Below are 57671 nucleotides of genomic sequence, written 5' to 3'. Positions count from 1 at the left end.
GGCTATCCGATCTGTTTTTTCCAGATCATCCGGTTGATTACTGGTACAAACCCAGCGAAAAGGGCCAAATCCATAATCAAAACACATGGGTCCCATAATATCCTGCACATACGAAGGGTACTTAAACTCACCCCTAACATTAAAAATTTTAGCTCCTGCCCTTCCTGACTCCAGCAAAAAAGCATTTCCATAATCAAAAAAGTACATCCCTTATGCCGTTAATGTATTGATAGCCTCAACATGCCTTCGTAGCGAGTCCTGCACCTTGTTCTTGAACAATTCGGGCGCATCAACCATCATCCTGTTTGCCTCTTCATAAGTCAATCCAACCGGATAATAGCCACCAGCCCATGGATTATGCAACGAAGTCTGATCCGAACCCAAGTCCACCGAAATATGTTTCTTAGCAAAGTACTCCCACACCTCCACTACATTACCTTTATATGCAATAGAAACCACTTCTTTCATTTTTTTAGCAAGCGCAACCCTTTTTTCCAATTCCATCAGGCTCTCTGTCACCTCATCTACCCAACCTTGGGCATAACGAGTCTGCAAAGCCTTGGGATTCACTTCAGCAATAATACTTATACATTGCGCAATATTAGCCGCTTTAGGCTGTGCACCACTCATTCCACCCAGACCAGCACTAATAAATAACCGAGGCCCACCTGAATCATTATTTACCTTCAATTTACGAATCGCATTCAATAAAGTAATGGTTGTTCCATGAACAATACCCTGAGGCCCAATATACATAAAGGAGCCTGCAGTCATTTGACCATATTGTGAAACTCCCAATGCATTAAAACGTTCCCAATCATCGGGTTTAGAATAATTTGGAATCACCATCCCATTGGTCACAACAACCCTTGGGGCATGCGCATGTGAAGGGTAAAGCCCCATAGGATGTCCCGAGTACATCACCAAAGTCTGCTCATCAGTCATCGTCGCTAAGTATTGCATGGTCAACAAATATTGCGCCCAATTCTGAAAGACCGCCCCATTACCGCCATAAGTAATCAATTCATGCGGATGTTGCGCCACAGCATGATCCAAGTTATTACATATCATCAGCATAATAGCCGCCGCCTGTTTACTTCTACAAGGAAAATCATCAATAGAACGGGCTTTTATCTCATAATCGGGACGATAACGATACATATAAATTCGACCATAATCCCTTAACTCCTTTAGGAATTCTGGTGCCAAAACACCATGGTGTCTTTCCGGAAAATACCTTAGCGCATTCTTAAGCGCCAATTTCTTTTCCTCGTTTGTAAGGATATCCTTACGAACAGGAGCGTGATTAATGGTTTCATCGTAGACTTTTGTTTTAGGCAGTTCTTCTGGTATTCCCGCCAAAATCATAGATTTAAATGAATGAACATTCATGGCTGCTTTCTTTTGTTAGATGCACTAATATAGCCTATCCTGCCTTTTTTAAAAATGACAAAACCCCACTTCATCACCATTTACCATTCACGCTGATCACAAACAGTTCATTTACGAATCTTCTCGAGCCTGGGCTTCCTTAATCCACTCAGGAACTACATCCTCCTTAAAGACTTTCTTTTCCTGATTCAATCGTTCCATATCCAAGCCAACAAACTGCTGTGCCTTTGCTTTGGTTTCAATATCCGGATAGGGCACTTCTTGGTTATGTCCAAGCTCAGCCAGTAATCGCGCGAGCTTAATCCTGGTTTCCTGTGCAATATCAATACCCGTTCCTATAACTCGTCCAATTTCCACAGGCGAATGAAAAGAAGCTCCATGACTTGCGGCTGCATAATCCCAACGCCACTGAGCATGCCTGATTCCCATTAAAATATCTTCCATTTGCGCCTGCGAAGCCCCAATATCCCATGCTTTTTTTGCTTCCACATGGGCACGAACCACCAATTCTTCCAGCTTATCTCTATTCTCAATGATCTTATCCTGACGATCATAAACATTGGCTATTAAATTAGCAGTCTCCTGACGGTGACACACTTGACAGGAGTTGGCTACATTATTAAGAGGTGACTGTATTTTATGATCCGTAAATTTCTGTCCTCCCTCACTTTTATAAGGCATATGACAATCGGCACAAGACACGCCCCTATCGGCATGAATACCTGTTGAGTACACCTCATATCCAGGATGCTGTGCTTTTAACATAGGAGCCTTGCTTAATTGATGCGTCCAATCAGAGAATTCCATTTCATCGTAATACGCCTCCATGGCTTCCACATTCATTCCTTTATCCCAGGGCAAAGTAAGATAATTAGCACCTTCCTCCGTTTTCTTATTAAAATAATATTCCACATGACATTGCGCACATACCAACGAACGCATCTCCTGATGTGACGATTGGGTGATATCCTTCCCTTGTCGCTCAAATGCTTCTATCAACGCCGGACGTGTAATACGAAGATTCATGGTCTTTGGATCGTGACAATCAGCACAGCCTATAGGATTGACCACCTCACTACCCAACCGGGCCCATTTTCCCTTGTAAAATTCAGCCACTCCATGCTCATTCATCAGACGAGGTACATCAGGCCCCTTACAAGTCCAGCATGTAGAAGGCATAGGACCCGATTTATCATCAGCAGGACTCCCGGTTCTTAAGGTATTTCTAACATCGGTAACAGCATAGTAATGTCCCCTACCCTGTTTGTAATCCTTTGAAAAACCATAACCAGCCCATAAAACAACCAAGCGCGGATCAAGTTCTAACATATCAATCACTGCTCCACCGTTATACTTACTGGCAAAGCTGGTATCTGCTGTTTGATAATAGGATTGAAACTCACGAGGGTAATTCTCCCCCCAAACCTCATTTCTGGGCTCAAATTCCGAAATATCGGTTCTTGGAACGTTCACAAAAGTAGCCTCGGCCCTACGTTCAACAATAGAAGAAGCCAAAAGCCCCAATAAGAAAACCACTATTATTGTGGCAAAAAACATCAGCCATGCTAACCATGGACGCTTGTCAAACAATTTCATAGGATCATTTTTAAGGTTTATTCTTATCTGTATATCTTTTTAACCAATCAGGAACCGGACTGGTAGGCAATGGCACATGCGCGTTAGGCGTACTGGAGAGACTATTGACTCTTCCGTGCGGCACTTCACGATGACACTCCCAGCACTTCCGGTCTTGCGTATGAGACGAATGACCATCAACAGTGGCTACCAACTTAGGGTCGGTAATTTGCTGATGATGACAACGAATGCAGTTCTTATGAACAACCTCGGCCCCCTCCTTTTTAATAAAAATCACCTCCGGTTCGGCCCGCATGGTAAAAACTGTAGCATGTCTTAAACCATCTTTAGCTTTGAAATAATATTTATTCACCACATTATTGTGCGGAACATGGCAATCGTTACAATTGGTCCATTCCCTGTGCGAACTATGGTTCCAGGTAGCATACTGAGGTGCCATAATATGACAATTCACACAGGTCTCAGGATTATCTGACAAATATGAAGAGGCATTGGAAACCTTAAATATAAAAAGTGCCAAACCAATAAATATGGCTAACACAATCATAACCGGGAAACGCCATTGTGGAGGTGGCACCAAGTGTTTTATCATAACATTCGTATTACCGTGTCAATAGTTAGCTAAATTTACTCATTCACACGATAAATAGCTGTAACAATTGTTACAACAACTACTTTTTAACATCCACGTAACTAATTTATAATGATTACAATTAAGAGCAGTCTGGTTTATCTTTTTTACCAACTTCCGTTCTCCCCCCATAATACATACAAAACCGACCTTCCTAATAAAAGCTTCACCGTAAAATACTAAATTTAAAAATAGAGCCACGCCCTATTTCAGACTCAACCCCAATGACACCACCTAGCATTTCAACCAATGTTTTTGTAATGGTTAGACCGAGGCCATTTCCGGCTATGGGTTTATTGATATCATCCGACACCCGACTAAAACGTTTAAATATAAGGGCCTGCATCTTATCTGCAATGCCAATTCCTTGGTCCTTCACTGCAAAACAAACATTTTCCTTCTCTATTTTATACTCGATCACTATCTGTCCTTCAAACGAAAATTTAATGGCATTGCTTAATAAGTTAATCAATATCTGCTTCAATCTCAAACTATCAGTAAACACATGGGCCTCCTCATCCGTAACTGACTTATGAATACGAATACTCAAATTCTCCTTTTTATATTGTTTCAACAATGTTTCCCCCAAAGATCGAACGTCATCTAATATCTCGTTGACATTACATGTAGAACGATGCAATGACAATTGGTTGGCCTCAATTTTGGAGAAATCTAACAAGTCATTGATCAGATTAAGCAAAGAAAGGCTATTACCGTAAATCAAACGAGTAAACTCCCGCAATTCCTTTTCATCACAGGTCCCACTTTCCATCAATTCGCTAAATCCCACAATCGCATTCATCGGTGTCCGTATTTCATGACTCATATTGGCCAGAAAGATAGACTTCAAGCGATCCGACTCCTGTGCCTTATCTTTAGCATAACGCAATTCCTCTTCTATCACCTTTCGTTCCTCGATCTCATTGAGCAACTTACTATTCATCTCAACCAATGCTTCGGTACGTTCTACCACCCTATCTTCCAAGTCCTTATTCAGTTGTTCTATCTCTTTGATATACTCCAGTTTTTCTATCTGTTCCAACACCATATTAACGGCTTGTCTAATGACTAGATATTTTGTTTCCAACGAAAAGCCACTCTTTTCATCCAAAAACAAGAAAACCCCACTATTCACCCAATTATTATGAAAACGGATAATCAACACCTCAGTTGTTTCTGATACAGCCCACTCATTTTCAGCATGAATAACCTCCTGCGCACATCCACAATAAACACCATGCTCGTTGATGCCCCTGACCACCTCTTCGCTAAGTATAATTTCAGTTGGACATTGATGAACATCTGGCATAACGGTGTAAGATTCTATCAGTTTAAACTTTCCTTCTATCCATTCATAGCAATAGCAATGCGGGATATTTTTAAGTATCGACACCTTTTCAAGAAGTTCTTCAATCAATTTATTTTTGTCTTCTAAAACAGAAAGAGCATCCCCCAGCACACTCAGCAACAGCACCTCACCGGCACGTTCTGCCATAGATTCATTTTCGAACTCCAGCTGCTTAACGCGTTCCAACAATTCTTCATAGGTAAATTTATCCTCATTGTTACCCATCATATGCTAACCTCCCGAATAAAACCAAGAATCGTTGATGCAAGAACATCAGGCACATCCTCTTGCATAAAATGACCAGCCATTGGAATATTAACTTTTTTAGCACACTTCAATTTTTTTGCAAGTTTCTCTGCAATTGAAGGGCTCAAATAAACATCATTATCGCCCCTCACCACCAAAAAATTGGTATCCAAACCATGCAAAGCTTCCGAAATCATTAACAAATCTGAATTATCAAGACATCCGGCAAAATGCAAAAAAGCATTACGTCCTTCCTTGGTATGAAAAGAACTTTTAAACAATTGAAAGAGTTCTTCGGTGCAAGCCTCCTGACGAAACAATCCTCTTTTAATAATTAGTCTCAAGGTACCTCCATCTAAGGTGGCCACTGCGAACTGGCGAAGGATAGGAATACGCATGGACGTAATAGGCTGCACAGGCCAAAAATCGTACGCCACTGCGTTTAATAAGCTAACAGAGAGCAATGCACCAGGTCTAACCACACTCATTATTTGAGCCACGCCGCCTCCCACATCATGGGCAACTACATGCAACTTTTCAATGCCCAGCTTGTCCAATAACATCCACAAAAACCGAGCCTGATTAGCAATCCCAAAGGAGATGTCAGTCCTTAAATCAGAATGTCCACAGCCCAATAAATCGACCACAATCACTCGATAGTCCTTTACAAAATACGGCACAACTTTTCGCCATATAAACGAATAAGTAGTAATTCCATGAACAAATAAAATAGGTATACCTTGTCCGGTTTCATAATAGACCAATTTATGCTTGTCCAGCAGCACACTGTTTTCAACTAGGTTTACCATCGATCGAATGGGATTAGTGTATATTCTCAAAGGTAAATAAAAAATACCTAAATAAAATTAAACCCGCATGATGCATTAGAACCTCGTCCTATATTTCCCAACGCATTTTCCGGGTTTAAAGTGTCCCACGAACAATAATATCATCCACAGTGAAATATCATTACAGTCTGTTTTAACAGGAACAAAGCACAGGAATGGCCAGTAATATTAATCAAAAGTCTGGTTAGAGTTAGATGAAATCTCTATCATTTCCTCGTACTCTTCAGCAGATAAATCATTAAAATAATAGTGCGAAGGATTCACTTTTTTATTTTTCACATGCACTTCATAATGCAGGTGAGGTGCGGTAGATGTTCCGGTACTGCCAACAAAGCCAATCACATCTCCTCTTTTAACTTTTTGGCCCAACTTAACATTAAACGCACTGAGGTGGGCATAAAGCGTCCTAAAACCAAAACCATGGTCAATCTCTATACGATTACCGTATCCTGTTTTCTCACGGGTAATCTTGGACACCTTACCATCACCTGTAGCATACACATCGGTACCGGTAGGAGCCGTGAAGTCCATTCCTGAATGAAAACGTCGTGTCTTATAAATAGGGTGAATACGGTAGCCCCACCCCGAGGCCGTACGTTTCAAATCTTTATTGGAAATAGGCATAATGGCCGGAGTACACTTGATCAGCTTCTCGTTATTCTTGGCCATTTCAATAATCTCGTCAAAAGATTTAGACTGAACATAAGCTTGTTTCATAATGACATCCAACTTTTTAGCGGTGGAAATCACCAATTCTGCATTATCCAAATCTTCCAAAGGTTCATATCTATTAACACCACCAAAACCGGCCTTACGGATAGATTGCGGAATAGAATCAGCCTGAAAAATAACCCTATAAATATTTTCATCTCTTCTTTGAATATCATCCAGTACCTTGACTGTTTCATCCAATCGCTTGCTCAATATATCAAATTGGGTTGTCAATCGGGCATTCTCTCTCTCGAGACGCTGTACTTTGGGACTTTCGATCACGTACGAATAGGCGAAAAAGAACACCAGTCCCAATACGGCACCAAAGAAAAAACCAAAGAATATCCTCGATAAATAATACTTGAACCCGGTTTCAATTTTATCGTAACTTAATGTTTCGGGATTATATCTGAACTTAACTTTTGACATGAAGAAACAAAGTTTGTATTTCTTAACGTTGATTTTTAATGATAATTGCTACAAAATTAGCGAAATAATCTACCTTTGCAACTTCCAATTTTAGTGCTTATTCACAATTATAAAAATCAATAATTACTATATTATATGAATGCTTCTGAGATAAGAAAAAGTTTTTGGTCTTTTTTTGAATCAAAACAACACCAAATTGTATCTTCAGCACCTATGGTGGTTAAAAACGACCCTACCCTCATGTTCACCAATGCAGGTATGAATCAGTTTAAAGATATTTTTCTTGGAAACAGCAAACCATTCGCACCCAGGGTAGCCAATTCACAAAAATGCCTGCGTGTCTCCGGTAAACACAACGACCTGGAAGAGGTTGGGCGTGACACATATCACCATACGATGTTTGAAATGCTTGGAAACTGGTCGTTTGGTGATTATTTTAAGGAGAATGCCATTAACTGGGCTTGGGAGTACCTGACTGAAATTCTTAAAATTGACAAGAATATTTTATATGCTTCGGTATTTGAGGGTGACAAAGATATGGCACTGGATAAAGATATGGAGGCTTTTAACCATTGGAAACAGCACCTACCTGAGGACCGAATCATCAACGGGAACCGTAAAGACAACTTTTGGGAGATGGGTGAGATGGGGCCCTGTGGACCATGCTCGGAGATACATGTTGACTTACGAAGCGAAGAGGAACGAAAAAAAGTACCCGGAGCCCAATTGGTAAATGCAGATCACCCTGAGGTGATAGAAGTATGGAACTTGGTGTTTATACAGTACAATAGAAAAGCAGATGGCAGTCTGGAAGCACTCCCAGCCAAACACGTAGATACAGGAATGGGTTTTGAACGCCTCTGTCGCGTTATTCAAAATAAAAAATCAAACTACGACACCGATGTATTCGTGCCTATCATTAACGAGATAGCCAACATAACAAATACACCTTATGGAAAAAAGGAAGATACGGATATTGCCATGCGCGTCATTGCCGACCATATCAGAACAATCTCCTTTTCTATTACCGACGGACAGTTACCCTCCAACAATAAGGCTGGTTACGTGATTCGTCGTATATTGCGTAGGGCTGTTCGTTATGGATATACTTTCCTAGGACAACGCCAGTCGTTCATGTACAAATTACTACCTGCTCTCATGAATTCCATGGGTGATGCCTATCCTGAATTAAAAAAACAACAAGAACTGATAACCAAAGTTATTAAAGAGGAAGAGGAGTCATTTCTACGAACTTTGGCCACAGGAATTTCTATGTTAGATAAAATCATCCAACAAACCAAAGATGGTAATTACAAAGTAGTGGATGGTAAAGTTGCATTTGAACTATATGATACTTATGGATTTCCATTGGATTTAACAGAACTGATACTAAAAGAAAACGATCTGGTGATCAACCGCCGTGAATTTGAAAAGGAAATGGAAGCACAGAAAAATCGGGCCAGAAGTGCTACTGCCATAGAAACGGAAGATTGGGTTCTTTTAATGGAAGATGATGTGGAAGAATTTATTGGTTACGACTACCTGGAAACTGATTTAACAATTGTAAAATACCGCAAGATTACAGTCAAAAATAAATCCTTGTACCAATTGGTTTTTAACATTACGCCCTTTTATGCAGAAAGCGGTGGGCAGGTAGGTGATACCGGTTATATAGATAATGGCACCGAGAAAATAGAAATTATCGATACCAAAAAGGAAAACAACCTAATTGTTCACCTAGCAAAAAAACTACCCAAAGATTTAAAAAGCGACTTTAAAGCTGTTGTTAACAGGGATAAACGTCAGAACATTGCCAACAACCATACAAGCACACACCTCTTACACCAAGCGCTAAAAGAAATACTAGGTACGCATGTGGAACAAAAAGGATCACTGGTTCATCCTGATTACTTACGTTTCGACTTTGCGCACTTTCAAAAAATGACCCGCGAAGAAATAGAGAAAGTTGAAAAGCTGGTTAACCAAAGAATACGTAAAAATTTCGCCTTGGAAGAAATGCGCGACATCCCCGTTGCTAAAGCCCAAGATCTTGGTGCGATGATGCTTTTTGGCGAAAAATACGGCGATGTTGTTCGAGCCATTAAGTTTGGCGATTCCATTGAGCTCTGTGGAGGCACACATGTTAAACATACGGGTGAAATCGGCTTCTTTAAAATTATCAGCGAGGCATCTATTGCTTCAGGCATCAGACGAATCGAAGCGGTTACCGGTGTAAAGGCCGAAGAGATGATTATGACACAGCACAACCTATTGCTGGCTATTCAGGATATGTTTAAATCATCTGGCAACCTACAAAAAAATATAGAATCACTAATGGCCGACAACTCCAAGTTAAGTAAAGATCTGGATGGTATAAAAAGAAACTTTATTAACATGAAGAAACGCGACCTGGTAGACAGTGCCATCGATATAAATGGTATAAAAATAATAACAGCAACCGTAGATCCCGTATTAGGCGACAAATTAAAAGATTTGGCTTTTCAACTTAAAAAGGAAATGAACGAATTTGTGGCTGTATTGGGGGCCAACGTCAATAACAAGCCCCAATTAAGTGTTATCACCTCAGATCAACTTGCACAATCAGGGAAGCTTAACGCCGTGGAAGTCATACGTGATTGTGCCAAGGAAATACAAGGTGGTGGTGGTGGCCAGTCTTTCTTTGCAACTGCTGGAGGTAAAAATCCTGCTGGTCTAGATTCTGCCATCGAAAGAGCCAAAGCCTTTGTCACAGAAAAGTTACAATAGCTCCTATATGATTGGGTAATCCTTCATCTATTATGACACATAAAAAGAGGCTCCAGTATCAAATAAATATTGACACTGGAGCCTCTTTTATATCGTCGCAACACACTACTTCATCATATCTAAAATAATAGGCTTTAATCCACTAAAAAAGAATTCCACAGCAATCACCATCACAATCAAACCCATCAAACGCATCATTACATTATTTCCCGTTTCTCCTAAAAACTTAATAATACGTGAAGAACTATAATAAATAAGATAGGTAAGTAACATCACCAATAAGAGGGTGAAGATCAGCATTAACTTCATGCTAATATTATCCGCATCTTCCATTAAAACAATGGCATTGGTAATAGCTCCCGGACCACATATCATTGGAATCGCCAATGGGGTAACTGATATGTCATTGACATAGGTTTTGATTTCAGACTCTTTTATTTTTACTTTTCCAAGACGCGCCTGTAACATATCCATACCCATCACAAAAAAAATAGCTCCTCCTACAATACGAAAACTATTGACCGAAATACCAAAAAATTTAAACAATAATTGTCCGGAGAAAGCAAAAGCAACAATGGTAAAAAATGCCACAACAGTCGCCTTTTTTGCTGTTTTCACACGATGTTGCTGCTCTAAATCAGCTGTCATAGTCAAAAAAACAGGCATCGATCCCAAGGGATTAATCAGGGTAAAAAAAGAGGTAAATGACAATAAACCAAAAGTAATTAATTCGTTCATGAGATACTTTTTAACCCGGGGTGATACATTAGGGCTTCGTTATAAAAATTAAAAATGCATTTTCCGGGTTTAATGAAAAATAATCTTGCTACATTTTACATATTATCCATAAAAAACGTCCGATACCAACAGCACCGAACGTTTTATTCTTCTGTGTCTATAATATATTTCAAACCACCCATTCGCAGCGGAAACACAAGCGTCAACACGCATAGCCAACCACTTGCTCCAGTCATGCCTATTATAAATGTCCACTCACAATAGATATCAGCCCTTTGCTAGATCAATCCACATATTGATTATATACCCTTCTTAACCAAGGCATCAAAAATAAGATAATCAAGAAAGCACCTGCAGTCAACAATGCATTTGTTAAAAAGAAATAGGATTTTTTTTCGAATAGATCCCATAAACCAGAAAGAACACCAGAAAGCTTATTACCAATGGCAGTACTAAGAAACCAGCCTCCCATCATCAATGCGGCAATACGCTTAGGCGCGAGTTTACTAACCAAGGAAAGTCCCATGGGACTCAAGCAAAGCTCTCCAATGGTAATCACACCATAAACTCCAAACAACCAGGCTACGGATGCCTTATCTAACCCATTTTGCGAAGAAATAGCAGCTACAACCATTACCAACCAGGATACAGCAGATATCAACATGCCCCATGCTATTTTCCCAGGTGTTGTGGGCTCTTTCTTACGACGACGCAACCAGGCAAAAACACCCACCACAAGCGGCGTAAGAAAAACGACAAATCCAGGATTAATAGAGGCCTGCAACTCCGTAGGCCACAAATTCAATTTACCACCTTCTGCTTTTTGGGCTTCCGATAATGATGCCCACTCCTCATCGGTTAAATCACCGGGCTTACCTTCCAAATTTCCTTTAGGAAGCTCCTTGGTATAGTTATCAAAATAAGTATTGGGCCCTTCCTTGGTTCCCAGATCCTCCCCATGAGGTCCTTGTAATTTTATTTTACGCGGCAAAGTAGATACGTCTTCTGTTTTTGCAATGGTGCTGATTACACTTTGCGTTATCCCTGAAACTTCACGCGAAGTATTATTTTTTGCCCAATAAGTCAAGGCCGATCCATTTTGGTGAAATACCGCCCAAAAAATTATAACCACACCAAAAACAGCCAGTAAGGCAGCAATAGGCTCCCGCTCGGTCTTTTTATCTGCCGTTTTCCAAGTTGTAAAAAAGAAAATTAATACAGGAATACAGAAAAAGATAAAAGCATCGGTAGAATCAGCACCGAACATGGTTCCTGGTATAAACCACCCTATGGCAGCGGCAGCAAATGCAGGTAAAAACAATACAGTAAACAAACGACTCATGGAAACATCTCCAGGACGTTTAGGAGAAATCGTATCTGCCTCTTTGATTTCTGGCACACGCGACAAGCCTATCAAAAACCACACAACTCCCACTAACATTCCTACACCAGCGGCAGCAAAAGCCCATCCCCAACCATAGCTGATGCGTAGATATGCCGCCACAAAGTTACACACAAAGGCTCCTATATTGATACCCATATAAAAGATATTATATCCCGAATCCTTTAAGGCTTCATACGCAGGTTTTTCATATAATTTACCCAACAATACAGATACATTGGGTTTAAACATACCATTACCTAAAATAATGAGTAACAGCGAAATATAAAAAATACCCATTGAATCGGGAATGGCCAAACCAATATAACCCGCGGCCATCAACACGCCCCCTATTAATATGGATTTTCGATAACCCAACAAGCGATCAGCTATTAAACCACCGAAAAATGGTGTTAAGTAAACCAAAGCCAAATACGTTCCATAAATATCGGCCGCTTGCATATTGGTGAATCCTAACCCTGCAAAATTAGACGTGGTGGGTTCAATCATATAAAGACTGAAGATCCCTAACATTAGATAATAACCAAAACGCTCCCACATTTCGGTAAAAAACAGGATCATCAATCCCTTTGGATGCTTTTGTTTGGACATATTTATTCGTTTTTAAGTGTATAGTTAACTGTTGTATTATCGTCTAAATTTCCAGAAAAAATCTCTAAATACAATAACCATCTGTCAGTATTATATCTTCTCAACGACGAAAATAAAACTTTAATTGATAAGTCCTAATGATTTTTTGCAGTCAACTCCATTCCTGCTTCAACCTCACATGCTCCAGTATGCAGACAAACATGTAAACAAGTGACTGGATGGTCAGCAATTTTAATGTATAATAGATTTTCAAATGCATTTTTCGACTTAAAAGAATATCAGAGAAGGTGATCTGTCTAAAAAACTATAAAATGGCTTTATTTTTTTCATATTAGCTAAGTTACAGTATCATTTTATTTGTATAAAAATCCCCCCAAAAAAACCATTGATAATCAAAAAACACCCATACAAACTACCTTTATAATCATATTGATTATCTGTCATATATAACAGTACACCATATATACTTGCTTTACTTCACCATTAAAATAATTTCTTTTTGATAGCGAAAAAGAACTTCAAAATCAATTTTTTCGGTCAATCGAAAGAAAATAACCGTTATATTGCGCTGATAATTTAACTCAATCAAATACAATAAAAATGAATAAACAAGAATTCGTAAATGCAATCGCATCAGAAAGTGGCTTGTCTAAAACAGATTCGGAAAAAGCATTAAATGCAACAACAGAAGCTATTAAAAATGCTTTGGCTAAAGGGGAGAGCGTTCAATTAATAGGATTTGGAACTTTTTCTATCAGCAAACGTGCAGCTCGTACAGGAAGAAATCCTCAAACCGGAAAAGAAATCCAAATAGCAGCTAAGAACGTTGCAAAGTTTAAACCAGGTAAAGCTTTAGACGAAGCAGTTAACTAAGAAAAAGCTTACACTATCTGAAAATACGAAAAACTCTCAGTTGTAATAACCGAGAGTTTTCTTTTTTATTGGGGAACAATTACCTAGGATTTTTTGTGTACGACACACCAGAAAAGCAAACTGATTCACTTCTGTGCATCGATAACACAAAGAATAGGACACCTACCTTAACTCAACAAATGCTTCCTGTGGAACTGCAGCACCTAATTTCACACTCAGCTCCCCTGGTGATGCATTACCTACAACTACTTTATAACGTCCTTTTTTCCATATTTTTTCTCCTTTTTCATTTACCACTTTTAGTTGATCTGCTGAAACATTAAAAGAAATCTGTTGATGCGTTCCTTTGCGCAAAGCAATTCTTTTAAACGCCTTTAGGCTCTTTAAAGGCAGTCCCCCAGTAGTATCTAGAGGGCAAACATACAATTGCACTACCTCATCTATATCATAATCACCAGCATTGCTTACTTCAACACTAAGAATAAGATTCTCCGATTTCTTTATTTTATTAGATTCCAGCACCAATCCACTCAATTTTGTTTTTGAATAGGTCAAGCCAAAGCCAAATGGAAACATGGGCTCTTGCGTCATGTATTTATAGGTCCTTCCCTTCATGGAGTAATCCTCATAAGGTGGTAATTGATTCACATTCACTGGAAAAGTTAGCGGAAGATGTCCGGATGGAGACACCTTACCAAACAAGACATCTGCAATAGCATTGCCTCCCTGCTCACCCGGATACCATACTTGCAAAATCGCGTCACAATACTCCTCAATACCTTCTAAGGAAACAGGACTTCCGCTTGCAATTAACAGCACCAAAGGGCCTTTTTTAACATCGGCAATTTGTTTAACGTAATCAATTTGATTTTGGGGCAATCGCAAATCCACTTTATCACCGATGGCACCAGAAGCAATAGCATCTACTTCTTCTCCTTCAAAATCGGCTGTTAGTCCAACAACACAAATGGTTACATCCGACTCTTTTGCAACATTAGGCGCCCAATTTTTGGGGTTAATATTTTTATGAAAAGGCAATGCCCCACTTCTGTAATTCAATGAAGTTCCTAAAGAAACAGCATCTGCAACACCCTCTAGAACAGTCACTAAATTAGGACTAATGCCATAATAACTTCCCATTAACATATCTCCAGAATTGGCAAATGGCCCCGTTACATAAGGCACTTTAATATCTGTAGACAGAGGCAGTGTATTGTCTTTATTCTTTAGCAGCACAATTGATTTCTGCGCCACCTCACGGGCCAAGGCCACATGCTCCGCACAATGAATCTTGTCGGGTCCGATTTTAGCATACAGATTATCACCAGGGTTACCTACGATACCCAGGCGAAAACGCGTTTTAAACAATTGCTTAGTACGCTCATGAATTAGATCCTCGGTTACCAAGCCCAATTTTAAAGCTTCATTTAAATATTGGTAAGTACTCCCACAATTTAAGTTAACTCCGGCTTTTAAGGCCACTGCAGCCGCCTCAGGTGCCGACTTAACATATTTCTGTTTCCATGCGATACCACCAATGGCACCACAATCGGACGTGATATAACCATCAAATTTCCATTGCTCCCTTAACACATCCTTTAACAAAAAGGAATTGGCACATGCTGGCTCACCCAAAACAGCATTATATGCCCCCATTACACCTTCTACCTTAGCGTCTTTTACCAAGGCTTCAAAGGCAGGAAAATAAGTCTCATATAAATCCTGCTGCGTAGGTTCTGCATTAAAGGTATGCCTGAATTCTTCTGGACCTGAATGTACAGCATAATGCTTGGCACAGGCTGCAGTCTTTAAATACACAGGATGATTCCCTTGTAGTCCTTTTACAAAAGACACCCCTATTTGGGCCATCAAAAAGGGATCTTCTCCATAAGTCTCCTGTCCTCTTCCCCAGCGTGGATCCCTAAAAATATTAACATTGGGGGTCCAAAAAGTTAAGCCTGTATATTTACTATGATTTCCCATACGCTGCGAAACACTGTATTTAGCTCTGGCCTCGGTAGAAATAGCGGAAGCCACTCTATAGGCCAATTCAGGATCAAAAGTGGCACCTAGAGCAATTCCTTGCGGAAACACCGTTGCTTTTCCATTACGAGCCACTCCATGCAAAGCCTCGTTCCACCAATCGTAATCCGGTATATTTAACCTAGGAATAGCAGGAGCCCCATTCAGTAACTGACCAATTTTCTCTTCCGTAGTCATCTGAGAAACCAGTATATCTACTCTTTCTTCCAATGGCAATGCATCATTTTCAAAGGAAAAATCTACCTGCTGCCCGTAACCCAAACAAAAACAACAGATTACAAATGCGAATAATAATACTCTTTTCATGTTTAAATTTATCTTTCAATGGTCATATGGAACTCGCCAAAATTAATCATCCCTCTACCTGTTTCCCATGGCTCGTTTCATATAATTTAATTATTTTACCAACTCAAAACCTATGCAGCAAAAATGCAAATAGAAAGCTAAGAATTCATTACATTTCACTATTCAAACAATATTCTAAACACAAATACCCCTATCCATTCACTCATCAACACTAATTTTAAACTAGACATTTGTTTAATCTACACCAATAATAATCTGTCCCTATAAAATTATCTTTAACTTTGTATTATGAATCATATCAAGCGTTTACATATTATCATCATTACCTTTTATTTAGGTTCTATATTTTTCCACAGCTATTCAAAGGAAAATCAAACATCAACAAATGCGAATAGTTCATTAAATTCTTCTACCAACATGCTTAATACAAACACAGAAGCTAACACAGAAGAAAAGCTATATAAACTACACCAAAAATTAGCACATTTACGCAATACAAAAGATACAGCCAACGCCATTCAGTGCCTAATTGCCATCACCGATATCTATCGTTTCAGAGGCAATTATAACGAATCATTCGATAAATTATGGGATGCCTTACTGATGGCTGAAAATACACGAGATAACATAAGCCAGATACATATCCATCGAAACTTAGGAATTCTTTATAATATATTTAACAAGGACAGCATGGCCATCAAACACCTTCAATGGTCCATCCAAAACAGCAAACACAGCAATATCAGCAAGCACAAACAACATAGTCAAGCCATACAAAGCTATTTTAGTTTAGCCACCGTATACAGCAACAACCACGAATATGACTTAGCATTAAGCTATCTGGATTCCTGTCATTTACTCAATCCGACCAGTTTCCAACCCTTCGTAATCGCCGAGATGGGATCCATCTATCTACGAAAAGGACAACTGTCCATCGCTGAACCCTTATTAAACAAGGCCAATAAGTATTTTGTGGATAATGATGCCAACTACCAAATTGTCACCTGCTCATTTTTAGGTGATTTAAAACAAAAACAAAACAAACCAGATAGCGCATCATTTTATTACTCTCAAAGTTACCAAACAATAAAAAAGAAAAAAGCATATCTAGAATACAAACCACAGGTACTAAAAAAATTGGCAGCTATCCATCTGACACAAAACAAACCCAGACTCGCCTATTCTTTATTACAAGAGGGCAACATGATATCCGACAGTCTGTTTAACGCAAAAAGTCAACAAAACAGTCAACTTTTCGAAATAAAAAACAAATACAAAGAAGCTTTAATTGAAAAAGAAAAGACCATACTACAACAAAACAATGAAATCAAGCAAAAAAACAAAATTCAGCTTATCCTTTCCATATCATTTGTTTTGTTGTTACTATTCGGTATTACAGCAACCATACTTATAAAAGTCAAAAATCGATTAAAAAAACTCGACTTACAGCAACAGCTAGAAAAAGAAAAAAACAATGCTGTACTGGAAGTAAAAAGTAAAGAACTAACAACGTATGCCTTACAACTCATAGACAAAGAACAGGCTTTAAACGAATTACTACACATCATCAAAGAAACAGCCCCAAACAAATACCCTTCTTTACGCAATAAATTCATCAAAGGAAATCAAAATCTGTGGGAAGAATTTAATATGCGATTTATTAAAGTTAATGACAATTTTTACAAACATTTAAGAGAAAAGCATCCTGACATTACACCTACCGAACAAAAACATTGTGCATTAATCAAACTAAATTTCGACAGTACAGAAATGGCCAAAATACTCAACATATCGGTACAAAGTGTTCATACCTCGCGTTACCGCATCCGGAAAAAAATAGGACTGACACATGAGGAAAGTCTTAGTAACTACATCGGAGCACTATAGCTACCTAAGTATTATACGAGCAGAAATATCCTCAATGGATGCTTTCTTTTTATTACTATCCAACAATCATTAGGCTTTTACACGTGTAATAATAAAAAACACTATTACAAAGCTCTCGGTTCAAGGACACCTCTATACGAACATAAAAAACAATTCCTTAGCTCGTCCACAAAAAATCAAGTCCATAAAAAAAGCCCACTAACAATGATCAGTGGGCTTTGTATTATTATCAAATAAAATAATTAATGAATTCCTTTCATCATTTTATTAAGCACAGGCGCCAATAAGAAAGCAACACCCGCCAAAACAATTGCATAGGTAGCTATAAAATAAAATGTAGGAAAGCCTAGTGCTTTCGAGATAGCAGTCATAGCCGCCGCCAGATAATTACCCAAAGCAATAGAAGCAAACCATGCTCCCATCATAATTGAAGTAATTTTAGGAGGAGAAAGCTTGGTAATCATCGACAAACCAACCGGTGACATACAAAGCTCACCTATGGTGTGCATTAAATAAATCAACACCAACCAAAGCGGACTTACCAAAATACCATTGGCTACATCGGCATTATCATTAGCTATACCAGCAATTAAAAAACCTACAGATAAAAACACAAGCGAAAAACCGAATTTATTGGGTGTACGCGGATTTCTTTTCTTTTCCGAAAGCTTCGTCCATATAACTGTAAAAAAAGGTGCCAAAACAACTATGAACAAAGCATTTACCGATTGAAACCATGAAGCAGGAATTTCCCAATCAAATAAGACCCGATCGGTAGCCTCTTTGGCAAAGGTATTAAATGAGGTACCTGCCTGTTCAAAGCCTGACCAGAAAGCAAGGTTAAAGAAAGCAAGAACCAAAATCACGCCAACTCTACTCCACTCTGTTTTTCCTTTGGTACCTTTAAATATCGTAATTGCCAAATAAGCTAAACCAATCACACCTGCCCCTATGGCAATGGAGTTTGTTATAAGCGCAGGCAACACAATAATACCCTGTACAAGTACAAGCATTAAAGCCGATATACCCAAAGTATAAAGAACAATTCTACCCCAGTCAGCTTTATTTAATTTTTCCTTAATATTCCCATCATCATTAGGACAAAGACCTACACTATAGTTTGTACCACGTTGCTTAACGCTGGTTTCTCTTAGAAAAAACCATATCGTAGAGGCAATCATTCCAATACCAGCGGCTACGAATCCCCAATGCCAACCAATTTTTTCGGCCAGTGTACCACCAATAAAGTTAGTAATCAATGCTCCTAAGTTGATACCCATATAAAAGATGGTAAAGCCGTTGTCACGGTCATTATCTCCTTCTGGATAAAGCTTTCCTACCATAGTAGAAATAACAGGCTTAAAAAAACCATTCCCTAAAATCATCAATCCAAGTCCTGCATAAAGAGAGAACTGTTGAAGATGAAGGAGCTCACCTGTATGCGTCACTTTACCGTAATAAGATCCAAAGGCCATACCAAACTGCCCCAAGGACATCATGAGTGCCCCCACATACATGGAGAAACGCTGCCCCCAAAGTTTATCGGCAAGAATACCACCTATGATGGGCGTTAAATATACCAGAGATGTAAATAGGCCATATATTGAATACGCCTCAATCTTATCCAGACCAAATCCACCACTGGCTAATTCTGCGGTTAAAAAGAGTACAAAAAAGCCTCTCATACCATAGTAACTAAAACGCTCCCAGAATTCTGTGGCAAAAAGCGTGGACAAACCCATCGGATGTCCGAAAAATCCTTTATCTACCTTGCTCATATTTTTATAGTTCTAATAATTATATATTGTTTATGTTCAAACATTTTTCTTACCTATATTTGTAACTAGCTACAAATGTAGAAAAAACAGGGCATGAATATAGTACTTTTTGTCATGTTAGAAATATTTAACTGTTATTTTAATCGATTGTAAATTATAGGGTATTAACAAAAATCATAACAAAAGTGAAGATATTAACCCCAAAACAAACAAGGGAACTCGACCAATTTACCATAGATCACGAACCCATAGCCTCCATTGATTTGATGGAACGTGCTGCACAAAAATGTATGGATTGGATTATCTCAAACATAGATGCCTCCTCCTATTATATTTTTTGTGGAACGGGAAACAACGGTGGAGATGGTTTGGCAATCACACGCATGCTCGATCCTTTTCCTTATAATAAAAAAGCTTTTCTGATTCACTTTTCCGATAAGTTAAGCAAAGATGCGAAACTGAATTACAAACACCTAAAAAAAACAGATGCGGCCTGCCTCAGTCAAATAGATTTTTTGGAGGATATAGATTTCAATCAAATAGAACCGGATGCTATTATTATTGACGCTATTTTTGGATCTGGCTTAAATCGTCCCGTTGAAGGATTGGCCAAATTAGTGATTGAAAAAATAAATGAACTACCCAACAAAGTAATATCCATCGATATCCCTTCAGGCCTTATGGCCGAATATGACGAGTCCTATGCCGGTTCTCCTGCCATAATAAAAGCAGATATCACTTTAACTTTTCAAACTCCTAAACTATCTTTTCTCCTGCCAGAAAACAGCCAATTTGTTGGACATTGGCATGTGTTGGACATTGGCTTGTTAGCAGAATACATTGAAGAACAAAAAGAAACACATGTGTTGGTGGAGAAAGATTATATCACTTCTATTTACAAACACCGCCTCCAACATAGCCATAAAGGAAACTATGGTCACGCCCTCTTAATTGCAGGGTGTTATGGCAAAATGGGAGCCGCAATATTAGCCTCCAAAGGCTGCCTTAAGGCAGGAGTTGGCCTGCTAACAGTGCACGTTCCGCATTGGGGCTACAACATAATTCAATCCAGTGTACCCGAAGCTATGGCAAGTATCGACCGCTCAGAGATGATCTTCACAGAGTTCCCTGAACTAAATGGATTTAATGCCATTGCCATTGGCCCTGGACTAAACAAAAAGAAAAATTCGGTAGTGGCATTTGAAAATATGCTCAGCAAAATAGAACATCACAGCCTGGTAGTCGATGCAGACGGGTTGAATATATTGAGCGAAAACAAACACTTGCTTAATAAACTGCCTCAACAAACCATCTTAACTCCACACCCAAAAGAATTTGAACGCTTGGCAGGCTCTTGGAAAAATGACATGCACAGATTAAAGATACTAAAAGACTTCTGTCAACAATACCAAGTCATCACAGTTTTAAAAGGAGCCTATACCGTCACCTGCATGCCCGATGGCAGATGCTACTTTAATACCACTGGTAATCCTGGTATGGCAACTGCCGGAAGTGGAGATGTATTAACTGGTATAATTCTTGCTTTGCTTGCACAAAATTACCCCCCTGATAAAGCTGCCACCTTAGCTGTATACTTACATGGAAAAGCTGGAGACAAAGCCTTACTTCAGGAATCAAAAGAATCTTTAATAGCCTCTGACATAATAAGGAACCTAGGGAATGCGTTTAAAAGTTTAAATTGAATACAGGGGAAATAAAAAATATTGAATATATGTGTATGGTGAAACGAGCCATGAGAGTGATCTCTCACACAGGTGAATGATTATCACGGCGAGTTCCATATGACCATTAAGAAACAAATTATAAACATATGAAAATTAAAAGATATTATACTTTAATGGCGGGGGCACTCTTGATCTCCTCCTCCATACTTGCGCAAAAAAAAGAAAGCACTCTGGTTGATGTAAAACCCACCAGTCAGGTAGTGGATGCCACCACGCAATCTCTCACCTATATGCTACCTAAAACAAGCATTCGTGTGGATATTGAAATGGAAAAAACAATTAAAAAGGCAGGTCCATACTATAGATACTCACAACGCTATTTAAATCTTAGCAATGTAATAACAGAAGATAGTGAAGAATGGGTTATCAAAGGAGTACACATACATACTTCAGGAAAAGCGGATGAAGACAAAAGGTTTAGTATTTTCACAAAGGGTAACACTTCGGCACAAATGCTCACTTTAACTCCCGAAGGCATCTTGGCTGGCATCAATACAAGCTTACCCTTTTCCACACAGCTCCCCCCAAAAGAGCAACACCCTATACTGAGCCTAGATGAAATTGACTTTGACAATGTAGCGTTAAACGAGGAGTTACTTTACAAAACATCATCGGCAGCCATGGCGCAAGAAGCTGCCAACATGGTGTATCGCTTACGCAGTACACGAACCAATTTGCTTTCTGGCGAGTTAGAAAACCTACCTCCTGACGGAGAGGCATATAACACAATCTTAAAAGAAATTGAGAAACAAGAAAAAGATTTTGTCTCACTTTTTGCAGGCAAAACAATTACAGTATCTCTGACCCGAAGTTTTGAACTAACACCTGATCCATTAAGTAGCTATACCAACCATGTCCTGTGTCGTTTCAATCAACAAAAAGGACTAGTGGATGCCATGGACATTACTGGTACTCCCATTTATTTCAAAATGGATGTGGAGAAAATGAAAGTGTTGAAAAACAACTCCTCGGAACGTTCCAAAGACCCCGCACCAAATGGACTGTTCTATAATCTTCCTGCTCCTGCCACAATTACCATCGTAGATAAAAACACAACAATCGCCTCAAAAAAGGTTAAACTAGCCCAATATGGTCAAGTGATCTCCATGCCCCCTTCTGTTCTCAGCAAGGAAAGTGTCGTCATTGAAATCTGTCCTAAAACTGGTGCTCTATTGTCGGTAAGTAAACAACAATAATTTATATTGCAAATACATTTAAGCAATGGGTTGAAGGATATTAAAAAACGCACCACTTAACCACAATAAAAATAATTTACAGTCAAGATGCCTGATAGTTATCACATACTATCCATTACATTTTAGCTATTTTAGCTAAAAATTAATTTATAAAAACAGGAACGCCAATGACGCCCTGTATTTATCTTAAAAAAAACTTTCATGAACAACGAAATATCAAAATTAGAGCCCGTATCCTTATGGGAGAATTTTTATGCCTTAACACAAATTCCACGTCCCAGCAAAAAAGAAAAAAAAGCAGCCGACTACATTGTTGAATTCGGCAAAAATCTTGGTTTAGAAACCCTCGTTGATGACATTGGTAATGTTATTATAAAAAAGCCAGCCACCCCAGGAATGGAAAACCGAAAAACTGTAGTTTTACAGGGACATATCGATATGGTTCCTCAAAAAAATAGCGATAAGGTTCACGATTTTGAAAAAGATCCTATTGAAACACACATTGAAGATGGTTGGGTAACAGCCAATGGAACTACGCTGGGTGCCGATAATGGTATTGGTGTGGCGGCTGCCATGACCGTACTACAATCCAAAAAAATACAACACGGTCCTATTGAAGCGCTGTTTACCATCGACGAAGAAACAGGTATGACAGGAGCCTTCGGTCTTAAACCAGGATTATTAGCTGCCGACATATTACTCAATATGGATTCAGAAGACGAAGGAGAACTTTATGTAGGTTGCGCCGGAGGTTCCAATGCCAACATGACCTTCGATTATAAAGAAGTTGAGACAAACACCAACACCGTAGCTTTTAAAATATCACTGACCGGTCTGAAAGGTGGACATTCAGGAATGGACATTGTTTTAGGACGGGGAAATGCCAATAAACTAATGTTTCGCCTGCTAAAAGAAGTCATTGCTGCTTACGGCGTTCGCTTATCATCTATTGATGGAGGTAGTTTACGCAATGCAATACCCCGCGAAGCCTTTGCTATTGTTACCGTACCCTCCAATAATGTCATTGAATTTACCGAAACCATAGAAGAGTTTGCAAAAATATACCAAAACGAATTAGCTGCCACGGAGCCAAGTCTTTCTCTAATGGCAGAAAAATGTGAAATGCCAAGCAGTCTAATAGACGAACTTTCTCAAGACGACCTGGTCAATGCCATACAAGCATGCCCCAATGGTGTGATCCGCATGAGCGATAGCATGAAAGGACTTGTGGAGACGTCCCTAAATCTTGCCATTGTAAAATCAGAAGACAAAAAAATAAGTGTTATGTGTCTTATCCGAGGCTCTGTAGACTCGGCCAAAGAAGACGTAGAGTCAACACTGGAAAGTCTTTTTAGATTAGCTGGTGCCCAAGTGGAATTTAGTGGTCAATATCCCGGATGGAAACCCAATCCCCAATCGGAAATCCTAACGGTAATGAAAGAGGTATATCATAAAGAATATGGAAAGACACCCGCAATAAAAGGTATTCATGCAGGCCTGGAATGTGGAATACTGGGTGCTGCTTACCCCAATTGGGATATGATTTCCTTTGGACCTACCATCCGCTCCCCTCACTCGCCGGATGAAAAAGTAAACATAGAAACGGTAGAAAAATTCTGGCACTTTCTGGTAGAAACACTGAAAAATATACCCACAAAATAATTTTGTAGTTTAAAAACCTACAAACGAAATATTGTAATGAAACACGCTCAATTTGTAGGTAGCTCAAAAATTACACTACCCTTATATCTTCCAATATAAGGGTAGTGTAAAATAAAACTCCTAAGAGAATAATTCTTGCCAGTTATTTTTTTATTGCCTTTAAAATCCGATCCTCTTTAATTAAAACATCCTTCATTAAAAGCTGATATGGAAATTGCTTATGTTTTGATTCCCTAAATCCATCCAGAATATTCACTAAAGAACCTGCGGATATTAAAGACAAATTAATTTCAAATTCCAAATCACAATCGTTCACGAAATCATCGCTAAAATCAGGTGCTACAAGTAAAGATTTTACAACATTATAACCTTCCTTTTTTGCCAACTCAACGTAGGATTTTATCTGTCTTGAGACAGAACTAAATTTATTATATCCACTTTCCTTAACTGTTTTGCATTCAATTATAATAATACTATTATTTCCTAAGTTTAACACAAGGTCTATTTTGTTCTTTGAGGTATTTAGTTTTTTCTTCAAAGCCTCATCCACATTAAATCCCAGTTGTTCAAATATCTTTTGAGTCACACACTCAAATTTCAAACCAAGTTCACTTTCCTTAATCAGTATTCCATTCTCCTTTAATTGATTCAAATTTCTAAATCCGATTGCCACATAATTTTCAATCAATAAATTCTCAGCATCTTTGTAGGCATCTAAAATATTTAGCACCAAATCTCCACGTGATTTCAATTCTTTTACAGCAATAAAATATTTCAAATCATCCACAGGTAAAATATCAAGTATATCACGAGGTTTAATATTAAAATCTAAAAGCGTACCACTATTTAGAACAGTTTCTTCAGGCATCTCAAACTCCCTAAGCACCAAACTCTTAAAAGACTTTAACTCCTCATTTAATTCCAAAAGTAGCTTCTCATAACCTTCAACCGAAATCCCGACTTTCTCATCATGTTCTATTTCGTTAAAATACTGTATAATATTTTCAATTTTCTCATCAAGAGTCACACCTTTAAGACTCGACGAGATTCGTAAACCGTTACTCCAAATGTCATTGATTAGTTTTTTCCTATCTGTTAAGTTAGTTCCCTCTTTATGTATTCCATTTTTAAGTAAATTAGTAAATGAAATCCCCTCTTTAATAATTTGCTTAATTTTTAATTCATAATCTAACTCTCTAACATCTATATTATGCTTTCTGCAAATTAGATTTATTTGAGATTCCTTCAATGTTTTTAATACACGGCGGAAGTACTTGTCTGCAATTTCTTTATGCCGCATTTTTCGTAAGATTTTCACAACTTCATCAGCAACATAAATAAGGTTGTTCTTTTTAGAATAAAATACAACTCCTATATTCTTAAGAAATGTTGTAACATGATCAATATCCGATTTTTCGGGAGGAATTATCAAATAATTAATTAATTTCACTTCCTCTTGCGATAGTTCTAACTGCTTAGTTAAAGTTAATAATATGGATAACTCATCATCTGTAATTTTTGAATCCAAATTATGATCACGATCATTCGTATAAGCAGTTTCTACGCATGCTTTATATATTTGGTAATCACGTTTACGGACGTCATCAATATCTGACTTATCCGACTCCAGTTGTGCCTTTAATGCTTTGGTTCTTCTTTTAATATTTACCAACTCCTTTTCATAAAGTCTAGCAAGCCAATCTTGTTTTAAAACATTATTTCCATCCTTTATTAATATATCGATTAATATATCTAACTGTGAGGTAGTATTAACAAATTCAGCTTTAACCGTCGCAGCAAACTCATCTTTTACTAAGTCAAAGACTTTAGCTATATTAATACTATCAACACCTTTTAAATTATTATTACTCTCTGATAATATTTTATCTATCTCCTTGCTATTTTTGGGGTTGCTAGATTTTATATTATCAATAATTTTTAAAAATGAATTTTTTTCAAGCGAATTAACGTTGTCTAGGATCTTCTCGAGTTTCATATTTATCTATTTTGGTAAGCAATTCGGTTAATTTAGAATCTAACTTATCAACCTTATTTTCTAGTTCATTATTATTGTCACTAACCATCGAGTCTACAAATATCGAATTCACAATTGACAGCCCAAAAATCCCACCTGTTAAAACAACAAATATAAAATAAAGGTAGGTGCAGAATGTAGCGATTTCAGAATACCCAATTATTATTTGTTCTGGGATTTCAAACCATCCTTCAATAGTAAATATCTTAAACGTTGAATAAAGTGCAACCATAGGATTCCTAAAATATTCAGAACTGCTATTTTGAAAAAGATAAAATGACAATATCCCTATCATAAAAATATAAATAGAGAAACCTAAGAGTACAAAAACAGATGCTTTTAAAGCACGTTGTACACCTGCTACTAATTCGCCAATATTAGGAATAAACTTCAGAAATCTAAATGTCTTAAATGTACGTAATATCCTAAATACCAAAAAGAAACTAAAGTCTACTAAATTTACATTAAAAATAAAAGTTATTAAGGCAGGCAATGAAAGCATTACCAATACAAAATCGAGCTTATTCCAATTAGATTTAAAATATGTACTGAATCCATATGCTTGACATTTAAAAAACAACTCAAAAATAAATAATGTGGTAATTGAATTATCAATTATTGCAAATATATATTTGTCATGCGGGGATGTAAAATATGCTCCTATAAATAACAATACAGAATTCAATATAATCAGTACTAAAATAACTTTATCGTTTAAGAATAGTCTCTTTACCATACGAACTTTAATTAATCCTCCCGAAATATAACATTAAAAGTATTAAAATTATTGAAAACACACACTATGTAACCATAAGCAATAAATATAACCTATTGATTTTGTAATATTTTAGACATAAACATCAGCCAAATAAAATAAGGATCTAAAAACCTGGAATGTATACTCCGATACATTCCAGGCCTATAAAAAACTATTTCCTTATGCTTTTGTTGCTCCTTCTTGTGCTTTAATAGCCTTTTTAAGCAAGGCCGTTCCGGTTTTATAAGCCGTTATACTTCCCGGTCCATTGATACAACCTCCTTCACATCCCATCACTTCAATAAAATTATAATCAGGAGCCTTTTTACTAAAGGCGCTAAGCAATTTAATATTTTTCTGATTCAATCCATCCACCAAAAACTCCTGAAAAGCATATCCATTGGGGATGCTATGCTTAATGGCCTCAGCCACTCCTCCACTTATGGCAAACCCTCTTGCCTCGGCCGATATACTCGACATAAGAGCCACATTTTCTGCGGTGGCAAAATCTATTTCATAGGCCGTAAAGAATGAATTCAGCTCCTCAAAAGTCAATACAAAATCGATTTGCCCAGACTGGCTGGCCTCATGTCTTTTTGCTAAACAAGGTCCAATAAAGACACGCTTGGCCTTGGGGAATTTTTTTTCGGCCAGTTCAGCTGCATAAAGCATGGGTGATTTGGTATGTGACACATATGGTTGTAACTCTTTCAAATGCTTCTGACTTAAAAGCGTATGTGCCGGACAGCACGAAGACGTAAGAAAGGGGTCCTTTTTTTGGACAGTCTCTATCCACTCCTCCGTCTCATTTTTCGCGGTGATATCAGCACCCTCAGCCACCTCCATGACGTGGGTAAAACCAATGGCTTTAAGAGCTCCCATTATTTGTTCTGGACTGGCTTTAAACTGTCCTAATATAGCGGGTGCAACCATAGCCACTGCCTCCTCATGACTTTTCAACACCTTAGCCAACTGGATAATCTGGGACTTTTCCATTACAGCTCCGAAAGGACAGGCGGTCATACATTTACCACAATAGATGCACTTATCCATATCAATGACTTCAATACCTTCTTCGTTCTTCTTAATAGCTTTTACCGGACATGCCTCTTCACAGGGCACGGGAAGGTAAGCAATCGCATGAAAAGGGCAAGCCTTTTGACACAATCCACAATTGACACACTTTTGATTATCAATCATGGCTTTACCATTCACAACCCTGATAGCATCTTTGGGGCAGTTTACCTGACAAGCTCTACCTGCACAACCTTGACAAAGATTGCTAACCGTGTAATTCACCTGAACACATGAGCTACAGGCTTCATCGATCACTGTCAGATGTTCCTCAGGTATTCCCGTTCTATCCAATGCCTTTTGCGCATATTCGCTCAAAGGAGTAAGTTCATCCTCCTCATCTTCAGTACAAAAGCCCATGATAGCCATGGACTTATATTTGATGACAGCCCGATCCTTATGCACACAACAGCGAATAGGAGTCTTCGACTTTGGACGCATTTCCAAGGGGATACGATCTATTTTTTCAATCAAACGATCTTCCTTTAATAGTTTGATTAAGGTAGTTTGTAGTTCTCTTTTAGTTTGAATTGCGTTGTTAAAATAGGTCATTAGGTAATTTAAGTTTATAGTTTCAAATGTATGATGTACACCTCTTAGGGCAAGAAAAATGAAATCGGCTATTTGAACGTAAAGTATCCAAGAAAGAAAATCCTTCTAAAAAACAATCGTTCAATAACAAAGACATATGTACACTCAAACTGCTCATAAAAGTAATTTATGGGCTGCAAAACTAAGAAAAAATGTAAACCCTTGCGCATTCGTACAGCTTAGAAAGCTCTTACTATAAAGAAAGCACCACTAAGCACCTTCATAAATTAAACACATCACACTATATTACAAGATATTAACACACTTCCAATAAATTCATCCACACCCATACAGCACAAAAAGCTATATTAAAAATGCCTAACACAAAATGGGTCTTTGCGCCCATGTGGGCGTTTTTACACCACCATCCCTCATAATACAAAACTACACAAAATAGCCATACCACACTGTAGTACAAGAACATACAAAACAAACCAATATACATTATAATTTTCGGCATAGGGCTTGGTTAAATAATGGTGTAGCTGACTATTTCAGTTACACAACCACTAAAAAGCTTAATTATGGAAGTTAAAAAAACTAAAAAAGCCGACCTAGAACAAAAACGTTTTATGTTTTTGCAAATAGGTTTTGTAGTGGCTTTAGGCGCTTCGTTAGTTGCATTTGAATGGAAAAGCATTCGGCAAAATCCCGGCGAACTAGCCGATAATTCCATTATGGTCGACGAAGAAGAGATGATTCCTATTATTAGGGAACCTGAACCAGAGGTAGAACAGCCCAAACCCAAACAAATTGTGTTGGAAGAATTGCTGATCGTTGAAGATGATTACGACCTTCCGGAAGATGAATTGGAAATTAATTCAGAATCACTGGAAGATTTGGCCATAACCCTGGAGGAGATGGGTGAAGAGGAAGAAGATCAAGAACCCATTCAATTTTTTGCATTGGCCGACAAACCTGAATATCCGGGAGGAGAGGCTGCATTAAGATCTTTTCTGGCTTCATCAATCCGATATCCCGTTATTGCAGCCGAGAATGGCATTCAAGGAACTGTTTACCTAAATTTTGTCATCAGCAAAACAGGACGGGTAGAAAAAGTAAGCTTACTCAGAGGCGTAGATCCCTCGCTAGACAAAGAAGCAATACGGGTAGTATCCATGATGCCAGATTGGGAGCCCGGCAGACAAGGAAACCGTCCGGTACCTGTATCTTATCAGGTACCCATCAAGTTTGCCTTGCAATAATCATATGTTAATAATATAGTGGCTTGCAAGTAAAACCTTTAACAAGCAAAAATTACATTCTTAGATATAACTGCCTCGTTTTCCCTTTCGAGGCAGATTTTTAACCTAAAAAAAACACCATGAATATTCACAAAACACGTTCATTCTCCCACCATAATAGCCTCATCCTCATCTTATTCTATTTCGCATCAGCTTGCCAACCTCATGGAGGCTCCATTAAAAGCCGATCCATTGGAGCACCGGGTGAACTTTTGGTAGTTATGGACACCCAGCTGCAACATTCTCAAGTAAAAAAGATGATTGCTGACTTTGCCAACGAAGAATTTCCTTGCATACCACAACCTGAAGCTACCTTTAAGCTATCCAATATAAAACCCAATGATTTCGAAGGCCATTTTAAGGCCTACCGAAACATCATTATCATACGGCAAAAAAAATCAAAAATACCAATATACGTTACAAAAAAAACGTTTGGGCAACACATCAACAGCTCATCGAAATCGACATACCCAATATTGCTTCATTTAGCACCGCATTTGAAGAGCATCGCACTCGCATTTTCAATTTCTTATATGAAGGTGACATCAAAACCATGCAATTGGCAAACCAGAAAGGCGCAGATCAAAAATTAAGTCATTATATACACAAGAAGTACGGAATAAACATGGCTCTGCCCAAAGGTTTTAAATTAATGAAAGATACCGCAGACTTTTGTTGGTTCACATTTGATCGACTGGCTACATCCACCCACATTGTGATACAATCTTTTAATATAAAAAATTTATCTTCCATCAATAATGAATACTTAGTTTATCTCCGTGATTCTATAGGTAAGGCATTTATTCCCGGACCATCAGAATTAAGTTATATGCAAACTGAAAAAAGGCTTCCGGTTATGGCCAAAAACAAACAAATCAACAATATGAACATCACAGAAATCCGTGGTTTATGGAAGGTCGAGGGTTTCTTTATGGGAGGACCATTTGTTAACTATTTTATAAGAGATAAGGCCCATGACAGGTTATTAATGATTGACGGCTTTATCTACGCACCACAAAAACAAAATAAAGCACACTATGTAAGACAGATGGAGTCCATATTACGCTCTGTTAAAATTTAATAAATATGACAGTCTGGACATATTTAATGAGCTCAGTTAAATTTTTCTATGTAATTTCACCTTTTTTAAGAATAACCCAGCGGAATACTCTTTGGTTGTTATCATATAGAAAATCAATCAACATGCCAAGGCACAACAACATTTATTGTTCTCAGTAAAAGCCAAGGCATCAGCAATGAGGCTTTTGCTAATTTTTAAACTTATGAATGCTAAATTAATCATTACGATATTGCTATGTATGTGGCTGGCTCCTTCATTGGCAGGTGCCCAAAATTCTGATTTTGAAACCATCGTATCCAGAGGTATGACAGACTATCACAACGGCAAATACGAAAATGCGCTGTCCTGGTATAAACAGGCCTATCAGATGAACCGTAACTCCGAGTTGGTTTGTTACCAGATAGCGGCCACTTATCTAACATTGCAAGACTATGAATCAGCCGCAATTTACAGCAGCAAACTACTAAAGAAAGATGGTGAATATAGCAAAGATGCTTATTTAATCAATGCCTCAGCATGGGAGAATCTGGGCAGAACGAAAAAAGCCAGAAAGATCTATCGCGAAGCCCTAAAAAAGCACCCATCCAACTACCTTTTACACTACAACCTAGCATTATCCTGCTTTAACAATCACCAGATGGAAGAAGCAATGGAGCATACCATCTCTGCCATTGAGATATACCCAGCACACGCCAGCAGCCACCTTTTATTGGCATATACCATGTTCGATATGGGAGAACGTGTACAGAGCATGCTGCCTTTGTATTATTTTTTACTACTGGAACAAGACAGCGACCGTAGCTCTACGGCCTATGACATGCTGGAATCATTATGGAACCAAGGCGTTCGTGTGAAAGGACAACGAGATATTCAACTGATTAAAGCCGGATTTAATTATGGCGAGTTTGCCAATGCAGAATTAGCTGTAAGCATGATTCAACCATCTGATTTTTCGGAAGACCATGCAAAATCAAAAGTTAAAAATAAACTATTAAATAAATTCGTTAGCAACAGCACAACTCTCTTCAAAGTACTGGAAGAATCAGCTGTTGATAAAGACGGGTTCTGGTGGGATTTTTATGTCAACTTCTTTTCTAAATTACACAGAAATGAGTTAGATGAAGCTTTTAGCTATTACATCAGTGGCTGCCGTTTTAACCAGGATGTATTATTGTGGATGTCAGAAAACAACCAGGAGTTTCAAGAGTTCTCTTCATGGATGGAGGCGCAATAGCTCGAACTCCTTTCTCCATTAAAACATCCCAATACTCATAAGAAAAGAGCAATCCATCCAACAATATCTTTAATCCATAAAACCAAATAAACTTTATACAACAATTTTGAATCAAATTAGCACTCTGCTCGTATCAATCATAAGCATTTAAAAACTAGTAAAAAAAATAGAATTATGAGCAAGATTAAAACAAAACACTTTCAATACACCGGAGTAGATGATTTTGATAAGGCCATTGATTTGCAAATCAACGACTTTATTGATGATAATAATGTTGGACCGGACAATGTTGTTGATATAAAATATTCTGCACACTCAAGTCAGGAAGTGAATACCTACTCGGCTTTACTTGTGTATATCGAGAAATAATTTTTGCCCACCAAAATATAAGGGGTCGTTACCAAAGGTGGCGACCCTTTTTTTGTGTGTTTTTTTAATGTATTTTTGCCACCATCTATTTGAAGCATTGTTACTATTATATAGTGACTACAGCACAAAATGGAGGTAGTGTGGTATTGCACATAGCATTATAAAAGGGAATCCTGTAAGCTTCAGTTTAGGAGGGAGTCAGGAACTGTGCCCGCAGCCGTATTCTGCCCAGACTATGGGTGAGCGTTCCATCACTGTCTGCCAATAGGCAGATGGGAAGATGCTCCAAAAGAAAGTCGGAAAACCTGCCACAAAAATAATTATAAATAATCGTTTAACTTTCGGGAAATTAAAGTGATGACAGTAAAAAAAAATGGATGGTTAGTGGTGCTTGTACTAGCACTGATGGCCTGTAACCAAAAGCAAAGCAGTAAAAAAATCGGTCAGGACAAACTAAAGGCTGACACCATCTATCAGCCCAAGTATGCCAACCGTTTTTCCATCAAATACTTTAAAGATCATAAAAAAATAGAGGTACGTCATCCTTGGGACGACAATGCTGAACCCCTCATTACATTGCTATCCGACAATGAACAATTCTTAAAAGATCACCCTTCTGCCATCAAAATACCGGTGGAGAAATGGATTTCAGTAGCCTCTACCCAGATATGCTATGCCAATGAACTTCAAGTTTTGGATCAACTGGTTGGCATGGCGGAACCTCAGTATGTAAGTAATCCAAAAGTAAAACAAGGTTTAAAAGAAGGTAATATACGCAATATAGGAACTGCCTTTGCCCCTGACTTAGAATTACTGCTAGCCCTAAACCCCGATATGATGATGGTATCTCCTTTTAAAGAAGATTTTTATGACCCCATACGGAGTGCAGGCATTAAAATCACCACCAACAGCAGCTACCTTGAAAATACACCCTTGGGAAGAGTGGAGTGGTTGGTATATGTGGCGGCCTTTTTTAATAAGGAAGAGGAAGCTATTGTAAAAGTAAATGAAATTGCACAACGGTACCATAAGGTAAAGACCATCGCCACCAGTTCAAAGAACAAACCCAGTGTATTTCTAGGCAAAGTGTACCAAGGTGTTTGGTATACAGCGGCTGCTGAGAGCTATAATGCCAACTTTTTAAATGATGCTGGCGTTCATTATGTTTTTAAGGATAGACATGGAACCGGTTCGCATAGCTATGACTTTGAAACTGTATATGAAGCTGCCGGACAATGCGATTACTGGTCCATCACTGTTAATTATGAAGAGGAGTATAGCTATTCACTGCTGAAGAATGAAGACAGTCGCTATGCCGATTTCAAAGCCTTCAAAGATAAAAACATAGTCTTTTCTAATACAAATCATTCGATGTTATACGAAAAGGGCTTACTGGAACCGGATGTTGTCTTATCTGATCTGGTAAAGTTATTTCACCCTACACTTATGCAGGATCACAAATTGGTATATTATAAAAAATTATCAAAAGAATAATCCAGTATGCAATATAAACACGCAAAAGGGAGAAAACATTATGCATTTTTGGTGTTGACCATATTGCTAATTGGGTTGTTTATTCTTAACATCTCTCTGGGATCGGTTTATATCCCATTTCAAACCGTAGTAAAATGGATGTTGGGCTTTCCTATCGATAACGAAATTTGGCAAAACATCCTGCTTAAATCCCGTTTTCCCACTGCAATTACTGCCTTGCTGGCAGGTGCAGGTTTGGCGGCAGGAGGACTTCAAATGCAAACCTTATTTAGAAATCCACTGGCAGGCCCCTCCATATTAGGCATCAGCTCTGGTGCAGGACTAGGTGTTGCTATAGTCGTGCTACTTCTGGAAGCTCTCAAGGGAATCTCACTTTCCAGTCTGGGGTGGTTTGGCTCGCTTACCATTACCGGAGCTGCCTTTGCCGGTGCCTTTTGGGTATTGTTTATGGTTCTGTTTCTGGCCCGAAAGCTAAAAAATAACGCCATGTTATTAATCGTTGGTATCATGGTTGGCTATGCTTCCAGTGCCATCGTAGGCCTCCTACAATTCATCAGCAGCAAAGAGGATGTTCAGGCTTTTGTGATATGGGGATTGGGGTCATTCAATAACCTTTCCTGGGAAAAGCATGTTATCTTTATACCAATGGTCCTTGTGGGCTTAATTGGATCATTATTCTTAATTAAACCCCTGAACGTATTATTACTTGGCGAAAATTATGCAGCTAATCTAGGCTTAAACATTAAAAGATCCAGATTCAGCATTTTAATCGTTACAGGTTTACTCACTGCAACGGTTACTGCATTCTGTGGACCAGTTGCTTTTTTAGGTTTGGCTGTTCCTCACCTATGCAAAGGAATATTTAAAACTGCCGATCACTCCATCTTAATTCCCGGCGTTATTTTATTTGGTGGTGTTCTGGCATTATTATGTCATTTAATAGCCCGCCTTCCTGGCCTAGATGGCACTTTGCCTATCAATGCAGTGACCTCTCTGATTGGGGCACCTATTGTGGTTTACGTAATTCTAAAACGACGCAGTTTAATACAATAACATGAAGGATATGCCACAAAATATGTTTTTAGCTACCGAAAATCTGGCCGTGGGTTACGATAAGCATGGCGAACCTTTACATCAAAATATTCAAGTAAGCATTAAAGCTGGACAGTTCATTTGTCTCTTGGGACCCAATGGAGCTGGCAAATCCACTCTGATAAAAACATTATCCGGCTTCTTAAAACCTCTGTATGGCCAGGTTTGGTACGGTCAGGATAAAATAGAAACCCTGAGCGAAGCGCACCGTGCCAAAAGAGTTAGCGTTGTACTAACTGACAGACTAGATGTACAAAACCTAACTGTTTTTGAACTCGTAGCATTGGGAAGAACACCTTATACCGGATTCTTTGGTAAACTCATGAAGAAAGACGTAGAACTGGTTCTTCATGCCATTGAGGAAGTGGGACTCAATGGTTATGCCCAGAAACCCATTGACAAAATGAGTGATGGTGAACGACAAAAAGCAATGATAGCCAAAGCACTGGTACAAGAAACACCCTTTATTATACTGGATGAACCTACCGCATTTTTAGACTTGCCTGCTAAAATTGAAATCATGCAATTACTACGTCGCCTATCTAGAAATAAAAACAGAGGCATCCTTTTATCAACGCATGACCTAGAGATGGCTTTGCAGATAGCCGACAAAATTTGGCTCCTGGCACAAGGTAGAACCCTACAGGAAGGAATACCGGAAGACCTGGTTCTATCAAATGACTTCAAGTGTTTTTTTGAACGTGAAGGCATTGAATTTGATAATATAACAGGCAGTTTTTTATACCATAATATTCAACGAAAGCCTATCTCAATCGTTGGTACAGGAGTAGCCAGCACCTGGGTCAGCAGAGCATTATACCGTATTGGTTTTGAACCTGTCATTGATAAGTGCGAATGGAAAGTAATGGTGAACTCAGACCACAACCCTTATTATAGTTTATATTTCAAGGATCAACCTTTAGGCAAACATCACTCAATAGAAGAATTACTAAATGCCATCACAGAACAAGGCAAAAAAAATAAGTAATTTCCAAAAGAATAAGGTCAAAAGTAGGCACAATAATCTTTTAAAATCATAATTACTCTAGGCCGAAGCAAATGACATTCTGATAGTGATACAAAAAAAGATCTTAATCTTTAACCGAAGACAGCACCATATAAACAGGCAAATGGTCACTATAACCGTTCAAATACTGGCTTCCTCCGTAAGTACGCAATAGATAACCTTTATAATCACCCTCTTTTTGAATCAGATAAGGTTTATGATAAATATATACCGAGTCGAATTCATACCCATGGGTGGGGTTTAGAAATCCTTGTGAGATAACCAACTGATCAAATAAGTTCCATGTGCCTTTATAATACAGTGTTCCATTACCTTGAATAAAATTCTTAGCCAAGGGATTATACAGAGCCTGTTGATTCAGTGTTTTTTTAGTTACATGTGCATCCAGGTGAATACTAACAGACACATCCGTTGGGTTATCATTTAAGTCGCCCATGGTTATGATCTTCGCATGCACATCCTGCAAGAGCAGCGAGTCTATGATATGTCTGTTCAGCAGAGCAGCAGCCTTTCGTGAAGCTATACTTCTTTCCTGTCCACCATATCTACTGGGCCAATGATTAACAATAATATGCATCCGATCACCGTTCAATTTACCCGTCACAAGCAATTGATCTCGGGTATAGAGCCTCTCTCCACTTTCATTATCTCGGATAAATAAAGGATATATTTTTGCTGTGGACAAGGAAAATGCACTAGCCTTATAAAGCAATCCAACATCAATTCCTCTTTTATCCGGAGAATCAAAATGCACGATAGCATACCCCTTATCTTTTAAATGATCCGTATGAATTAAATCCTCCAAAACAGTCCTATTTTCCACTTCGCTCACACCAATCAGACTAGGTCCATCCATACCTTGATCGGCGCCCAGGTCGGCAATGACCTTACTTAAATTATTTAATTTTGAACGATAACGTTGGGTGTTCCATGCCTTTGAACCACCAGGGGTAAACTCCTCATCAAAAATGCCACGATCATCGATGGTATCAAAAAGATTCTCCAAGTTATAAAAAGCAATCACATGTGTCTGTTGCGTCTCCTTAGGATTGCTGGTAGACTTACACCCATTGAATATGAGAGTCAGCAAAAAAATAAAAACCAAATATCGCATTAGAACTTAATAGTTTGCGTTAATTTTATTGTGTGCAATATACATCAGATACAAGTCCTTGCGAACACTCGTCTACCAAATCTATAGTGCTTTTAAACTTAAATCTAAACTTTTTATGTGATGCGTAAGGGCACCTACTGAAATAAAATCAACACCACACTCAGCATAACTTCTAAGTGTATCGAGGGTTATACCACCTGATGATTCTGTTTCAAACTTACCATTGATGAGTTCCACTGCCTTTTGTGTATCTTGGGGGCTAAAATTATCCAGCATGATACGATGAATTCCGCCCACACGCATTACCTCTTCCAGTTCTGCAAAATCTCTCACCTCCACTTCAATTTTTAAATCCTTGCCTTTTTCTTTTAGATATTGATGCACTGCTCCAATGGCTTTTTCTATTCCGCCAGCATAGTCAATATGGTTATCCTTCAACATAATCATATCGAACAAACCCATTCGATGGTTTACACCACCTCCTATTTTAACAGCCAGCTTCTCTAACTCTCTCAATCCGGGTGTTGTTTTTCTGGTGTCCAGTACTTTTGTTTTTAGACCTGCCAATTTCTGTACGTAAATATTTGTACGTGTGGCAATACCACTCATACGCTGCATAATATTCAGAACCAGTCTTTCAGCTTTAAGGATATCAAGCACTTTTCCTTCTATCTTAAAAACAATATCTCCGGGTTTTACAACTGCACCATCTGTAACAAACACCTCAATAGCCATATTAGGGTCGAATTTTCTAAACACCTTTTGTGCTATATCCACTCCTGCTATGATCCCCTCCTCTTTCACCAGCAGTTGAGCTTTACCTAAAGCCGTTTTAGGAATACATGCTTGTGAGGAGTGATCTCCATCCCCTACATCCTCTCGGATAGCCTTATCTATAATGCCATTAAGCACCTCTTCTTTAATCATCTTGTCGTTCAATTCTTAATTGGTGAATATAGGTTTTTGAGTCCTTATTTTTGGTTAAAAAATAGAACCTATAATTGGTACTACCACTTTGATATTTTCCAATAGCAAAGGATGAACTCTCTCTAATACCCTGATGAATCACTCGAAAACTTGTCACTGGGTTTTTCTTAAAAAATTCATTCAATACTAGTTTTGCCTGCGCATCACTACATACGCCTGTTTTTTCGGGTAAAACCAGCTCTATTTTACTGTTGAAGTATTTCGATAATTCATCGGCATCAGCAGCATTGGTAGCTTGGACTATTGCGCTAGGAAATTGCGCATGACCGGCTGTTGATAGCATCAAAAATAACGCGACAACAATTTTTCCGCTGATGGATGTTGATCTTTGAATATTCATTAGTTCAACTTTTGGTTACACAAAAATAAACAATTACAAATATTAAACCATTTAGTATGATTGTTTTTGTGTTATTTTTACATTCTTGAAAATATACAAGGTATACGCATGAAAATAATATTAGTTTTAATAGGTAAGACCGATGAGTCATACTTAAACACAGGAATCAAGAAATATTTGGATCGTCTTATTCATTATATACCTTTTGAGATGAAGGTAATACCAGATTTGAAGAATACCAAAAACATGACCGAAGAACAGCAAAAAAATAAAGAAGGAGAGTTAATTCTTCAACAGATTCAGCCAGGTGACGAAATGATACTCCTGGATGAAGGAGGAAAAATTTTCTCTTCGAGAGAATTTGCGAGTTTTATGGAACAAAAGTTGTTACGTGGACTAAAAAGGCTGGTCTTTGTCATTGGCGGTCCATATGGTTTTTCAAATAATGTTTATCATAAGGCAAACGGGAAAGTATCTTTATCAAAAATGACATTCTCACATCAGATGGTGCGCCTGATTTTTGCTGAACAAATATACCGGGCAATGACTATTTTAAAAAACCAACCCTATCATCACGACTAAAACGGATGGCTTCATGCAAAGGCTAAAAAAATATTCAAATTACAATTGGCAATACATATTTTTTGTTGTTTCATTATTGTTGGTGGCACTATTTTCATGGGCATACCATAGCTATAACCATCATTCTTTTAACGCTATTCGTTTTCAAAATTCCCTGCACCAAAAAAGCAAAGAAGCAGAGGTGTTTGCCGAACGATTTACCGAGAAGTTAAGGCCGGGCCAGGAATGGATAGCAGTTGACTCCACAGAGAACATGAAACCTCAGGGCGTTGAGATATTAGTATACAAAAACGATTCCTTAAAAGCCTGGACAAACCAGGTACTTCCCTACCAAGAAGAGAGTATTTCCTTATTAAGCCGCCGAGTAGTTAAACTAACAAACACCTGGTATATTATCAAACGTATACCCTTTTCAGAATGGGACATATTTACTTTGGTCAGCATTAAAACAGAATACCCCTTTAACAATGCTTTTTTAAAAGACGAATACGCCATCAGTCTACCATTGGTTCTATGTCATCAAGTGGTAGTAAACAAAAAAGCCAAGGGTGTAAAAGTAAAAGATATAGATGGCAACTATCTGTTTACTGCACAAGAGTGTGAAACCTCTGACCCCACCTATGCCAACTGGGCCGTTATATTTATGTTTATCACACTTCTAATGTACGTTCAGATAGTTATACTCAACATAAAAAAACAAGATTGCTGTGTCCGAAATAATATGGTCTTTTTAATTAGTTTGCTAAGCAGTGGGGCATTCTATTACCTACATATCAAATACTTTTGGCCAGGAATCGTTTATAAAACCACTCTATTTTCTCCACTCTATTTTGGCGCATCCGATATTTTTCCCAATATGGGTAGCATGTTGGTGTTAGCCCTACTTATTTTTTGCGAATCTTTTATTTTCTATAAATATGTAAACCCTCCTCAATTACTGGAGAAACTCCCCTCCTCCAGACTAAAAAAATATATATTGGTGGCCATTTCCATGTTATTCTGTTTTCTTTTCTGGCATATTCAAAATAACATTGTCACACAACTAGTTTCTCATTCCGCTTCTGCCCCTATTTTATTCAGGATCACAGACATAGGCAGCTTGGATGCGGCACGATTATTTGTAATTAGCCTACTATGGCTGTCCGTGGTGTTGGTGATGGAAAAAACAATCAAGGTCTTCCTGCCCCAATTAAGTAAGAAACACCTATCCTGGATTATCGTAACTTCCATGCTATTGGCTGCTTCACTGCGGTTTGAAGTATTATATCTTTTGTCGGTCCTTGTATTTATGGTAATATACTTCATGCTGGTTTGGGTTACCCGCCGAAAAAGCTACCATGCCTACAACACTTTTATCTGGTTTGTATTTGTGTTTGCCTTTTATGCCGTTTACACCTTTTACTATCATAACATTCACAAGGAACGACAAGAAAGAAAGTTGCTGGTAGAAAATCTGTCCTTTAAATTATTACAGGAAGAAGACCCCTTAACGGAACTACTACTAAAAGAAGCTGAAGATTTAATACAGCATGATTCAATTATTGTTTCGGAGTTATGCAAACCAACTATCAATGTTGAGAAACTAAAGAAATACATCGAAAAAACCTATTTACTCAGATATCTAAAAAGATATGACTTACAAGTAATACCATGCTGGCCGGGAGGTGATTTAAAATTAATCAACGATGACAATACATACAATTGCTACGCTTATTTTGACAGGCTATTGAGGGAAAAAGGAACGCAAGTGATGGGAAGCCAACATTTTTACTTTTTAAAAAATAACGCCGGAGTAATAACCTATTTTGGAATCTTCCGTGTCAATAAAGGTAACCCACAAACAGAAACAAGCATGTATATAGAGCTGGTTTCCAAGCCTTTCTACGAAGGCCCTGGATATCCCGAACTATTGCTCTCCGAACGAGAATCCAAATTAAGAGAACCTTTGGTTAATTACTCCTACGGAAAATATATAGATGGCCTTCTAGCTAAACAGAGTGGCGATTTTGCCTACCCCATACATTTGGAACGAATAACGAATTCGCAAAAAGATTTTGAAGTCTATTACTACGAGGACTATTCCCACATGACCTTTCATCCGGCTGAGAATGTATGTGTGGTGCTATCCATGCCCAAAGTTGGACTATCCATGATTTTGGTTGCTTTCTCGATCTTTTTTATATCATTTTTCATTTTTGGAGCCCTACTCATTATTGCGACGCGCGCTCGTCGCGAACGTTTTATCTATATTTTTTCGGTCCAAGAAAGAATTCAAATTGCATTTATTGGACTCATGCTTGCCCTCCTGGTTGTGGTAGCAGGAGGATCAGTGTGGCAAACTATCAGGCGATTTGAGATCAAGAATAATCAAATGCTCTCAGAAAAAACCAAATCGGTGCTTATGGAGCTCGAACACAAAATTGGTTCTGAAAAAGAGCTTACTCCCGATATGGAAGAATACCTCACAAGCTTGCTCATGAAATTTTCAACGGTGTTTTATACCGATATTAATTTATATAATACCGAGGGCAGACTCATGGCTACCTCGCGTCCCGAACTGTTCGACAAGGGCTTATCAGGCCACCTGATGAACAGTCGTGGCTTTATTGAGCTAAGTAAAAATGGAGAGCTAGAATACATACATAGAGAGTCAATTGGTAAGTTGGAATATTTATCGGCCTATGTTCCACTTTATAATATGAATAACCATCTATTAGCCTACCTAAACATGCCCTACTTTGTTGGAACAAGTGAGTTACGAGAAGAAGTATCTGCACTGGTCATGGCCATCGTGAACTTCTACCTAATCTTTTTAATCGTAGTTATTGCTTTAACGGTGGTGGTTTCTCGAAGAATTACCCACCCCCTACTAGTGGTTCAGAGTAAACTAAGCCAATTAAAGCTAGGAGGCAAAAATGAGAAAATTGAATACAAAGGGAACGATGAGATTGGACAATTGGTGAAACAATACAATTGCATGGTGGATGAGATGGCTGCCAGTGCTGAAAAGTTAGCCAAATCAGAACGAGAATCTGCATGGCGTGAGATGGCTCGACAAATAGCTCATGAAATCAAAAACCCACTAACACCCATGAAATTGAGCATCCAATACCTGGAAATGGCCAGAAGAAACAACGATGCAAGCTTTGATGAAAAACTAAAACGTGTTTCTTCAACATTAATTGACCAAATTGATAAATTATCATCCATCGCATCAGAGTTCTCCAATTTTGCAAAGATGCCTATTGCCAAACGCAAACGGATAAATGTAGTGGAAGTTCTTATGCAATGCGTAACACTATTCGATAAATCTAAGGAAGTAAATATATGGGTAGACAAAAATGGAATCGAGGAATACTATATTTATGCTGACGGGGAACAATTAATCAGCGTTTTCAATAACCTCCTGCAAAACGCTATACAATCCATTCCCTCCAAAAGAAAAGGAGTAATTCATGTAAATTTAAAGCAAGATGAAAGGACAATCATCATCCAAATAAAAGACAATGGAAAAGGTATATCGGAAGTAGCACAGGAAAAGTTATTCATTCCCAATTTCACCACCAAATCATCTGGCATGGGACTTGGCTTGGCCATTGTTAAAAACATTGTTAAAAACTCACAAGGAGATATTTGGTTCGAAACCCAAGTTGATAAGGGTAGTACCTTTTACGTTCGCTTTCCCATTTACGAATGACTTGTTAAAAAAACACTGGAAAAACATATCTCCGCACAAGTACAACCCCACCACATTTACTGTACTATGGTTGTGCTTGTGTGGTGTCATCAGGAATTTATGGGAAATCGTTTTTCAAAATCTCTTTCCCATATTCATGCCCCCAATATTTCTGATCAATTATATAAGTTATCAATTGAATCAAAGATCCCTGCTTCACCAATTATAATTCCGTGATCTGTCTCTTCAACCACAAGCTAAGAAATATCCTCCAACTGTATCAGTTTATTTAAAATAGCATAAACCGTTAAACCCGATACTGTTTTAATACCTAATTTACGGGTAATATTTTTACGATGGGAGATGACGGTGTGCGTACTAATAAACAACTCATTGGCCACTTCTTTATTGGTTTTACCCAATGCTACCTTTTGCAGCACATCTTTTTCCCGCTCACTTAATTCCTCCGAATTATCCTGCTGCGTAACATTGTGTTGAACCGCTTTAACCTGGCTACGCAATTTATTCAACAGAATGGGTTTTGAATCAAATACCGACAAAGTTGTTTCGTTACCATCATCAGGTAAAGGGGAGTTGAAAATAGATATAACACGAGCGTCCGGTGCACATTTCTTAATCAAGGCGTCAGCACCTACCAAACTACTGATAGTCGTATTAATCAATAAAATATGAGGTGCCGAGGACTGTAAAAGCTCATGCAGCTCATCCAAATTTTGTGTTTCTTCAATTTTTGTGACCGCTTTTAATTCATGAAGGATAGTTGACAATCCTTTTCTAACCAGATAGGACGGTTCTGCCACGAGTATTCTAACCATGCCCTATTCGTTAATATTATTAAGTTCCTCTTCCATTTTTCTCACCCTGGGTATTAATATTTTTTCTTCCAGTTTAGAATGATCTTTTAAATCTTGCTCTAACCTAAAGATATCGAAAAGCAAGGCATTATATTTACAATTGTCAGTTGGAGGAGGAAGGTACTTTATAAGAATATTCTTTAAATCGAAAAGTTTCTCTTCAATATCATTATGTTCTTCCAAGTATTTTCCGATGCTATAATTCAAAAAATATTTCTTATAGTTATCGGTTAGCTTATTTTGTTCAATGCTTTTTGCCAGCTCGAGAACAAAAGGGAAGACCATTTTTTCTTCCAGTTCAATATGTATACTGAACTCGCGAATATATTCTGTAATAAAATTTCTTATGAGCTCATAACTTTCGGCCGTTCCTTTCAGATCAGCCTCCAGCTCAGTAATTTTAACTTGTATTTCAGGAATTTTTTGCTCGAGATAGTTATGATGTGTTCTACGAAGATAGTTAACCAACCATTCGGGTTTAAACTGTAGAAGTTTCTCTTTCGGAAAATAATCGGTGTCATGAAAAGCATTGGCCAACTGCACAAAAAAGTCCACATCCACCTCATGCTCTTCACATACCTCTTTGATGGTTTTCTCACGAAAACCTAAGGGAATACCAATTCTTTGAACAAAAGCCAATAGCTGAAAATCCTGGTGGATTAAATCAGCCATTTTCATATCAGCAGTTATAAGCATAGCATCATTTTTTGAACAAAGCTAATGCTAATTTAAAACCTTTCCAAATAAGAAGCCCACTAACTGTATGCGGTCTTCTTAATCATTTTTAATTCTCTGAAATTGATCAATCTCTGTCTTTCCTCATCCCACAAACGAAGGTTCAATGACTTTAAAGCCGTAAAAAAAGTAATGGGCTTAATCTGCCTAAACAAATCGTTTTCTTTATGGCATTTGGGCAAATTATAATTAGGAATAATGGGAGACAAATGATGAATATGATGAAATCCAATATTACCGGTGAACCATTGCAATAGAATAGGCAATTTAAAATAAGACGAACCTTCGAGGGCCATGGTTTTATAATCCCACTTTTCTTTTTCTGCCCAGATTACATCTTCGAACTGATGTTGCACATAAAACAACCAAATACCATGACTGGTAGCAATAAACAAAATAGGTAGTTGTATCAATAAAAATGCCTTCCATCCTATCAACCAAATCATACCCAATACAAGTAAAACAATAGCAATATTCGTAAAATGAATTTTTCGGTTAATACCTTTTTTGAGTCTCTTTAGAGTTAATCTAAAACCCAATGTAAAGTGCAATAGAGGTGCAATACCAAATAAAAAGACAGGGTGACGATAAACACGATATCGAAATCTGCCCCATTTTGAGCGATTCAAATATTCGTCAACCGTTAAGGTAAGGACATCACCAATACCTCTTTTATCCAGATTACCCACTGTATTATGGTGAATTAGATGATCGTTACGCCATCTATGAAATGGAGTAAAGGTAAATATACCTAACATGACGCCAACAATTTCGTTGTGTTTTTTCTTACGGAAGAAAGCACCATGAACACAATCATGAAAAACAATAAAGGTGCGAATTAAAAATCCGGAAGCAATAATGGACAAGCCCAATGTTAACCAATAAGAAATACTTAAACTATAAACCATCAGCACCCAGAGTGCTAAATATGGAACAACCGATGTTACCAACTGGAAAATACTTTTAGATAGTTTGGGTTTGTTATACTTTTTAATGATCTCAATCCATGCGGGTAGTGAGTTTTCGTTTTTGTGTTGTTGATCTTTCATACTGTAAAAAATTATTCTAATAAAAGTATAACAAGCAATGCTCCCAATAAGTTGTGAGATACGCAGATGTTTCTCTGCCATAGGCATAAAAAAAGGAGTAGACACCAGGCCCACTCCTCATTTCAAGATGTTTTATATCAATTATTTTTTACGCATAAAAACCTGTATCGGTACACCTGAGAAATCCCACATATCTCGAATTTTATTTTCAAGGAAGCGTTTATACGGATCACGAACATATTGAGGCAAGTTGCAGAAAAAAGCAAAAGCCGGAGTATTGGTTGGCAACTGCATAATATATTTGATTTTAATATATTTTCCTTTGGTGGAAGGCGGTGGATTATCACTCACTACTTGCTGCATGGCCTCGTTCAACTTAGAGGTAGGTATTTTGCGTGTTTTATTTTCATACACAGAAACAGCCATTTCCAAAGCTTTATGAATACGCTGTTTGGTAATCACAGATGTAAAAATGATAGGAAAATCAACAAAAGGGGCAAACTTACGTCTGACATCTTCCTCATATTTCTTTGTGGTCATGGTATCTTTTTCCACCAAATCCCACTTATTGATTAATATCACAATACCCTTCTTATTTTTTTGAATCAGCTGAAATATCTTCTGATCCTGACTTTCTACACCTCTGGTAGCATCAATCATAAGCAAACAAACATCCGAATTCTCGATGGCCCTAATTGCCCGCATCACACTATAGAATTCCAAATCTTCGTGTACCTTTGTCTTTTTACGTACACCGGCAGTATCTACCAAATAAAAATCATGACCAAATTTATTGTAACGCGTATAGATAGAATCTCTGGTGGTTCCGGAGATAGGTGTTACTATATTTCTATCTTGCCCAATAAAGGCATTCACAATGGAAGATTTTCCCGCATTGGGTCTACCTACAATAGCAAAACGAGGTATATCCAACTGCTCAACACTCTCTGCACTAGGAAAAATATCCACCAGTCGGTCCAACAACTCACCCGTACCAGAGCCATTAATCGATGAAATAGGAAACATCTCTTCCAGCCCCAAAGCATAAAAATAACTGGCCTCAGCCAATCTCTCAGGATTATCCACCTTATTGGCAACCATCAATACTTTTTTGTCACTACGTCGCAGGATATCAGCCACCATTTCGTCGTAATCGGTAATTCCGGTGGTTACATCCAGCATAAACAAAATCACATCGGCCTCTTCAATGGCAATGATGACTTGCTTTCGAATCTCTTCCTCAAAAATATCATCAGAACCCACGGCGTAGCCTCCGGTATCAACTACCGAAAACTCCAGTCCATTCCATATACATTTACCGTAAATACGGTCGCGCGTAACGCCGCTTTCCTCATTGACAATGGCTTGACGTGTTTCTGTAAGCCTGTTAAAAAGCGTTGATTTACCTACGTTTGGTCGTCCTACGATGGCTGCAATATTTCCCATTTTACTCCCGTTTTATGATATTCCAAATTTAAAAAGCGTGCAAAGATAGTTATAATTTTACACCATGACACATAGATAACTAAGAAACACAGTGTTATTTTATTTACAAGCATTTGTTACCATGATAAAAGCCCCACAATTACTTTTGTTCGTAACCAAAATTACGCAATGAATTATCCTTATCACGCCAGTCCTTATTCACTTTCACATAAAGCTGTAAAAACACTTTTTTATCGAGAAACTTCTCGATGTCTTTTCTTGCTTCTGTACCTGTTTTTTTCAAGGCATTTCCCTGGTGTCCAATAATAATTCCTTTTTGCGAATCGCGTGCCACATGAATAATAGCTCTGATATCGACTCTCTGAGGGCCTTCCTTAAATTCCTCCACCTCTATTTCAACAGAATAAGGAATTTCCTTTTGGTAATACAATAATATCTTTTCACGTATTATTTCTGAAACAAAAAAACGTGTGGGCTTATCTGTCAAAGCATCCTTATCGTAATAAGGATCACATTCGGGCAAAAGCTCCTTGATTCGCTTCATTAAATTGTCAGTATTGAAACCACGCAAGGCCGACATGGGAAAAATTTCAGCCTTGGGCAACTCTTCTTTCCACTTAGACACCAATCCATCCAGCTGCTCTGGGTTCGATTCGTCAATCTTATTAATCACCAAAATAACCGGCGAATCCGTTTTTCTCACACTGTTCAAAAAGTCGCTGTTCTTGTCCATCTTTTCAACCACATCGGTCATATAAATAATAACATCCGCGTCCTGTAGTGCTGTTTTAGAAAAGCGAAGCATAGACTCCTGCAACTTGTAATTGGGTTTTAAGACACCGGGAGTGTCAGAAAATACAATCTGATAATTTTCCTCATTGACAATGCCCAAAATACGATGGCGCGTGGTCTGAGCTTTTGATGTGATAATAGACAAACGTTCGCCTACCAACTTATTGGTTAATGTAGACTTACCCACATTTGGGTTTCCTACAATATTTACAAATCCTGCTTTGTGCTTCATTTACTCTTTATTATTTGTGACGAAGATACGAGGAATGGTTGGCTTGGCAAAAAAGTATATAACAATACCTTATCTTTCTTTTATTTGCCCCATGATATTTTGAATTTTGCAATTAAGTAATGTATCTTGTTCAAATGAGAAAAACGATAGAACTTCTACTGATTATATGTGTACTATACGCCTGCGAACAAGAGAGCAAACAACACAACATCAAGCAAGTAAGCTGGAAATCCAAAGAGCTTACGGATAAGGATTTCAGCAACTACTACCGCGGAAAAACCTACCTACCGGTATATTCTCATATTTATCATGTGCATGAACACAGAACCTTTGACCTTACCACTACTATCAGCATCCGCAATGTATCCTTAAGCGACACTGTGTATATTTTTAAGGCCGATTATTTTAATACGGTTGGAGAAAATATTCGGCAATATATTAAACACCCCATCTATGTAAGTCCGCTTGAAACCATCGAAATAGTAATAGACGAGGAAGACGAGGAAGGTGGTTCCGGCGCAAACTTTGTCTTTGAATGGGCCATGGAAAACGATAAAAATCCGCCACTCTATGAGGCTGTTATGATTTCAACATATGGTCAGCAAGGTCTTTCTTTCACGACCCGAGGAGTACCAATTAATGAATAGCAGTAAATGTGAGCCAAGCATCTTATACCTGCTGACCTAGTTAGTGGCTGCAAGAAAACAACTGTTTTTTCTGTTTTTGATAAGAAAGCTTCTAAGACTAGTTAGCCAGTTGCAAGCCCTTTATCTGATCGTCAAATGCCGACAGAGCAGCCTTAGCACCCTCTCCCATAGCAATTACGATTTGCTTAAAAGGAACCACAGACACATCTCCTGCCGCATAAATACCCGGCTTATCCGTCCTACAATGCTGGTCTATCATGATCTCCCCTGCCCGGTTTGTTTCAACCACTTCAGCAAAAACACCACTGTTGGCCTTCAAACCAATTTGAACAAATATTCCATCCGTAGCAATGGTTTCAACCTTGCCACTTATTCGATCTTTGAATTTTAACGCGGTTACTTTCTTCCCATCTCCATCAACACTAAGTGTTTCTGCATTGGTAATGACTTTTACATTGGAGTAGGTAGACAACTTGTCTTGGAGAACTTTATCACCCTTTATTTCATCCATAAACTCAAGCACTGTAACTTCCGAAGCGATGGATGCAAGATCAATGGCCGCTTCCAGACCAGAATTACCTCCACCTATCACAACCGTTCTTTTACCCTTGTAAAAAGGCCCATCACAATGCGTACAAAAGGCCACCCCTGCACCAATATAGTCACTTTCGCCCGGCACTCCCAGCTTTCTCCAACTGGCTCCTGTTGCAATAATCATTGCCGGCGTACTTAGTTTTTCACCCAATGAGGTACTAATTTCTTTGATGCCATTTACTAGGTTAACTTTTTCTACTCTTCTGTTTTCCAACACATCAATAGGATAATCACTTAAATGCTGTTTTAAATCTGCTGCCAATTTACTCCCCGTTGTCTGAGGAATAGATATCATATTCTCAATGGAAACGGTTTCAGTAACCTGTCCTCCAACCTTCTCTGCTACGATAGCTACCGAAAATCCTTTGCGAGCAGAATAAACCGCAGAAGACACCCCTGCTGGTCCACCCCCTACTACCACAACATCATATTTTTTTTCACTTACAGATACATCCTTGTTCACGGTACCTGCCTTTTCTTCTAGTTTTCCCAATAACTCTCCCAGAGAGGACCTTCCCACATGAAGCTGAATTCCATCCACAAAAACAGAAGGAACAGCCTGCACGTTCAACGCATCGACCTCTGCCTGATACATCGCTCCATCAATTATTTCGTGGCGAATCTGTGGATTTAACATCGAAATAACATTCAATGCTTGTACCACATCGGGACAATTCGTACAACTCAATGAGATATAACTCTTCACCTCATGCGTTCCATGAATGCCCTTTATTCTGCCAGCGATCACATCATCTGGCAAGTTCTTTCCAATACCGTCCATATTAAGAACCGCCAAAAGCAAAGAGGTAAACTCATGCCCCGTAGGCACTGCCCTAAAAACAATAGATGAGTCTATTCCATTTTTCACCAAAGTAAAAGCCAGTCCTTCACCATCTTCCAATGTATAACTTACTTTATCAGAACAGGAAGAAACTTCCTGAAGCAAAGTAATTAACTCATCCCTATTGGGATGGGATGGATGAGAGACTATTTTAAATATATAATCGTTCTTAAGATCGGCAAATAAGTTTTTTACCTGATCTTTTAAAGCTTGTTCTAACATATCGTGTATGGGTTAATGCTGTTTCTTATAAATTAGTGTCCCAAAAGCACTTATGCTCCTGGGACAATCTTATTGCTTAGGTCTTAAATTTTACCTACTAAATCAATACTTGGCTGCAATGTTTCGCTGCCCTTTTCCCATTTAGCAGGACAAACCTCTGCTGGATGCTCTGCTACAAACTGAAGTGCTTGTAAACGACGTAATAACTCATCGGCATTCCGTCCCACATTTCCGGCTACTACCTCATAGGCAACAATTTCACCTTGTGGATTAACAATAAAAGTACCACGCTCCGCTAAGCCTGCATCTTCAATCATTACATCAAATCCTCTGGCAAGTACGCCTGTTGGATCAGCAAGCATTGGGTATTTAATTTTCTTAATGGTATCAGATGTGTCATGCCATGCTTTGTGAACAAAATGCGTATCGGTAGATACCGAGTAAATTTCACAATTTGCTGCTTTAAACTCATCGTATTTATTGGCCAAATCTTCTAATTCTGTAGGACAAACAAAGGTAAAGTCGGCAGGATAAAAGAAGAATACAGACCATTTACCTTTTAAATCTTCTTTTTTAACAGTTTCGAAACCATTGTTTACAAATGCTTGCACTTCAAAATCTACAATTTCTTTTCCAATTTGTGACATAATATTAAGTTTTAATGTTTGAATAATTGTTATCTTATTTTCTGATATCAAAAGTAGTACTAGCACCTATATCAATCAAATCAATTGTTTCTATTAACCTATAGTAAAAATCTATTATCGCACAATATCAAACACATACACCTACCACCCATCCACTATTTAAGCTAAAAAAAAATGCAATATTTGTTAACATATACAACCATCATCGATGCGCTTATTAAAGAAAGTGATAATATTCATTATAGAGCTTCATCATCCCTTACGGCATGCTCGTCTTTCATATCAGCAGTTCAGTGTATTATTTCATTTTAACACCTCACTTCACAATATGATTAATTACATTTATAAGTATCAATGATAAAAAGCTAATATATATGTCATTTTCAGTTAAACATACATGCTTAGAAAACGATTCCATTTTAATCAGATCATTTAGTGGCAGCGTAGTTATGCAAGACGTGATCGACGCATGGAAATCAGACATAAAGAATGGCATAGTTCACTCCGGACTCAAGGGAATTGTCACCGACTTTACTCATTGCAAAAACAATGCAACAATTGATGAACTGCAGAAGATTGTTGAATTCTACAAAGACAACATAACCGTCTTTGAACACATTAAACTGGCTGTTGTTTTGGATGCCCCCAATGTAATAGTATTACTTCTTTTTGAAGAAACACACGCCGACATGCATCATAAAGCATTTAGCACTTTTAATGCAGCCTTGGCATGGGTTAAAAAATAAGGAACCCATCTTGAATTTTAAAAACAAATAAAAGCAGATCCCCAACAAAGCTATTCGAGAAATAGATGCAGGCTTAGGCAAGACCGATTCGCTGCACATGCACAAACCTCAACTTAGTAATCAACCCTTTTTCTTTTAAAGGGCATAGTCATACAACGTGCACCACCTCCACCACGGGCCAATTCAGACCCACTGATGGTAATCACATATTTTTCATAATCATTTAGACTAATTTTATTGTCTATAACATCCAAGGCAGGAATAATTTCAAAACCATTGTTATTCATCTCCTCCATTGTATAAACATTACGGTCGTATCCAATCACCTTACCCGGACCAACGGCAAAAAAATTAGCTCCGCTATGCCATTGCTCACGCTCCTGGATCCATAGATCTTTTCGCCCACCACAATAAAGAGGTTTTAAAGGCATTCCCAGCCCATTCAGACATTGCACCAAGTTGGTTTGTTTTTCAATATTCTTTACATGCCCATCTTCAATAGAAATAAGTATGGTTTGGTATTTATTGGGCTGCATAATAATAGGATCGTAAACCATGCACATATCTCTGTCGAGCAAGGTAAACACCATATCCAAATGAATAAAGCTTTCTGGTGTAGAAGGTAATTGTTGTACCACAACACTATGCTTTCCCTTATTCTTTTGTAGCTGACGTATAATATAATCAACCCCTTGGGTACTCGTTCTCACCCCCGTACCAACAATTAAAATATCTTCCCTCGCCACTAAGATATCACCACCTTCAATGGATATCTCATGCTTATGATGCTTTGACTTACTTGGATTTACGGTATTGCTTTTCAGTTTAGACGAGTGATTAAAAATAGTCTCCATTACCAAGGCTTCTCTCTCCCTAACCTTGGTGGCCATCTTTCCTATTAACACCTTATCATATACAGTCATGGATGCATCACGTGTAAAAAAGAAATTATGTAAGGGGCGCAGGGCATTTCTCTCGTCCGACAAAAAGCTTGTCAAGGTATTTTTATGAAGAGGAACACCTTCGATAATCTGGCGTGCCAATTCACTAGGTTTTAAGGCCAACAGTTTTTCCTTCAATAATTTTGCATTCTCCCTTTTACATATCTTATGCACTAAAGCCTCCCTCACTTCATCAATATTCAATATTTCGGTCAGTAAGTCTTTTACTTGAAATGTATGGGTAATCTTTTCCAACACCTGACTTAGTTGTCTATACTCTTCTTCAGCAACTGACAAATTCAAAATATCGCTGTATAATGCTCTCTCGGCGTTTCCGGGAGTCATATTTTCCACTTCACTCCCTGGCGTATGTAGTATTACACCTTCTATTTCTCCTATCTCGGAATAAACTCCGGTATGAATAGCTTCGGCCATATATTCAATTCATTTATTTGGATCACCTGCGAAAATAAGGATAATATCATAACAAAAAGATGACATTATGCACCCCATCACAACGGCAGTTCTCTATTGATTCTTTCTCTGGTCCATTTCTCCATGAGTGCCGTTTGATAAATCTTTGACCGGGAACCATCGTTCTTCATTAAAACAGCCTCAAGCTTTCCTTGGTCAAAATACATATCACGTACTATATCGTCTTTCTCCTCCTCTACCCATTCCAAACTACTTTTTGAGGGCAGGACAGCCAGATAATAATCGCCAAAAACTTCTGTTTTCATACGAAATGGTTTTAGCTCCAATTTTGTTTTTATTCCGCAAGCGTTCATTCCGGCCACCCGGCCTTGATATTCAGCAGCGTGCCACAAACAAGTAATCTCTCCGGAAGGATGCTCTGCTACATCGCCAGCTGCAAACACATCTTCTGCAGATGTTTGCATGTATTCATCCACCCTTATTCCTACATTGCACTGTATATTGGATGCAGCAGCTAATTCAATATTAGGCGTATATCCAATGGTAGAAATAACAGTGTCTACATCATACTGTTGCCCATTCATTTGAATAACACTTTCACCTAAACTACCATCTATGTCATGTACATCTAATAACAACTGAATGCCTGCCTTTTGAATAGTATCCTGCAAGAGTGCGGCATACTTGGGCGTAAAAAAGCGTTGAAGAACCATGGAGTTTCGATCAACCAATATCACTTTCTTACCTTTCTGCACCAATTGATCTGCGGTCTCAACACCTTCCACACCAGCACCTACAACCATATAGGTTCGTGACGAAGATGTGGAACGAATGATATTCTCTACCTGCCGTGCATTATGTACATTAAATACCATATCCTGAGACAACCCATTTATTGATAACGGCCTTGGTTTATTACCTATAGCTACAATCAATTTGTGATATTGCAGATTACCTCTGTGCTTAAACGAAAGTTCATGCTTAGCTGTCTCAATACCAATCACCCGATCAAACAAAAGTTCAACATGATGAGTAAGAAGCCAATCATGCTCCACCAATGCAAACTCATCCCGAGAAAAGCCAACTGCTATATGCTTATTTATTTTTGTTCTTTTATAAGGCAACCTGTCCTCATCACTTATCCATAATATAGAGGCTGACTGGTTTTGTTCTCTTATGGCCTTGATGGCCGAGAGGCCGGCAATACCGCCTCCAACAATAATAAAATCCTTAAGAATCATCTTGTATGTTGTATTTGTATCGAAATATAAAGTTATGATTTTATAGGAAGGTTTTGGAAAAAGAATTGTTTAAAACAATTAAAAAAAAAGCAAACAGCGTCAACCATACTGTTACCCAACCACAGTCTTACTAAATGCACTTATCATCCCAAACATTAAAAAATAATAAAAAAAAACTTTTTAGGTGGACACATGTTTACTCATTATGTTTTTGCCTCAAGATGAAGAAAATTAAAGTTTATATAGCATTATTGATTGCTCTGGTATTTGTGTTTCCCAACATTTATCAGCCTATGCTTATATTGACCGTGTAAGAAAAGAGATACAGGAATCTGTTTACTGTACAAATCTTCGGATGATAAAACTCCGAGGCCCGCCACTCTACGACTCAATAAAGTAATTTTTCTATTGGTTTTCTGCCCATCCAAATTCAGATGGCGGTTTTTATTTATTTTAAGCAAATAATTTTGTGAGAAAGTACATTTTGATGTGCTTGTTGTGTACCTGCTATGCATGGTCCGGCAAAGCACAGATGTATACTGTTACAGGATTCGTATATGATGAACATGGGGTTCCTTTACCAGGATGCCATGTACATTACACCCACCTATGCGAAATAACAGACATAAATGGCAAGTTTAGACTTAATGTAACAGAGGGAAATACGAATATTTCCTTCTCGTTTATAGGTTATCATACCAAAGACACTTCTTTCATCGCAACCCAGGATGCTGTCCTTACGGTAATGCTAAAAGCTGATAACCGCTTAATGGATGAAGTCTCTGTGATTGGCAACGGCATAAACACCCGTAAATCTAAAAAAAACGAAGTGATCAATGCCCGCTTTGTTGCACAAAACCAGACAGGTACCTTCATTAAATCCATAGAGAGATTACCCGGGGTAAATGCAATGGACATAGGTGCCAATGCTTCAAAACCCATCATCAGGACATTATAATTCCGGAAACAATCACTCATGATAGTGAACAGGAAGAAATCGCAGAAGGACATTACCATCTAGGTATATACTGTATCGACGAAGCAAGAAATGAGAACCAATATTTCATCGAAATAGAGATTGAACATGAGGATGAATAACTTTACTTGACATTAAACCCGAATGATGCAATAACTTCATCATAACTATTTAAAGTACAATTCAATCAAGCACTTGTTAAAATACTCCATAGTACCCACTATGGAGTATCGAAACAAATTAGTTGATCACTTGATGGGTAGCCATTTTAATACGTAATCGATTTTTTAATGCATTTTTCGGGTTTCGTCAATCACCCTAGTAGTACAAAATATATTTCGTAATAAACATTGACAAACAAAATATAGGTTCTACAGAAATGTACATAGCCAATAAGTTACTAGTACAAAACAATGGTTATGTTATATTTTTCATCAAGATAACAACTAGCTTTATGGGATGAACACCATAATCTTTGTAAGATTAAGGCGGGTTGCTTATATTTGGGCAACAAATACAAAAAAATATGCACCCAATTGCAGAACCTTCTTTACTGCTAAACACTTCCATATGCAAAGCCAACATCACAAAAATGGCGGCGCGCATAAGAGGGTGGCAAGGAGATTTCAGACCACATTTCAAAACCCATCAATCCGCAAAAATTGGCCAATGGTTTCGCGATGCAGGCGTAGAACGAATCACAGTATCCTCCTTTAAAATGGCGCATTACTTTGCGCAACACGGTTGGAAGGATATCACAGTAGCATTAACCTGCACCCCCATTCATACAGCAGCAATAAACCAACTGGCAGCTACCATCAATTTGAATATTCTGATAGAAGATGTAGCCAGCATACAAGCTTTAGAAGATCACTTAGAAAATCCGGTGGGCGTATTCATTAAAGCAGACACAGGCTATAACCGCACAGGCATTGATGCCGAAGACTTTATTACATTAAAAAAAATATTAGCTCATTTAAAGGACACAAAAAAACTAATTTTTATTGGCTTTTTAACCCATGCGGGCAACACTTATCATGCACGCAACATGGCGCAAATAAAAAAAGTTGTTGATCCGGCATTGGAGAAGATGCTTGCCCTCAAAACATTTTTAAGAAAAGAATTCCCCTTAATGGAACTTTCATGGGGCGACACGCCCAGTTGTTCCATTTATAATGATTTTTATGGTATCAATGAGTACAGACCAGGTAACTTTGTCTTTTACGATTACACCCAAGTTCAAATAGGCAGTTGCTCGATGAACGATGTAGCGGTATGCATGGCTGCACCCGTTTTGGCCACACACCCACAGAGAAACGAAATAGTAGTACACGCAGGAGCGATACACCTATCTAAAGAATATATTCAATTACCCAATGGTAATATATCCTATGGAAAAGTGGTTAAAATAAACCATGCTTTAGAATGGGACACACACGATATTATAGGTGAAGTCAAATCTTTATCACAAGAACATGGTGTAATCTCGGCAAACAAAAAAATCTTTGCACACATACAACCAGGTGATATATTGGGAATTATTCCCGTTCACTCTTGCTTGACTGCACACTTAATGAAACATTTTTTAACCACAGAAGGTAACTTTATCGAAATGATGAAGTAAAAACAGGTGAAAAAACCCAACAACAATAAGATAATCACTAATTCTATAAACGATTTTTACATGAAGCATCTAATACTTCTTATTTCGCTCATTTTTATTTTATGCGCCTGTGCCAGTAAACGATATGTGAAAAAAGCCAGTCTACTGGAAAACTCCGGTCTTTATTCTGACGCAGCAAACAACTATTTTAATTCATTACAAAAAAACATCAATAATATTGATGCAAAATTAGGTCTTAAACGTACAGGCCAATTGGTATTGGACGACAAAATAGAAAACTTCAAATCACTATACCAAAACGGAAGTGCCAAAGAAGCTGTTTATGCCTACCGTTCGGCAGAAGATTATTTAAAAAAGATACAAGGAGTGGGTATTAAGCTTATATTTCCTGAAGAAGAGAAAAATTATTACAGAGAAGTGGAAGATACTTATCTGAATCAGATTTATGGAGAAGCCATCAAAGCCCTTCAACTAGATCAATTTACCAATTCAGAAAAACTACTCGCCGAGATTCTTACAATTAATAACAATTATAAAGATGCCAAGAGTCAATGGATAGTCGCAAAATATGAACCTATCTATCGTACTGCAAATGAGCAGTTGAATAATAATATGTATCGATCAGCTTACTTTACCTTTAAAACAATTACAGATCATGTAAAAACCTACGAAAACAGCCTGGAACTCATGAATTATTCTTTAAAACAGGCAAAAGTAACTATTTACATATCTGCGGTAAGCAC

At 38.1% G+C, this 57671-nt stretch carries 45 protein-coding genes, 1 pseudogene and 1 riboswitch (2 of these 47 running past the window's edge); of the genes and pseudogenes, 21 read left to right on the top strand and 25 right to left on the bottom strand.

Annotated elements, in window-relative coordinates; all coding sequences use genetic code 11:
- The 6 genes and pseudogenes from CYTFE_RS32085 to CYTFE_RS31690 all read right to left on the bottom strand — a co-directional run.
- A pseudogene (locus tag CYTFE_RS32085) lies at positions 1–1161 on the bottom strand (urocanate hydratase); it reaches 621 nt to the left of the window's first position.
- 342 nt (positions 1162–1503) lie between these two features.
- Complete coding sequence (gene nrfA, locus CYTFE_RS0122915) at positions 1504–2988, bottom strand: ammonia-forming cytochrome c nitrite reductase (protein WP_044211800.1); 1485 nt, start codon at positions 2986–2988, stop codon at positions 1504–1506.
- Between the two features lie 10 nt (positions 2989–2998).
- Positions 2999–3580 (bottom strand): cytochrome c nitrite reductase small subunit, encoded by a 582-nt coding sequence (nrfH, locus tag CYTFE_RS27825; RefSeq protein WP_044211798.1) that lies wholly within the window; start codon positions 3578–3580, stop codon positions 2999–3001.
- 205 nt (positions 3581–3785) lie between these two features.
- Positions 3786–5195, bottom strand: a complete 1410-nt coding sequence (locus tag CYTFE_RS29160) for a sensor histidine kinase (protein WP_052343382.1) — start codon at positions 5193–5195, stop codon at positions 3786–3788.
- Positions 5192–6022, bottom strand: a complete 831-nt coding sequence (locus tag CYTFE_RS0122900; RefSeq protein WP_027473735.1) for an alpha/beta fold hydrolase — start codon at positions 6020–6022, stop codon at positions 5192–5194. Before CYTFE_RS0122900 ends, CYTFE_RS29160 begins: the two co-directional genes overlap by 4 nt.
- 207 nt (positions 6023–6229) lie before the next feature.
- On the bottom strand, positions 6230–7201 hold the full coding sequence (locus CYTFE_RS31690) for a M23 family metallopeptidase (protein ID WP_027473734.1): 972 nt from the start codon (positions 7199–7201) through the stop codon (positions 6230–6232).
- Between the two features lie 135 nt (positions 7202–7336).
- Between CYTFE_RS31690 and alaS the strand changes: the two genes are divergently transcribed.
- Positions 7337–9967, top strand: a complete 2631-nt coding sequence (alaS, locus tag CYTFE_RS0122890) for an alanine--tRNA ligase (RefSeq protein WP_027473733.1) — start codon at positions 7337–7339, stop codon at positions 9965–9967.
- A 105-nt stretch (positions 9968–10072) separates the two neighbouring features.
- Here the strand turns inward: alaS and CYTFE_RS0122885 are convergent, their stop codons facing one another.
- Positions 10073–10705: a MarC family protein gene (locus CYTFE_RS0122885; RefSeq protein WP_027473732.1), complete on the bottom strand. Its 633-nt coding sequence runs from the start codon at positions 10703–10705 to the stop codon at positions 10073–10075.
- A gap of 283 nt (positions 10706–10988) precedes the next feature.
- Entirely contained in the window at positions 10989–12698 is a 1710-nt protein-coding gene (locus CYTFE_RS0122880) for a peptide MFS transporter (RefSeq protein WP_027473731.1), read from the bottom strand.
- 600 nt (positions 12699–13298) lie between these two features.
- On the opposite strand from CYTFE_RS0122880, the gene CYTFE_RS0122875 reads away from it, so the two are divergent.
- Entirely contained in the window at positions 13299–13571 is a 273-nt protein-coding gene (locus tag CYTFE_RS0122875; RefSeq protein WP_027473730.1) for an HU family DNA-binding protein, read from the top strand.
- A 162-nt stretch (positions 13572–13733) separates the two neighbouring features.
- Here CYTFE_RS0122875 and CYTFE_RS0122870 read toward each other — a convergent pair whose 3' ends face one another.
- A complete protein-coding gene (locus CYTFE_RS0122870; RefSeq protein ID WP_044211792.1) occupies positions 13734–15920 on the bottom strand; it encodes a glycoside hydrolase family 3 C-terminal domain-containing protein in 2187 nt (728 codons plus the stop codon).
- Between the two features lie 288 nt (positions 15921–16208).
- On the opposite strand from CYTFE_RS0122870, the gene CYTFE_RS0122865 reads away from it, so the two are divergent.
- Entirely contained in the window at positions 16209–17807 is a 1599-nt protein-coding gene (locus CYTFE_RS0122865; protein WP_027473728.1) for a tetratricopeptide repeat protein, read from the top strand.
- 242 nt (positions 17808–18049) lie between these two features.
- Here CYTFE_RS0122865 and CYTFE_RS0122860 read toward each other — a convergent pair whose 3' ends face one another.
- Positions 18050–19585, bottom strand: a complete 1536-nt coding sequence (locus CYTFE_RS0122860; protein WP_027473727.1) for a peptide MFS transporter — start codon at positions 19583–19585, stop codon at positions 18050–18052.
- A 185-nt stretch (positions 19586–19770) separates the two neighbouring features.
- Here CYTFE_RS0122860 and CYTFE_RS0122855 point away from each other — a divergent pair, with 185 nt between their 5' ends.
- The 3 genes from CYTFE_RS0122855 to CYTFE_RS0122845 all read left to right on the top strand — a co-directional run bounded on the left by CYTFE_RS0122855 (position 19771) and on the right by CYTFE_RS0122845 (position 24188).
- Complete coding sequence (locus CYTFE_RS0122855; RefSeq protein ID WP_027473726.1) at positions 19771–21288, top strand: bifunctional ADP-dependent NAD(P)H-hydrate dehydratase/NAD(P)H-hydrate epimerase; 1518 nt, start codon at positions 19771–19773, stop codon at positions 21286–21288.
- A 128-nt stretch (positions 21289–21416) separates the two neighbouring features.
- On the top strand, positions 21417–22526 hold the full coding sequence (locus CYTFE_RS0122850; protein ID WP_027473725.1) for a DUF4831 family protein: 1110 nt from the start codon (positions 21417–21419) through the stop codon (positions 22524–22526).
- A 201-nt stretch (positions 22527–22727) separates the two neighbouring features.
- Entirely contained in the window at positions 22728–24188 is a 1461-nt protein-coding gene (locus tag CYTFE_RS0122845; RefSeq protein ID WP_027473724.1) for an aminoacyl-histidine dipeptidase, read from the top strand.
- Positions 24189–24330: 142 nt separating this feature from the next.
- Here the strand turns inward: CYTFE_RS0122845 and CYTFE_RS0122840 are convergent, their stop codons facing one another.
- From CYTFE_RS0122840 to CYTFE_RS0122830, 3 genes are all read right to left on the bottom strand, one after another.
- The gene (locus tag CYTFE_RS0122840) at positions 24331–26184 is read right to left on the bottom strand and encodes a hypothetical protein (RefSeq protein ID WP_027473723.1); all 1854 of its coding nucleotides are present in this window, start codon (positions 26182–26184) and stop codon (positions 24331–24333) included.
- On the bottom strand, positions 26153–26959 hold the full coding sequence (locus CYTFE_RS27815; protein ID WP_044211789.1) for an ion transporter: 807 nt from the start codon (positions 26957–26959) through the stop codon (positions 26153–26155). Before CYTFE_RS27815 ends, CYTFE_RS0122840 begins: the two co-directional genes overlap by 32 nt.
- A gap of 201 nt (positions 26960–27160) precedes the next feature.
- Positions 27161–28606, bottom strand: a complete 1446-nt coding sequence (locus CYTFE_RS0122830) for a monomeric [FeFe] hydrogenase (protein WP_027473722.1) — start codon at positions 28604–28606, stop codon at positions 27161–27163.
- Positions 28607–29169: 563 nt separating this feature from the next.
- Between CYTFE_RS0122830 and CYTFE_RS0122825 the strand changes: the two genes are divergently transcribed.
- The 8 genes from CYTFE_RS0122825 to CYTFE_RS0122790 all read left to right on the top strand — a co-directional run bounded on the left by CYTFE_RS0122825 (position 29170) and on the right by CYTFE_RS0122790 (position 36147).
- Positions 29170–29850, top strand: coding sequence for an energy transducer TonB (locus tag CYTFE_RS0122825; protein WP_027473721.1), 681 nt, complete (start codon positions 29170–29172; stop codon positions 29848–29850).
- 119 nt (positions 29851–29969) lie between these two features.
- Positions 29970–30482, top strand: coding sequence for a DUF4837 family protein (locus tag CYTFE_RS32080; RefSeq protein ID WP_027473720.1), 513 nt, complete (start codon positions 29970–29972; stop codon positions 30480–30482).
- The gene (locus CYTFE_RS0122815) at positions 30365–30970 is read left to right on the top strand and encodes a DUF4837 family protein (protein WP_407689951.1); all 606 of its coding nucleotides are present in this window, start codon (positions 30365–30367) and stop codon (positions 30968–30970) included. The genes CYTFE_RS32080 and CYTFE_RS0122815 overlap by 118 nt, the downstream gene beginning before the upstream one ends.
- 202 nt (positions 30971–31172) lie before the next feature.
- Positions 31173–32204 carry a tetratricopeptide repeat protein gene (locus CYTFE_RS0122810; RefSeq protein WP_044263014.1) on the top strand — a complete coding sequence of 344 codons (1032 nt, stop codon included), beginning with the start codon at positions 31173–31175 and terminating at the stop codon, positions 32202–32204.
- Between the two features lie 174 nt (positions 32205–32378).
- Positions 32379–32573, top strand: a complete 195-nt coding sequence (locus tag CYTFE_RS0122805; protein ID WP_027473717.1) for a hypothetical protein — start codon at positions 32379–32381, stop codon at positions 32571–32573.
- Between the two features lie 124 nt (positions 32574–32697).
- Positions 32698–32900: riboswitch (cobalamin riboswitch) on the top strand.
- Positions 32901–32930: 30 nt separating this feature from the next.
- Positions 32931–34067: an ABC transporter substrate-binding protein gene (locus tag CYTFE_RS27810; protein WP_044263012.1), complete on the top strand. Its 1137-nt coding sequence runs from the start codon at positions 32931–32933 to the stop codon at positions 34065–34067.
- 6 nt (positions 34068–34073) lie between these two features.
- A complete protein-coding gene (locus tag CYTFE_RS0122795; RefSeq protein WP_027473716.1) occupies positions 34074–35120 on the top strand; it encodes an iron ABC transporter permease in 1047 nt (348 codons plus the stop codon).
- Between the two features lies 1 nt (position 35121).
- Entirely contained in the window at positions 35122–36147 is a 1026-nt protein-coding gene (locus tag CYTFE_RS0122790; protein WP_152541632.1) for an ABC transporter ATP-binding protein, read from the top strand.
- A 103-nt stretch (positions 36148–36250) separates the two neighbouring features.
- Here the strand turns inward: CYTFE_RS0122790 and CYTFE_RS0122785 are convergent, their stop codons facing one another.
- The 3 genes from CYTFE_RS0122785 to CYTFE_RS0122775 form a co-directional block, all read right to left on the bottom strand.
- Positions 36251–37300 carry an endonuclease/exonuclease/phosphatase family protein gene (locus CYTFE_RS0122785; RefSeq protein ID WP_027473714.1) on the bottom strand — a complete coding sequence of 350 codons (1050 nt, stop codon included), beginning with the start codon at positions 37298–37300 and terminating at the stop codon, positions 36251–36253.
- Positions 37301–37381: 81 nt separating this feature from the next.
- A complete protein-coding gene (gene nadC, locus CYTFE_RS0122780) occupies positions 37382–38227 on the bottom strand; it encodes a carboxylating nicotinate-nucleotide diphosphorylase (protein ID WP_027473713.1) in 846 nt (281 codons plus the stop codon).
- Positions 38220–38627 (bottom strand): DUF4783 domain-containing protein, encoded by a 408-nt coding sequence (locus CYTFE_RS0122775; RefSeq protein ID WP_044211777.1) that lies wholly within the window; start codon positions 38625–38627, stop codon positions 38220–38222. The genes nadC and CYTFE_RS0122775 overlap by 8 nt, the downstream gene beginning before the upstream one ends.
- Before the next feature lie 108 nt (positions 38628–38735).
- On the opposite strand from CYTFE_RS0122775, the gene rlmH reads away from it, so the two are divergent.
- Positions 38736–39209: a 23S rRNA (pseudouridine(1915)-N(3))-methyltransferase RlmH gene (rlmH, locus tag CYTFE_RS0122770; RefSeq protein WP_027473711.1), complete on the top strand. Its 474-nt coding sequence runs from the start codon at positions 38736–38738 to the stop codon at positions 39207–39209.
- Positions 39210–39222: 13 nt separating this feature from the next.
- On the top strand, positions 39223–42906 hold the full coding sequence (locus CYTFE_RS27805) for a sensor histidine kinase (RefSeq protein WP_052343381.1): 3684 nt from the start codon (positions 39223–39225) through the stop codon (positions 42904–42906).
- A 236-nt stretch (positions 42907–43142) separates the two neighbouring features.
- Here the strand turns inward: CYTFE_RS27805 and CYTFE_RS0122760 are convergent, their stop codons facing one another.
- The 5 genes from CYTFE_RS0122760 to era form a co-directional block, all read right to left on the bottom strand.
- Positions 43143–43721 (bottom strand): response regulator transcription factor, encoded by a 579-nt coding sequence (locus tag CYTFE_RS0122760; protein ID WP_027473710.1) that lies wholly within the window; start codon positions 43719–43721, stop codon positions 43143–43145.
- 3 nt (positions 43722–43724) lie between these two features.
- Positions 43725–44456 (bottom strand): hemerythrin domain-containing protein, encoded by a 732-nt coding sequence (locus CYTFE_RS0122755; RefSeq protein WP_027473709.1) that lies wholly within the window; start codon positions 44454–44456, stop codon positions 43725–43727.
- Positions 44457–44515: 59 nt separating this feature from the next.
- Positions 44516–45544 (bottom strand): fatty acid desaturase, encoded by a 1029-nt coding sequence (locus CYTFE_RS0122750; RefSeq protein WP_027473708.1) that lies wholly within the window; start codon positions 45542–45544, stop codon positions 44516–44518.
- 141 nt (positions 45545–45685) lie between these two features.
- Positions 45686–46990 carry a ribosome biogenesis GTPase Der gene (der, locus tag CYTFE_RS0122745; RefSeq protein WP_027473707.1) on the bottom strand — a complete coding sequence of 435 codons (1305 nt, stop codon included), beginning with the start codon at positions 46988–46990 and terminating at the stop codon, positions 45686–45688.
- Between the two features lie 139 nt (positions 46991–47129).
- Positions 47130–48014 (bottom strand): GTPase Era, encoded by an 885-nt coding sequence (gene era, locus CYTFE_RS0122740; RefSeq protein WP_027473706.1) that lies wholly within the window; start codon positions 48012–48014, stop codon positions 47130–47132.
- 134 nt (positions 48015–48148) lie between these two features.
- Here era and CYTFE_RS0122735 point away from each other — a divergent pair, with 134 nt between their 5' ends.
- Complete coding sequence (locus CYTFE_RS0122735) at positions 48149–48661, top strand: DUF3124 domain-containing protein (protein ID WP_027473705.1); 513 nt, start codon at positions 48149–48151, stop codon at positions 48659–48661.
- Between the two features lie 97 nt (positions 48662–48758).
- Here the strand turns inward: CYTFE_RS0122735 and ahpF are convergent, their stop codons facing one another.
- Together ahpF and ahpC are read right to left on the bottom strand one after the other, a co-directional pair.
- Positions 48759–50318, bottom strand: coding sequence for an alkyl hydroperoxide reductase subunit F (ahpF, locus tag CYTFE_RS0122730; protein WP_027473704.1), 1560 nt, complete (start codon positions 50316–50318; stop codon positions 48759–48761).
- A gap of 83 nt (positions 50319–50401) precedes the next feature.
- Positions 50402–50965: an alkyl hydroperoxide reductase subunit C gene (gene ahpC, locus CYTFE_RS0122725; RefSeq protein ID WP_027473703.1), complete on the bottom strand. Its 564-nt coding sequence runs from the start codon at positions 50963–50965 to the stop codon at positions 50402–50404.
- Positions 50966–51339: 374 nt separating this feature from the next.
- Here ahpC and CYTFE_RS27800 point away from each other — a divergent pair, with 374 nt between their 5' ends.
- On the top strand, positions 51340–51711 hold the full coding sequence (locus CYTFE_RS27800; protein WP_044263011.1) for a hypothetical protein: 372 nt from the start codon (positions 51340–51342) through the stop codon (positions 51709–51711).
- A 113-nt stretch (positions 51712–51824) separates the two neighbouring features.
- On the opposite strand, the gene CYTFE_RS0122715 is transcribed toward CYTFE_RS27800, so the two are convergent.
- Together CYTFE_RS0122715 and CYTFE_RS0122710 are read right to left on the bottom strand one after the other, a co-directional pair.
- On the bottom strand, positions 51825–53087 hold the full coding sequence (locus CYTFE_RS0122715; protein ID WP_027473701.1) for an arginine deiminase: 1263 nt from the start codon (positions 53085–53087) through the stop codon (positions 51825–51827).
- A 77-nt stretch (positions 53088–53164) separates the two neighbouring features.
- Entirely contained in the window at positions 53165–54328 is a 1164-nt protein-coding gene (locus CYTFE_RS0122710) for an NAD(P)/FAD-dependent oxidoreductase (RefSeq protein WP_027473700.1), read from the bottom strand.
- 469 nt (positions 54329–54797) lie between these two features.
- Here CYTFE_RS0122710 and CYTFE_RS0122705 point away from each other — a divergent pair, with 469 nt between their 5' ends.
- The 3 genes from CYTFE_RS0122705 to CYTFE_RS0122695 all read left to right on the top strand — a co-directional run.
- Complete coding sequence (locus tag CYTFE_RS0122705) at positions 54798–55286, top strand: carboxypeptidase-like regulatory domain-containing protein (protein WP_152541630.1); 489 nt, start codon at positions 54798–54800, stop codon at positions 55284–55286.
- A gap of 544 nt (positions 55287–55830) precedes the next feature.
- The gene (locus CYTFE_RS0122700) at positions 55831–56928 is read left to right on the top strand and encodes an alanine racemase (RefSeq protein WP_044211769.1); all 1098 of its coding nucleotides are present in this window, start codon (positions 55831–55833) and stop codon (positions 56926–56928) included.
- 60 nt (positions 56929–56988) lie between these two features.
- Positions 56989–57671, top strand: the start of a protein-coding gene (locus tag CYTFE_RS0122695) for a hypothetical protein (protein ID WP_027473697.1). Its footprint extends 706 nt past the window's final position; only the first 683 of its 1389 coding nucleotides appear in the window; the start codon lies at positions 56989–56991; its stop codon lies beyond the right edge, outside the window.

Origin of the sequence: Saccharicrinis fermentans DSM 9555 = JCM 21142, assembly GCF_000517085.1 — a bacterium.
GTDB lineage: Bacteria > Bacteroidota > Bacteroidia > Bacteroidales > Marinilabiliaceae > Saccharicrinis > Saccharicrinis fermentans.
This window is presented reverse-complemented; position numbering and strand designations above follow the sequence as displayed.

Bases quoted from the DNA above. Each gene is read 5' to 3' on its own strand.
- nrfA (WP_044211800.1), bottom strand. From the start codon at position 2,988: ATGAAATTGTTTGACAAGCGTCCATGGTTAGCATGGCTGATGTTTTTT.
- nrfH (WP_044211798.1), bottom strand. From the start codon at position 3,580: ATGATAAAACACTTGGTGCCACCTCCACAATGGCGTTTCCCGGTTATG.
- CYTFE_RS29160 (WP_052343382.1), bottom strand. From the start codon at position 5,195: ATGATGGGTAACAATGAGGATAAATTTACCTATGAAGAATTGTTGGAA.
- CYTFE_RS0122900 (WP_027473735.1), bottom strand. From the start codon at position 6,022: ATGGTAAACCTAGTTGAAAACAGTGTGCTGCTGGACAAGCATAAATTG.
- CYTFE_RS31690 (WP_027473734.1), bottom strand. From the start codon at position 7,201: ATGTCAAAAGTTAAGTTCAGATATAATCCCGAAACATTAAGTTACGAT.
- alaS (WP_027473733.1), top strand. From the start codon at position 7,337: ATGAATGCTTCTGAGATAAGAAAAAGTTTTTGGTCTTTTTTTGAATCA.
- CYTFE_RS0122885 (WP_027473732.1), bottom strand. From the start codon at position 10,705: ATGAACGAATTAATTACTTTTGGTTTATTGTCATTTACCTCTTTTTTT.
- CYTFE_RS0122880 (WP_027473731.1), bottom strand. From the start codon at position 12,698: ATGTCCAAACAAAAGCATCCAAAGGGATTGATGATCCTGTTTTTTACC.
- CYTFE_RS0122875 (WP_027473730.1), top strand. From the start codon at position 13,299: ATGAATAAACAAGAATTCGTAAATGCAATCGCATCAGAAAGTGGCTTG.
- CYTFE_RS0122870 (WP_044211792.1), bottom strand. From the start codon at position 15,920: ATGAAAAGAGTATTATTATTCGCATTTGTAATCTGTTGTTTTTGTTTG.
- CYTFE_RS0122865 (WP_027473728.1), top strand. From the start codon at position 16,209: ATGAATCATATCAAGCGTTTACATATTATCATCATTACCTTTTATTTA.
- CYTFE_RS0122860 (WP_027473727.1), bottom strand. From the start codon at position 19,585: ATGAGCAAGGTAGATAAAGGATTTTTCGGACATCCGATGGGTTTGTCC.
- CYTFE_RS0122850 (WP_027473725.1), top strand. From the start codon at position 21,417: ATGAAAATTAAAAGATATTATACTTTAATGGCGGGGGCACTCTTGATC.
- CYTFE_RS0122845 (WP_027473724.1), top strand. From the start codon at position 22,728: ATGAACAACGAAATATCAAAATTAGAGCCCGTATCCTTATGGGAGAAT.
- CYTFE_RS0122840 (WP_027473723.1), bottom strand. From the start codon at position 26,184: ATGAAACTCGAGAAGATCCTAGACAACGTTAATTCGCTTGAAAAAAAT.
- CYTFE_RS27815 (WP_044211789.1), bottom strand. From the start codon at position 26,959: ATGGTAAAGAGACTATTCTTAAACGATAAAGTTATTTTAGTACTGATT.
- CYTFE_RS0122830 (WP_027473722.1), bottom strand. From the start codon at position 28,606: ATGACCTATTTTAACAACGCAATTCAAACTAAAAGAGAACTACAAACT.
- CYTFE_RS0122825 (WP_027473721.1), top strand. From the start codon at position 29,170: ATGGAAGTTAAAAAAACTAAAAAAGCCGACCTAGAACAAAAACGTTTT.
- CYTFE_RS32080 (WP_027473720.1), top strand. From the start codon at position 29,970: ATGAATATTCACAAAACACGTTCATTCTCCCACCATAATAGCCTCATC.
- CYTFE_RS0122810 (WP_044263014.1), top strand. From the start codon at position 31,173: ATGAATGCTAAATTAATCATTACGATATTGCTATGTATGTGGCTGGCT.
- CYTFE_RS0122805 (WP_027473717.1), top strand. From the start codon at position 32,379: ATGAGCAAGATTAAAACAAAACACTTTCAATACACCGGAGTAGATGAT.
- CYTFE_RS27810 (WP_044263012.1), top strand. From the start codon at position 32,931: ATGACAGTAAAAAAAAATGGATGGTTAGTGGTGCTTGTACTAGCACTG.
- CYTFE_RS0122795 (WP_027473716.1), top strand. From the start codon at position 34,074: ATGCAATATAAACACGCAAAAGGGAGAAAACATTATGCATTTTTGGTG.
- CYTFE_RS0122790 (WP_152541632.1), top strand. From the start codon at position 35,122: ATGAAGGATATGCCACAAAATATGTTTTTAGCTACCGAAAATCTGGCC.
- CYTFE_RS0122785 (WP_027473714.1), bottom strand. From the start codon at position 37,300: ATGCGATATTTGGTTTTTATTTTTTTGCTGACTCTCATATTCAATGGG.
- nadC (WP_027473713.1), bottom strand. From the start codon at position 38,227: ATGATTAAAGAAGAGGTGCTTAATGGCATTATAGATAAGGCTATCCGA.
- CYTFE_RS0122775 (WP_044211777.1), bottom strand. From the start codon at position 38,627: ATGAATATTCAAAGATCAACATCCATCAGCGGAAAAATTGTTGTCGCG.
- rlmH (WP_027473711.1), top strand. From the start codon at position 38,736: ATGAAAATAATATTAGTTTTAATAGGTAAGACCGATGAGTCATACTTA.
- CYTFE_RS27805 (WP_052343381.1), top strand. From the start codon at position 39,223: ATGCAAAGGCTAAAAAAATATTCAAATTACAATTGGCAATACATATTT.
- CYTFE_RS0122760 (WP_027473710.1), bottom strand. From the start codon at position 43,721: ATGGTTAGAATACTCGTGGCAGAACCGTCCTATCTGGTTAGAAAAGGA.
- CYTFE_RS0122755 (WP_027473709.1), bottom strand. From the start codon at position 44,456: ATGCTTATAACTGCTGATATGAAAATGGCTGATTTAATCCACCAGGAT.
- CYTFE_RS0122750 (WP_027473708.1), bottom strand. From the start codon at position 45,544: ATGAAAGATCAACAACACAAAAACGAAAACTCACTACCCGCATGGATT.
- der (WP_027473707.1), bottom strand. From the start codon at position 46,990: ATGGGAAATATTGCAGCCATCGTAGGACGACCAAACGTAGGTAAATCA.
- era (WP_027473706.1), bottom strand. From the start codon at position 48,014: ATGAAGCACAAAGCAGGATTTGTAAATATTGTAGGAAACCCAAATGTG.
- CYTFE_RS0122735 (WP_027473705.1), top strand. From the start codon at position 48,149: ATGAGAAAAACGATAGAACTTCTACTGATTATATGTGTACTATACGCC.
- ahpF (WP_027473704.1), bottom strand. From the start codon at position 50,318: ATGTTAGAACAAGCTTTAAAAGATCAGGTAAAAAACTTATTTGCCGAT.
- ahpC (WP_027473703.1), bottom strand. From the start codon at position 50,965: ATGTCACAAATTGGAAAAGAAATTGTAGATTTTGAAGTGCAAGCATTT.
- CYTFE_RS27800 (WP_044263011.1), top strand. From the start codon at position 51,340: ATGTCATTTTCAGTTAAACATACATGCTTAGAAAACGATTCCATTTTA.
- CYTFE_RS0122715 (WP_027473701.1), bottom strand. From the start codon at position 53,087: ATGGCCGAAGCTATTCATACCGGAGTTTATTCCGAGATAGGAGAAATA.
- CYTFE_RS0122710 (WP_027473700.1), bottom strand. From the start codon at position 54,328: ATGATTCTTAAGGATTTTATTATTGTTGGAGGCGGTATTGCCGGCCTC.
- CYTFE_RS0122700 (WP_044211769.1), top strand. From the start codon at position 55,831: ATGCACCCAATTGCAGAACCTTCTTTACTGCTAAACACTTCCATATGC.